We start from the raw sequence: 57671 nt of genomic DNA, 5'->3' as shown, positions 1-57671 counted from the left end.
CACCTTGACGTAGTCGTACGTCTTGAACGCCGAGATCAGCAGCACGACGGTGTTGATCGTCAGCGACGGCGCGAGCAGCGGCCAGGTCACCGCGCGGAACCGGCGGACCGGCCCGGCGCCGTCGATCTCCGCGGCCTCCAGCAGTTCGGCCGGGACACCCTGCAGGCCCGCGAGATACACGACAACGCAGAAGCCCAGCATCTGCCAGCACACGATCGACGCCACCGAGTACAGCGCGAGATCCGGGTCCGACAGCCAGCCTGGCGGGTGCTCGACGCCGAGGGCGCGGAGCGCGTCGTTGACCGGGCCCCGGTCGTCGAGCAGTTTCGTCCAGATGATGCTGACGACGACCGAGCTGAGGATCACGGGCGTGAAGAACACGCTTCGCAAAACGTTGTACAGCCGGCCTTTCCGGTCGAGCAGCAGCGCGACGCCGAGCCCGAGCACGTTCGGCACGACCACGACGATCACCGTCAGGATCGTCGTGACCCGCAGCGCGGTCAGGAACTGTTCGTCCTGGAACAGCAACCGGTAGTTCTCGAGGCCCACGAATTCCGCGGGCGGGTTGAACGGATTGTGGTTCGTCAGGCTGTAGCCGAAGCTGATGAGGATCGGCGCCATGACGAAACACAGATAGATGACGACGCCGGGCGCGCCGAACGAGGCGAAATGCCACATCCGCGGCAGGATCGGTTTCCTCCCCATCGCGGTGTCAGCGTGCCTTCGCCCATTCGGTGTCCAGGAACGCGCACGCGTCGGCCACCGATTTGCGGCCGGTGATGACGTCCTGCGCGGCCTGGTAGACCTTGTCCTTCATTCCCGGCAGGAGCCCGTCGTCCGCGGTTTCCCAGCTGAAGGCGTTGACGACGGCGTTCTTCGCGACGGCTTCCCGGTACAGGTCGTAGCCCGCTTTGAAGACCGGGCCGACGTCGGAAGGCGGCGTGTACCCCTTGATCGCGGGGAACAGGCCGTCGGCCTTGACCGAGGCGTCGATCTGCTCCTTGTCGAGCTGGAACGCGAGGGCGAACTTCCTTGCCGCGTCGAGGTTCCGCGACTTCGCGTTGACGACGATGCCGCCGCCGGTGTAGGCGGGCACGACGAGTTTCCCGTCCTCGGAAGGGAAGTTGAAGACGCCGATCTCGAACGGCGGCTTCTTGGTGTCGGCACTGGCGGCGAACCAGTTGCCCATCGGGTACATCGCGCCCTCGCCGTTGAGGAAGGCGGCCTCGGTCGCCGAGTAGTCCCGCGAGACCTGGGTCTTGTCGAGGTAGCCCTTGGTCACCAGATCGGCGAACTTGCCGAAGGCCTGCTGGAAGGCCGGATCGGTGAACTTGACCTGGTCGGCCCGCCGCTGGGAAAGCCAATCCGGTGTCCTGCCGTAGACATCGACGCTGACCAGGCCGTCCAGCAGCATCGCGGACGGGAACCCTTCCTTGCCGCCGCCGATGGTGAACGGGGTGATGCCCTTCGCCTTCAGTTTCTCCGACGCGGTGAGGAGTTCGTTCCACGTCTTCGGCGTCGACGTGATCCCGGCGTCGGCGAAGAGCTTCTTGTTGTAGTAGATCGGCGGGATGGTCTGGGTGTTGGCGGGCAGCTGATGGTGCCCGCCCTTGATCGGGTTGGCCGCGGGGAACTGGAAGTCCTTGAGTTCCTCGGGCGTCCACGCGTAGAGGTTGCCCGATTCGGCGAAACCGGCGGTGTCGACGGCGATCGCTACGTCCGGAAACTGGCCGGACTGCAACAACTGCTTGGCGTAGCCGGTGCGATCGGTCGACGGGGCGACCAGTTTCTTCACACTCATACCGGGGTTGCGCTCGGTCACGCGTTTGATCGCGGAGTCCCAATAGGACGGTGGGAGGTTCGGCGTCTCGAACGTCAGGAAGGTGATCTCGTTACCCGAGGCGTTCGTCCCGCCGCCGACGGTGCATCCGGTGAGGCTCGCGGCGAGGAGTAGCGCGGCTCCCAACGCGAAGGACCTTCTCATGTCCGGCATTCGATCGGATGTCTAGAGTGATGTCAAGCGGCTTCTGGCGTGCTGCGACGTCAAAAAGGGGCAATTCATCTGATCTATCGGCGATCTCAGATCCTCGTCAACCGGATCACGACGCTGGCGAAATCCCCCTCCGGCAAACCCGGGAACAGGCCGTGTGCCAGGAGCGAGGCGCCGTGCCACACCTTTCCGGTGTCCTCGTCGTGGTAGCGGGCGGAGGGGTCGAGACCGTCGAGCCGGACCGGTCGTTCATGAGTGTGGAAATGTGCCGCTTGCCGGAACACGAACACCACCGCGCGTCCACCGTCGGCCGCCACGTACTGCAGCGCGGAGACGCCGTCCGTGGCGGGCGGCACGAGACGATGGAGCCTGCCGTGCTGGACGATGGGCCGGATCTCCTTGTACAGCGCGATCTGTTCGCGCGCGTGGTCGAGATCGTCCTCGGACCACTTCACGATGTCGCCGCCGATGCCGAGTACCCCCGCCATCGCGACGTGGAACCGGAAGCGCAGCGGCGTGGATCGCCGGGTGACGAAGTTGGGATCGTCGGTGACCCACGCCGACATCGCGCGCGCCGGGTACACCTGGCCGTAACCGTGCTGGATGACGAGCCGGTCGAGGGCGTCGGTGTTGTCGGAGGTCCAGACCTGGTCCGTCCTGGCCATGATTCCGAGATCGATCCGGCCGCCACCGCCGCCGCACGCCTCGATCCGCAGTCCGGGATGGCGGGCACGCAGGCGGTCCATGATCGCGTAGACCGAGCGGGTGTGCTCCACCCACAGCCTGTCCGGATCGGCGTCGGCAGGCCAGCCCGCCTCGCTGAAGGGGCGGTTCATGTCCCATTTCAGGAAGTCGATCCCGTGCGTGCCGACGAGGGAATCGAGCGTGCCGAACGCCCACTCGGCGACCTCCGGCCGGGCGAAGTTGAGCACCAGCTGGCGCCGGAGCTCCGAACGAGTCCGATGTGGATGGTGGAGGACCCAGTCGGGGTGGGCGCGATGGAGATCGCTGTCCGGATTGACCATTTCGGGTTCGACCCAGAGCCCGAACTTCATGCCGAGGCGGTGCACTTCGCCGACGAGCGGTTCGAGGCCGTCGGGGAACTTGTCCCGGTTGACCCGCCAGTCGCCGAGGCCGGCGTGATCGCCGTTCCGGGCACCGAACCAGCCGTCGTCCACCACGAACAGTTCCACGCCGAGCGCCGCCGCCTTCTTGGCGAGCGCGCGTTGCCCCGCGTCGCTGACGTCGAAACCCGTTGCCTCCCAGGAGTTGTAGACCACCGGCCGGAGCTCGCCGGGATGCGGGAGAACGTGGCCGATCGTGTACGCGTGCCAGGCGCGGCTCGCGGCACCGAATCCGCCGTCGGTGTACAACCCGGCGAAAACCGGCGTGGTGAGCGTTGCGCCGGGTGCGAGCCGGGGGACGACGCCGTCTTGGCCGAAACCGCCGGTCACGGTGAGGCGGCCGGTGGACGAGCGGGTGGTGGTGATCCGCCACGAACCGCTCCACGCGAGCACGGCGCTGTAGACCTCGCCGTGCCGCTCGGTCGTTTCGCCGTCGTCGAGCATCACCCACGGATTGGCGTGATGGCTCGTGATGCCGCGCCTGCTCCCGAACGTCGTTTCGCCGTGGGGGACAGGCTCGCGGAGCAGTTGGCTTTCGGCCGCCCAGCGGCCGGTGACGTGGCTGATCCGGTAGTCGGGCCGGTCCGGCACGACCCAGGTCGCCGAGTCGGCCCGGATGATCTCGACCGGGCCGTCCGTGCCGTCATGCCCGAGTTCGGTCCAGCGCTCGATGACGTCGGTGCCCTCCGGGACACGGTAGGCGAGCGTGATGCGGAGGGGGTAGTGACGATCGCGGAACCGGACGCGCAACTGCCCGCCGTCGATGTCGTGGCCGAGGTAGCGCCATTCGAGAGCCCGGGTCCCGTCGGCGAACCGGACCTGCAGGGCCGGGGTCCAGTACCGGGTGCCGCCGTCGGCGGCGAGTTCGTCGAGTCCCTCGTTGGGATCGTTGAAGGCGTCCCAGCGTTCTTTCGTCCGGGGGAGGACGTCGGCGAGCTGGCCGGTGGTGAGCGCCGGGCCCCAGTAGACGTGGGAGGGCGTGTCGTCCTCGGTCAGCCTGAGCGCGTAACTCGTGGATGCCGTGCTGATGAGCCAGGAACGGGTGTTCTCGTCGAAAACGATCTCGGCCACGGGGCCATCCTGGCGCCGAACGGCGGTGGCGGCCAGATGGCTCCCGCTCGGCGGTACATCAGGTCTCGTGAGTGGTCTGGGTCCATCCGGCCGGTGCGCGGATGGCGGTTTCGCGTGACTGGACGGACGACACGCGTGTTTGAGTGGACGACTCGAGGTGAACTCCGGGCTGCGCCGTCTCGTCCGCCCAGTACATGAAGGCCCCCTTCCTGTACCTAGGCGCAAGGAAGGGGGCCTTCATGTACTTCGGGCAGCCGCCGTGACTACTGAGGCACATGTGACGAGCGTGGCGATGGCTCGGGGCTCGGGTTGGCAAGCGAAACCGGTACCGAGACCGAAGCGACCTTCAGCCGCCGACCTTCGCGACCGCCACGAAGTGCGACGGCCGCACCCGCACGATCACCTTGCCCGGAGACGTCGCGTACGCCAGCCAGCCATCGATGGCGTCCTGACCGGCTTCGCCGAGGTACCGCCGGGCGATCGACTCCGAACCCGCCCGGACCGCGTCCGGATCCGAAACGATCTCCGCCACCCCCTCGACGCTCACGAACGAATAGGGCGGCACCGGGTCGTCGACGACCACCGAGACACGGGGATTCTCCTTGAGCGCCTTGCCTTTGACGGTGTCCGTGCCCAGGTTGACCAGGACGTCGTCGCCGTCGAGGGCGAACCAGATCGGGACCGCGTGCGGCCTGCCGTCCGGGCGGACCGTCACGAAGACGGCGGTGCGAGTGCCTTCGGTGAGGAAGGCGCGACGCTGCTCGTCGGTCATCTTCTCCGGCATGACTTTCCCTCCAGGTCGAACCGTGGGTACACCCTAGGGCCGCGAGGTGAGATAACCACCCATCGAGCGGAAATAGTCGTTGGCGGCGAGTTCGGTGCCGTCCTCGGTCCGGACCCGCTCGATGACGAGACCGTGCGACCGGCCCCGGCGCGACTCGGGCCCGGCGACGATCACGACGCCGTCACCCTCACGGATGAAGATCCGGCCGGGGGTGCCGCCGTAGTGGCCCACGGACACCGACGAGCGGATCACGCGCAGCTGCTTCCCGCGGTGGTAGGTGAAGGCGTTGGGGTACGGGTCGGACTGCGCGCGTACCAGCCGTTCGATCTCTTCGGCGGGCCAGGACCAGTCGATCAGGCTGTCCTCAAGGGCACGCTTGTGGAAGAAGCTGGCCTTCGACCGGTCCTGCTTGACCGGTGTGTAGTCCCCGCTCGCGATCAGCTCGATGGCCTCGGTGGTGATGGGCGCGATGAGGTCGACCGTCCGGTGGAACAGATCGGTCGTCGTGTCCTTCGGCCCGACCGGCACGGAGCGCTGGAGCACGATGTCGCCCGCGTCGAGGTCGGCGTCCATCATGTGGGCGGTGAGGCCCACTTCCTTCTCTCCGTTGATGAGCGCCCAGATCAGCGGCGAGAAGCCGGCGTAGGCGGGCAGCAGCGAGTCGTGGACGTTCAGCGTGCCGTACCGCGGCATCTCGAAGATCTCGGGCGGCAGCCAGGTGCGCCAGTTGTTGGCGACGATCAGGTCGAGATCGGCTTCCTTCAGCTCCGCCAGGAGTTCCGGGTCGTCGGGACGCTGCCGCAGCAGCGCGCGGATCCCGTTGGCCTCGGCGAGGTCCGCGACGGAATCGGACCAGATCTTCTCGTAGGCGTGGTCACTCTTCGGGTGGGTGACGACGAGGGCGACATCGTGGCCCGCGTCGATCAACGCCCGCAGGGTGCGGTGTCCCCAGGTCTGGTATCCGAACATGGCGACCCGCATGGGACCGGCCTCCTCCTGGTCGAGGGATGAACATCACCACTGAAAGTACTAGTTGAGCCTCACCTAACTTAGGTTAGGGTTCCCTGGTCTTTGTAACGAAGTACCGAGATGCGGCTGAGCCGCGCTAGGGGTTCAAGATGGCACGAGCAGTGGTCGGTGAACGGGTTCCGGTCTACGACGTGGTCGGGGTCGGGTTCGGTCCCTCGAACCTCGCGCTCGCCATCGCCGTCACCGAGCACAACGCCGCGCCGGGGGCCGAGACCGTCACCGCGCACTTCCTCGAGCGTCAGGCGCGTTTCGGCTGGCACCGCGGGATGCTGATCGACAACGCGACCATGCAGGTCTCCTTCCTCAAGGACCTGGCGACGATGCGGAATCCGACTAGTTCGTTCAGCTTCCTGTCGTATCTGCACAGCAAGGACCGGTTGGTCGACTTCATCAACCACAAGAACCTGTTCCCGTTGCGGATCGAGTTCCACGACTACTTCGAATGGGCCGCGGAAAAGGTCGACGACCTGGTTTCCTACGGCACCGAAGTGCTCTCCGTCACGCCGGTGTTCGACGGCGACGAGATCGTGTTCTTCGACGTGCACGCCCGCACCGACGGCGAACTGGTGAACCTGCGCGCCCGCAATCTGGTGATGGGCACCGGGCTGCGGCCGAACCTCCCGGAAGGTGTGACGCCGGGCACACGGATCTGGCACAACAGCGAACTCCTGCACCGGCTCGAAGGCATGGCCGCCGAGGAGCCGCGCCGGTTCGTCGTCGTCGGCGCCGGCCAGAGCGCGGCCGAGGTGAGCGCGCTGCTGCACGACCGCTTCCCGCGGGCCGAGGTGTGCGCGGTGTTCGCGCGGTACGGCTACAGCCCGGCCGACGACAGCGCGTTCGCCAACCGGATCTTCGACCCCGAGGCGGTCGGGCGATTCTACGAAGCGCCGGAAGCGGTCAAGGACCGGCTGATGCGCTACCACGGCGCGACCAACTACTCGGCCGTGGACATCGAGCTCATCGACGAGCTGTACCGGCGTGTCTACCGCGAGAAGGTGCAGGGGATCGAGCGGCTGAAGCTGATCAACGTCTCCCGTCCCACCGAGGTCACCGACACCGGCTCCGCGGTGCGGGTCACCGTCGAAGCGTTGGAGACGGGGGAGCGGACCCGGCTCGACGCCGATTTCGTCGTGTACGCCACCGGGTACAGCCCGGCGGACCCGACACCGTTGCTCGGTGAGCTGGCGTCGGCCTGCAAGCGCGACGACGAGGGCAGGCTCCGGGTCGAACGCGACTACCGGATCGTCACCGAGCCGCCGCTGGACGGCGGGATCTATCTCCAGGGCGGTACCGAGCACACGCACGGCATCACGTCGTCGCTGCTGTCCAACACCGCCGTCCGGGTCGGCGAGATCCTTCAGTCCATTGTGGACCGGCGGGCCGCCGGCGCGTCCCGGCCCGAGTACGCGGTGAGCGGGACCGGGCCCGCCTGAGGCACGGACGATCCCGAAAAGCTCTGAACGGTGGAGGCGACCAGATGAACCGCGGCTTTCCCCTGACCCCGGCACAGCAGGGGATTTGGCTCGCGCAGCAGCTCGACCCGGCCGATCCGGTCTACACGATCGGCTGGGTCGCCGAGCTTCGCGGCGACGTCGACATCGCCCGGCTGGGTGAAGCCGTCCGGCGGGCGGTCGCGGAGGCGGAATGCCTCCACGTCACGGTCGAGCTGGACGGCGACACGCCGGTCCAGCGTCCGGTCGCCCCCGGTGAGGTCGCGGTCCTCGACTTCACCGGCGAGCCGGATCCGGAGCTGGCCGCGGACGAGTGGGCACGGGCCGAGCTCGCCGTGGTGACCGACCCTGCCCGAGGGCCGCTCACCGCGCACGCACTGCTCGTCCTGGCCGCCGACCGGGTCCGCTGGTTCCAGCGCTACCACCACCTGGTGATGGACGCGCACGGCCAGGCCGTCCTGACCCGTCGCGCGGCGGCCCTCTATTCGGGGACCGCCGAGGAGGTCTTCTGGCCGCTCGCCGGACTGGCCGACGCGGACTACGACGCGAAGGCCGACCGCGACTACTGGCTCGGGGAACTCGCGGGCAGGCCCAACCCGGTGCGGCTGCTCGGCCGCGCGTCGTCCGGCCGGGTCCGGCTCCGGCGGCATTCGTGGGCGCTGCCCGCGGCGAACGCCGGTCGCCTGCGGAAGTTCGCGCTCGACGCGGGAACGAGGCTGTCCCGGGTGGCGATCGCCGCGGTGGCGGCGTACGCCCACCGGGTGACCGGCGTCGAAGACCTCGTCCTCGGGCTGCCGGTCACCGCGCGGACCACCCGCGCCCTGCGTGAGCAGCCGGGCATGGTCTCCAACGTTTTGCCGTTGCGCCTGACGGTGCGCCCGGAGACGACGCCGGCGCAGCTCGTCGCCCAGGTCGCGGAGAAGGTCTCCGCACTGCTGGAACACAGCCGGTATCGCGGGGAAGACCTCGCGCGTGAGCTCGGCGCGAGCGGCGGGGTGCACGAACTCGTCGGGTTGAGCGTGAACTACATGGCCGTGGACGGCGAACTCGCGTTCGGCGACGCGAGCGCGACGGTGCACAACCTCGAACTCGGGCCGATCAGCGACGTCGCCATCGCCGTGTACGACGCCGGCGAAGGCCGTGGGCTCCGCTTCGACTTCGATGCCGACGCGGCCGTGTCTTCCGACGACGAACTGGCCGATCATCGCCGCCGGTTCGCCTCGGTGCTGGACGCCCTGATGGTGGGGCCGGACCTGCCGCTGGCCGCGATCGACCTGCTCTCCGCCGAGGAACGCGATCGGGTCCTGGCGCTCGGGAAGGCGGTCGCGGAGTCGCCGGAGGTGTCCTGGCCCGAGACGTTCGCCCGGGTCGTCGCTCGGAAGCCGGACGCGGAGGCCGTCGTCTGCGAGGACGTCCGGATGACCTACGCGGAGGTCGACGCCGCCGCCAACCGGCTCGCTCGCCTGCTGCGGCGACGTGGCGTCGGTGACGAGGACGTCGTCGGTGTGGCGATGCCGCGGTCGGCCGATCTCGTCGTCGCGCTGCTCGGCGTGATGAAGGCCGGGGCCGCGTACCTCCCGCTCGACCTCGACCACCCCGAAGATCGCCTCGCGTACATGCTTTCGCACGCGGGTGCGGAGATCGTCGTGTCCACTGTGGAGGAATCCGTGCAGCTGCCGTCCGGTGTGGACGCCGAGCGGATCCTGCTCGACGATTCCGAGACGGCCGCCGAGCTCGCGGCGCTCGACTCGTCCACTGTGGACGTGAGCGGGATCGCGCTGAGCCAGGCCGCGTATGTCATCTACACCTCGGGCTCGACCGGCAAGCCGAAGGGCGTGGTCCTGTCCCACGACGGGATCGGCAGCCTGATCAGCACGGCGACCGAACGGATCGGCATCGGCGAGGACAGCAGGGTGGTGCAGTTCGCCTCCACCGGTTTCGACGTGACGGTCTGGGATCTGGTGATGTCGCTGTGCGTCGGCGGGACATTGATCGTGGTTCCGTCGCATCGCCGGGTCGCGGGCGTCGAACTGACCGGCTACATCGCGGACAACGCGGCGACGCACATGATCCTGCCGCCGTCGCTGGTCGCGGCGCTGCCGTCGGACTGCGAACTGCCGAAGGGCGCGGTGCTGATCGTCGGCACCGAAACCGTCCCGCCGGAACTGATCGCGCGCTGGGCCGAAGACCTGCGGGTCGTCGCCGCGTACGGGCTGACCGAGGCGACGGTGAACTCCACGCTGTGGGCGGCCGAGCCCGGCTGGACCGGCCCGATCCCGATCGGTGTTCCGGATCCGAACACGCGCTGCTACGTCCTCGACACCGCGCTGCGGCCGGTCCCGGTCGGCGTCGAGGGCGAGTTGTACGTCGGCGGACGCGGTCTCGCGCGGGGCTACGCGGGCCGTCCGGGACTGTCGGCCGAACGCTTCGTCGCCGACCCGTTCGCCGGCGGCGGGGCGCGGATGTACCGCACCGGCGACCGGGTCCGCTGGCGAGCGGACGGGAACCTCGACTTCCTCGGCCGGACCGATCACCAGGTCAAGATCCGCGGGTTCCGGATCGAACCCGGGGAGGTCGAGTCGGCGCTCGCCACGTTCACCGGGGTCGAGCGGATCGCCGTCGTGCCCCGCGAGGTCAAGCCGGGCGACCGGCGGCTGGTGGCGTACGTCGTCCCGGCCGCGGACGGATCGCCGTCGCTGGTCAAGGATCTGCGTGCCCACGCGGAAGCGGCACTGCCGCACTACATGGTGCCGTCGGCGTTCGTGGAACTCGACCGGCTGCCGATCATGCCGAACGGCAAACTCGACCGCACCGCGCTGCCCCTGCCGGACTTCGGCGCCGCCGCCACCGGCCGCGCGCCGCGCACCGAACGCGAGCGGATCCTGTGCGACGTCGCCGCGCGAGTCCTCGGCCTGGCTTCGTTCGGTGCCGACGACGACTTCTTCTCGCTCGGCGGCGACAGCATCCTGTCCATCCGGTTGGTGCTGGGCGCGGCGGAACACGGTCTCGCCATCACTCCGCGTCAGGTGTTCCAGCACCGGACTCCCGAGGCGCTTGCCACCTGTGCGGAGGCCGTCGTCGCCGAGTCCACCGTGGACGAGCGGCCGTTGCTGGAACTGACCGACGTCGAACGCGCGTCGCTCGCCGAGTACGCCGACGTCCTGCCCGTGACGCCGTTGCAGGAAGGGTTCTTCTTCCACGCGGAGTTCGAAGGCGGCCAGGCCGCGGACATCTACACGGTGCAGGAGGTGCTGGACCTCGAAGGTGACGTCGACGCCGACGCGCTGCGCCGATCGGCACAGGCCTTGTTGAATCGGTATTCGTCGCTGCGGTCCGGTTTCCGGCAGCTCGAAGGCGGCCAGGTCGTCCAGACAGTGACCCGGCATGCCGAACTGCCTTGGCGTGAGGTGGCCGCCGAAGACGCCGCGGAAGCCTTCGAGGCCGACCGCGCGCGCCGGTTCGACTTCGCGCGTCCGCCGCTGCTGCGGGCGACCTTCACCCGGCTCGATGAGCGTCACGCCAAGCTGGCGCTGACGTTCCACCACATCATCGCCGACGGCTGGTCGGTCGTGGTGCTGCTTCGCGAACTGCTGGCGGGTTACGAAGGAGCGAATACGCTCCCGGAGACGGACACTCGCGCCGACCACCTGCGGCGGCTCGTGGCCCGTGATCACGAGGCTTCGCGCGAAGCCTGGCGCGCGGCGCTGTCCGGAGTGGACGAACCGACCCGGCTGGTCGATGGGCGTGCCGGGGCGGCGAGACAGCCGTCGCGCCTGCACCTGAACCTCGGCGAGCAGCCGACGAAGGCGTTGTCGGACATGGCTCGGGCGCACGGGCTCACCCTCGGGGCCGTGCTGCACGGCGCGTGGGGTCTCCTGCTCGGCGGGCTCACGGGCCGTGACGACGTGCTGTTCGGCAGCACGGTGTCCGGTCGTGACACCGGCGCCGCTGGGATCGAGTCGGCGGTCGGGCTCTACATCAACACGGTGCCGGTGCGGTTGCGCTGGTCGGGAGCCGAGACGGTTGCCGCCGTGCTGCGGCGGCTACAAGGCGAGCAGGCGGCGTTGCTGGATCACCAGCATCTCGGGCTCGGTGAATTGCAGCGCATCGCCGGTGCCGGGCAGGAAGAACTGTTCGACACCCTCGTGGTCGTCGAGAACTTCCCGCGTGACGACGAACGCGCGTCCGGAACCGTGCGTCTCACCGGCGTCGAGGTCACCGACGCGGTGCACTTCCCGGTCGCGGTGATCGTGACTCCGGGCGAGGACCTGGAGTTCAGCCTCAAGTTCGACGCCGCGCGGATCGACGCGGGCGCGGCGGGGCAGCTCGCCGAGCGGTTCGCTCGCCTGCTGGAGACGCTGACCGCGAACCCCGAACTGCCGGTCGCCGCCCTCGACCTGCTGTCGCCCGCCGAACGCGGCCGTCTGGCCGAACTCAACGCGACCTCGCATCCGGTGCCGGAGCGCACGCTGGCGGAGGCCTTCGCCGAGCAGGTCGCCAAGACGCCGTCCGCGACGGCGGTGATCTTCAGGGACACCGAACTGTCCTATGCGGACCTCGACTCCCGCGCCGAGAACCTGGCTCGCAGGTTGCGTGCCCTGGGCGCCGGTCCCGAAGAGGTCGTCGCCGTCGCCGTGCCGAGGTCGGCCGAGCTGATGGTCGCCCTGCTGGGTGTTCTCAAGGCCGGGGCCGCCTACCTGCCGATCGACCTCGACTATCCGGCGGACCGGCTCGAATACATGCTCGCCGATTCCGGTGCGCGTTTCGTGCTCTCCGAACCCGGGACTGTGGCGCGGATCCCCGTCGTCGCCGGTCTGACGCAGGTTCCCGTGACCGGCGAGCCAGTCGGCGACGTCCCAGGAGCGGCCGCCGGACCGGACAACACCGCCTACCTGATCTACACCTCCGGATCGACCGGGCGGCCGAAGGGCGTGGCCGTCACGCATCGCGCGATCGTCAACCGGCTCGCGTGGATGCAGCACGAATACCGGCTCACGGCTTCGGACCGCGTGCTGCAGAAGACGCCGTCGAGTTTCGACGTGTCGGTCTGGGAGTTCTTCTGGGCGTTGTGCGAAGGCGCCGCGGTGGTCCTGGCCGAACCGGACGGCCATCGCGACCCCGCGTATCTCGCGAGGGTGATCCGGGAACGGCAGATCACCACCCTGCACTTCGTCCCGTCCATGCTCGCCGCGTTCCTCGGCAGCGACGAGGTCGCCGGCGGCCTCGGGTCGTTGCGCCGCGTCTTTTCCAGCGGCGAGGCGCTGACCGGCGAGACCGCCGCCCGCTGGCGTGCGCTCACCGGCGTTCCGCTGCACAATCTCTACGGTCCCACCGAGGCGGCCGTGGACGTCACCTTCTTCGAGAGCACAGGGGCCGAAGGCGCCACGGTGCCCATCGGACGTCCCGTGTGGAACACGCGGGTGCACGTCCTCGACGGCTGCCTCCGCCCGGTGCCCGACGGCGTGGCGGGCGAGCTGTACCTCGCCGGCGTCCAGCTGGCCCGCGGCTACCACGGACGGCCCGGCCTGACCGCCGAACGCTTCGTCGCCGACCCGTTCGGCGAGCCGGGGCAGCGGCTGTACCGGACCGGTGACCTGGTGCGGCGCCGCGCCGACGGCGAGATCGAGTACCTCGGCCGCACCGATCGGCAGGTGAAGATCCGCGGCAATCGGATCGAACTCGGCGAGATCGAGGTGGTCCTCGCCGCGCTGCCGGAGGTGAAGGCAGCCACGGTCGTCGCGAAGGACGGCGCGCTCGTCGGTTACGTCGTCGGCGACGTGGACCCGGAGCGGCTGCGTGCCGCCGTCGGCGAGGCGCTGCCGTCGCCGATGGTCCCTCAGGCCTTCGTCGTGCTCGACGAATTCCCCTTGACCCCCAGCGGGAAACTCGACGTCCGCGCCCTGCCCGCGCCCGAGGTCGGAAAAGCCGCCACCGTCCCGGAGAGTGATCAGGAACGGACCCTCGCCCGGATCTTCGCGGAGGTCCTCGGTCTGGACTCCGTCGGTGCCGACGGCGACTTCTTCCTGCTGGGCGGCGACAGCATCTCGTCGATCGCCGTGTCGAGCCGCGCCCGGCGGTCCGGGTTCGAGCTGAGCCCCAAGGACGTGTTCGAGCTCCGGACCCCGGCCGCGCTCGCCGCCTTTGCCGCACCTGCCGAGCCGACGGCGGTGGCGGAAGGTGTCGGCGCCCTGCCTCTCCTTCCCGAGGTGCTCAGGCTGCGGGAACTCGGCGACGCGGTCCAGCCGGAGTCCGTGCTGCTGAACGCGCCCGCCGGAGCAGACGTCGAGACGCTCGCCGCCGCCCTGCAACTCGTGCTCGACCACCACGACGGCCTGCGGCTCGAACTGGCGCGGGTCGCCTCGGTGCTGTGGTCGCTCGAAATCCGTCCACAAGGGACGGTGCAGGCGGCGGATCTGCTCCGTCACGCGACCGGATCCGTCGACGACGAATACCGGGACGCTGCCAGGCTTACGGACAACCTGCTGCAGGCCATTTGGTTCGACGAGCCGGGCAGGCTGCTCCTGGTCGCGCATCCGGTCCTGCTGGACGCGCGGAGCTGGACGACGCTGGCGGCCGATCTCGCGATCGCCTGGCAGGCCGTGACCGACGGCCGCCCGCCGGTGTTCACCCCGCCGCGGACGTCGCTGCGCACGATCGCCCGCCGGATCACCGACGAAGCGCAGGATCCCGCGCTGCTGGGCGAGATCGAGCACTGGGCGGAGACCTTGGCGCCCGGCACCGCCGAGATCCCGGGCGAGGTCACCGAACGTCGCATCACCCTGTCCGTCGAGGACACTCGGGCGCTCGTCGGCGCGCTCCCGTCGGCCGTGCACGGCGACGTGACCGACGTGCTCCTGACGGCGCTGAAAATGTCCGTGGACGGCGATCTCCTCGTCGATCTCCACGGCAGGGTGGATGCCTCGGACACGGTCGGCGCGCTGACGTCGGCCCGCCCGGTGCGGATCACCGCAACCGGCGAACCGCTCGCGCTGCTCAAGGCCGTCAAGGAGACCGTCCGGAAGACACCTGACGGCTACGGCCCGCTGCGTTACCTCAACGTCCAGACCGGCCCGTTGCTCGCCGGCCTCCCGAAGCCGCGGATCGCGCTGCGCTACGACGGCCGGATCCCGGCCGGGCCGGGGGAGTGGCAGGTCGCCGGGCACGTGGCCGTGCCGCCGTCCGGAGACCACGCCGTCCGCATCGGGGTGGCGTGCGAGGAGACCGCGGACGGGCCGAGGCTGACGGCGACGTTCGCCGGGACGGGCGCCGCGCTCGCTGAACGCTGGGCCGCCGCCTTGGTCGATCTAGCGGCGGTGGACACGTACGCGCCGGTGGGCCTCACGCCGTCCGACCTCGAACTCGTGTCGCTGACGCAGGAGGAGATCGCCCGCGTCGAGCGGGTCAGCCCGGTGCCGGTCGCCGACGTCTGGTCGTTGTCGCCACTGCAGGAAGGCCTGTTCTTCCATTCCAGCTACAACTCCGACCGGGTCGACATCTACACGATCCAGGAGGCGATCGACTTCGATCACCGCCTGGACGCCGACCGGTTGCGGGCGGCGGTCTCCGCGCTGCTGCGCCGGATCCCAAGCCTCGGTGCCGGGTTCACCAGCGACGGGCTGCGCGGGCCGGTGCAGTTCGTGGCGGCCGAGGTCGACCCCCCGGTGTCCGAAGTGGACCTTTCGGCGCTGCCCGAAGACGAACAGCAGGAACGCCTCGACGCTTTGATGGCCGAGGACCGCGCGACGCGGTTCGACCTCGGTGCCCCGCCGCTGTTCCGGCTGAAGCTGGTGCGGCTCGGCGACGGACGCGACCGTGTCGTGCTGAACCGGCACCTGCTGCTCTGGGACGGCTGGTCCGCCTGGTTGTTCATCGAGCAGCTGTTCGCGCTGTACGACCTCGGCGGCGACGACCGCGCCCTGCCCGCCGCCGGGTCCTATATGGACTTCCTGCGCTGGCTGGACCGGCAGGACATCGAAGCGGCGACGAACGCGTGGCGCGAGGCGCTGTCCGGTCTCGCGGAGCCGACGGTCATCGGTCCGGAAGGCCGGGACCTGGCCCCGGCGACCCCGGTCAACCTGGACACCGTGCTCCCGCCCGAACTGGGCCTCGCGTTGCGTGAGCAGGCCAGAAGGCACGGCCTGACCGTCAACTCCGTGCTCAACGCCGCGTGGGGACTTGTCCTCTCGACCATGACCGGACGGACCGACGTCGTGTTCGGCGCCGCGGTCGCGGGCAGGCCCGCAGCCGTGCCCGACATCGAGAACACCATCGGCCTGTTCCTCAACACCGTGCCCACCAGGGTGCGGCTCGACGCGGCCGAATCCGTCCTGGACCTGGTGCGGCGCTTGCAGTCCGAGCGCATGGACCTGACTCCGTACGAGTTCATGAGCCTCGGTGTCCTGCAACGGGAAGCCGGGCATCGCGTCCTGTTCGACACGCTCTTCGTGCTGCGCAACGCCGACGGCGACGAACGGCGCGACGGTCTGCGTCACCGGCACGGCATCACCGGCCTGCTGAACATCGACGCCACGCACTACCCGTTGACGCTGGTGGTCACGCCGGGCGAGGAGATCCGGATCACGGTGTCCTACCGGGACGACGTGATCGACGCCGCCGAGGCCGCGTCGGTGCTGGACCGGTTCACGTCGCTGGTCGCGCAGATCGTCGACGACCCGGCGAAACCGGTCGCCGCGCTCGCTACGGTGTCCGCCGAGGACCGTGCCGCGCTGGAGGCGGGCTGGGCCGAGGCCGAGCATCCTGTCGTCGAGGACACGATCGCGGACCTGCTGGCCGTGCAGGCAGAGCGGACTCCGGACGCGACGGCCCTGGTGTTCGGTGAAGAGCAGCTGACCTACACCGAACTCGACGCGCGCATCAACCGGATGGCCCGTCTGCTGCTGGCGAAGGGCGCCGCACCGGAACAGGTGATCGCGCTCGGTCTGCCGCGGTCGATCGACATGGTCGTCGCGCTGTTCGCGGTGCTGCGGACCGGCGCGGCGTATCTGCCGCTGGAGCTCGACTACCCGGTCGAGCGACTCACGGTGATGCTGGAGGACGCCCGGCCACTGTGTTTGGTGTCCACGAAGGAGGTCTCGGCGACACTGCCTGATGACGTCCTTCGTGTGCTCGTCGACGACCACGAAGACAGGGCGTTCGGCGGCGGCCCGATCTCCGACGCCGAACGCCCGCTGTTCGCGCGCGGCCGCGCGGACCGCATGGAGCACCCGGCGTACGTCATCTACACGTCGGGCTCGACAGGAAAGCCCAAGGGTGTCGTCACGCCGTACCGTGGCCTGACGAACATGCAGCTCAACCATCAGGGCGCCATCTTCGCCCCGGCCATCGCGTCGGCGGGCGGACGGCGGCTGCGGATCGCCCACACCGTGTCGTTCGCCTTCGACATGTCGTGGGAAGAACTGCTGTGGCTCGTGGAAGGGCACGAAGTCCACGTCTGCGACGAGGAACTGCGCCGGGACGCACGGGCGCTCGTGGCGTACTGCGACGAGCACGAGGTCGACGTCGTCAACGTGACGCCGACGTACGCCCACCTGCTGATCGAGGAAGGACTGCTGGAAGGGCACCGGCCCGCGCTCGTCCTGCTCGGCGGCGAAGCGGTGTCCGAGTCGGTGTGGAACCGGCTGCGGGACACCGACGGGACGTACGGATACAACCTGTACGGCCCCACCGAATACACGATCAACACGCTCGGCGGCGGCACGACCGACAGCGACACCCCGACCGTCGGCAAGCCGATCTGGAACACGCGCGCCTACATCGTCGACGAGTGGCTCCGGCCGGTCCGCGACGGTGTCGCGGGTGAGCTCTACATCGCGGGCGAGGGCCTGGCCCGCGGCTACCTCGGCCGTCCGGGGCTGACCGCCGAACGGTTCGTCGCCGATCCGTTCGTGCCCGGTGGCGGGCGGATGTACCGCACCGGAGACCTGGTGCGACGCCGTCCGGACGGGAACATCGACTTCCTCGGCCGCACCGACGACCAGGTCAAGATCCGCGGCTACCGCGTCGAACTCGGCGAGATCGAGACCGCGCTCAGCCGGTACCCGGAGGTCGCGCAGGCCGCCGTTCTCGCGCGGCCCGACCCGTCGGCACCCGGCTTGCAGCGGCTCATCGGCTACGTCGTCCCGGCCGAACTGAGCGGGGACGCGCGCGCCGAGGCCGAAGCCGACCAGGTCGGCGAATGGCAGCAGATCTACTCCGACGAGTACACCGAGATCCCGACGGCCCTGTTCACCGAAGACTTCGCGGGCTGGGACTCCAGCTACGACGGCGAGCCGATCCCGCTGGAGCACATGCGGGAATGGCGGCGGGCGACCGTCGACCGCATCGCCGAACTGAAGCCCGAACGGGTGCTGGAAATCGGCGTCGGCACCGGTCTGCTCATGGGGCAGATCGCGCCGCTCGCGCGGGAGTACTGGGGTACGGACCTCGCCGCGCCGGTGATCGCGAAGCTGAACCGCGAACTGGAACGGGATCCGGAGCTGGCGGCCAAGGTCACCCTGCGCGCGCAGCCGGCGCACGTGTTCGACGGCCTGCCCACCGGCCGGTTCGACACGATCGTGATCAACTCCGTCATCCAGTACTTCCCGAGCGTCGACTACTTGACCGACGTCATCACGAAGGCGATCGGCCTGCTCGCGCCCGGCGGCGCGCTGTTCGTCGGCGACGTCCGGAACCTGCGGCTCGCCCGCGCCTTCCACACCGCGATCCAGCTCACCCGCGCCGACGCGACGTCCGACGTCGCGCAGGTGCGGCGCGCGATCGAACGCGGTGCCGCGCTGGAGAAGGAACTGCTGATCGACCCGGAATACTTCACCGCGCTCGCGCGGCGGTTCCCGGATGTCGCCGCGCAGGTCCGGATCAAACGGGCCCGGCTGCACAACGAGCTGAGCCGGTACCGCTACGACGCCGTCCTCGTGAAGGAACCGGCCGCGACGGTAACCGTCGCTCAGGCGCCCCGCGTGTCCTGGGACGACGTGGGTTCCCTTGCCGCGCTGAAGGACCACCTCTCCGGTGTGGAAACGCTACGGGTGAGCCGGATCCCGGACGCTCGGCAGGCGCCGGAGGTCGAGGCGACGCGTGCGCTGGACGCCGGTGCGCCGCTGATCGACGTCCTCGCGGTGTTCGGTTCTTCTCGTGGTGTGGAACCCGAGGACATGCACGAACTCGGCGACCGGCTCGGGTTCCGGGTGTACTGCACCTGGTCGGCCGAGGGCGCGTTCGAGGCCATCTTCGTCCACAAGGGACAGACAGAGGCGCTGGTCACCGATGTGCATCAGCCGGTCTCGGTCGGCACCAACCTGGCCAAGTACGCCACGAGCCCGACGGCGGCCCGAGGCGGCGGCGAACTGGTGCAGCGCCTGCGGGACAGGCTCAAGACGGAACTGCCGGACTACATGGTCCCGGCCGCCTTCGTCACGCTGGGCGCCCTGCCCCTGACCGACAACGGCAAGCTCAACACGCGGGCGCTCCCGGATGCCGAGCCGACGGTGCGGCTCGCCGAAAGCCGTCCGGCCGAGACCGCCGAGGAGGAGACGCTGTGCGCGCTCTTCGGCGAGGTCCTCGGCGTGGACGGGGTCGGCGTCGAGGACAACTTCTTCGATCTCGGCGGCCATTCCCTGCTCGCCACCCGGCTCATCAGCCGGGCCAGGACCGAACTCGGCGCCGAACTGGCCATCCGTGACCTGTTCGAGGCGCCGACGGTGGCCGAGCTGGCCGCACGCGCGGGCAGTGGCGACCCGGCGCGCCCGGCGGTGGTCCGCGCCGAGCGTCCCGACCGCATCCCGCTTTCGGCGGCCCAGCGCAGCCTTTGGCTCGTGGACCGGATGGAAGCGAACGCGGTCGCGTACAACTTCCCGCTGACCTTCCGCCTGCGTGGCGACCTGGACATCGAAGCGTTGCGCGCCGCGCTCGGCGACGTGCTCGGCAGACACGAGGTTCTACGGACCGTGCTCGCCGAGCACGACGGGGAGCCCTACCAGTGCGTTCTGGACGCGCCGGAGATCCCGTTCGCCGTCGAAGAGTGCGACGAGGAGGGCCTGGCCGCGCGGATCGCCGAACTCTCGCGGACGCCGTTCGACCTGGCGGCGGAAATCCCGGTCCGGCTGCGGGTCCTGCGCCTCGGCGAAGGCGACCACGTGATCTCGCTGGTCCTGCACCACAGCGCGACCGACGAATGGTCCGACCGGCCGTTCCTGGACGATCTGACCTCGGCCTACCGGGCGCGGCTGGCGGGTGAGGCTCCAGTGTGGACGGACCTCCCGGTGCAGTATGCCGACTTCGCGTTGTGGCAGAGGGACTTCCTCGACCAGCACGGAGCAGATCAAGTCGCTTACTGGGCCGAGTCCTTGCGCGGGGCGCCCGACGAGTTGGCCTTGCCGCTGGACCGCCCCCGGCTGCTCCAGCCGACGGGCAAGGGCGGAAAGGTCAAGTCCCCGCTCCCGGAGGACCTGTCGGCCGCGGTGCGCGACCTGGCGGCTAAGGCGGGTGCGAGCCCGTTCATGGTGCTTCAGGCGGCGGTGGCCGCCCTGCTGCACCGGACCGGTGCCGGGGACGACATCCCGTTGGGCGCTCCGATCGCCGGACGCACCGACGCGGCACTCGACGATCTCGTCGGATACTTCGTGAACACGCTGGTGCTGCGGACCGATCTTTCCGGCGAGCCGACCTTCGCGGCCTTGCTCGATCGGGTGCGAGAGGCGGATCTCGCCGCGTTCTCGCACGGCGACCTGCCGTTCGAGCGCGTGGTCGAGGAGCTGAACCCGCCGCGGGTGCCGGGGCGCAACCCGCTGTTCCAGGTGATGGTGGGCCACCACCGGCAGAGCGACGCGCACGACGTGCTCGGCCTGCCGGCCGAGTGGTTCGAGATGGACACCGGCATGGCGAAGTTCGACCTGCACTTCACGATGGTCGACGACGGGACCACCGCCACGCTGATGCTGGAGTACGCCGAGGATCTCACCGACGCGACGACGGCCGAGCGCTTGCTGGCCCGGCTGACGTCGCTGCTGGAGCAGGTCACGGCCGAACCGGAGCGGCCCGTCGCGGCGCTCGACGTCCTCGTCGGCGACGAACTCGCGCGGGTGACCGAATGGAACCGCACGGCTCACGAGGTCCCGGTCGCGACGCTGCCGGAGTTGTTCGAGGCGCAGGTGGCGCGGACTCCGGACGCTACCGCTGTGGTGTTCGAGGGCGCCGAGCTGTCGTACGCCGAGTTCGGCGCGCGGGCGAATCAGCTCGCGAGGTGGCTGGTCGAGCAGGGAGTGGGTGCGGAGTCGGTGGTGGCGGTGTCGCTGCCGCGGTCGCTCGACCTGGTCGTCGCTCTCTACGCGGTGCACAAGGCTGGTGGCGCTTACCTGCCGGTCGACCGCGACTATCCGGCCGACCGCATTGCGTTCATGCTCGAAGACGCCGCCCCTGCGGTCGTTCTCGACGAGCTGCCCGCTTTGGATGGCTACTCCGGTGAGAATCTGGGCCGGGTCGTGGATCCGTCGTCTCCGGCGTACGTGATCTACACGTCCGGCTCGACCGGTCGCCCCAAAGGTGTGGTGGTGCCGCATTCCGGCATCGTGAACCGGTTGTTGTGGATGCAGGACGAGTACGGTCTCGCCGCCGATGATCGGGTGTTGCAGAAGACGCCGTCGAGTTTCGACGTGTCGGTGTGGGAGTTCTTCTGGCCGTTGATCACCGGCGCGACGCTGGTGGTCGCCAAACCCGAGGGGCACAAGGATCCGGCGTACCTCGCCGAGCTGATCCGCACCGCCCGGATCACGACCGTCCACTTCGTCCCGTCGATGCTGGCGCTGTTCCTGGAAACCGCCGAATGTACTGGCCTGCGGCGCGTGATCTGCAGTGGCGAGGCGTTGCCGTCGAAGTTGGCCGCCCGTGTGGATGTCCCGCTGTACAACCTCTACGGCCCGACCGAGGCGTCTGTCGACGTGACGGCCTGGCGGGCCCGTGCCGAAACGACACCGTCCGTCCCGATCGGACGTCCGGTCTGGAACACGCGGACGTATGTGCTGGACGCGCGGCTGAACCCGGTCCCGCCAGGGGTCCCCGGTGAGCTCTACCTCGCCGGCGTGCAGCTCGCTCGCGGGTACCTGGCCAGGCCGGGGCTGACCGCCGAGCGGTTCGTCGCCGACCCGTTCGGCGGCCCGGGTGAGCGCATGTACCGCACCGGGGACCTCGCGCGCTGGTCGGAAGACGGCGTTCTGGAGTTCCTGGGCCGGGTCGACGACCAGGTCAAGATTCGCGGCTTCCGGGTCGAACTCGGCGAGGTCGAAGCCGCCTTGACCGCGTTCGTCACGCGCGCCGTGGTCGTCGCTCGCGAAGACCGGCTGGTGGCCTACGTCGTCGGCTCGGTCGAAGGCCTGCGGGAGAAGGTGGCGGCGAAGCTGCCGGAGCACATGGTGCCGTCGGCGTTCGTCGTGCTCGACGAGATCCCGCTGACCCCGAACGGCAAACTCGACCGCAAGGCCCTGCCCGCGCCGGAGTTCGCGACCAGCGAAGGCCGCGAGCCCCGGAACGCGCGGGAAGAGGCCCTGTGCGCGCTGTTCGCCGACGTGCTCGGTGTCGAGCGGGTCGGGATTGACGACGGGTTCTTCACGCTCGGCGGGCATTCGCTGCTGGTGATGCGCCTGGTCAGCCGGATCTCGGCGAGTCTCGGCGCCACGGTCTCGGTCCGCGACGTCTTCGACGCCCCGACCGTCGCCGCGCTGGCCGAACGGCTCGCGGACCCGTCCACGCAGCCGGTCCTGAGCGCCGGGAAGCGGCCGGACGTCCTGCCGCTTTCGCCCGCGCAGCGACGGTTGTGGTTCCTGTACCGGCTCGAAGGGACCACGGCCACCTACAACATCCCGCTCGCCTGGCGCCTGCACGGCGAACTGGACGTGGACGCGCTGCGCGCGGCTATCGGCGACCTCGTCGAGCGGCACGAACCACTCCGGACCGTGTTCGTCGAAGAAGGTGGCGTCGCGGCGCAGCGGATCCTGTCCGACGCGCGACCGGAGGTCCGTTTCGAGGCGGCCGGAGACCTTCCGGCGCAGTTGTCCGCCGAGGCAGGGCGAGGTTTCGCGCTCGACGAGGAACTTCCGATCCGAGCAACGGTCTTCGCGGTGTCGCCACGGGAGCACGTCCTGTCGCTGGTGATCCACCACGTGGCGACGGACGAGTGGTCACAAGGGCCGCTGATGGCGGATCTCGCCACGGCGTACGAAGCTCGCCTGGCCGGGGATGCGCCACAGTGGACGGAACTGCCCGTCCAGTACGCGGATTACGCCTTGTGGCAACGGGAACTGCTCGACTCGACGGCACCCGCGCACCTCGACTTCTGGCGGGAGGCGCTGGCAGACCTGCCGGACGAACTGGCCTTGCCCGCGGACCGGCCGCGGCCTGCCGAGTCGAGCCACAGCGGCGGTCTCGTCACCTTCCCGATCGGCGGCGGGCTCACCGAACGCCTGCGTGCGGTCGCTCGGCGGTACGACGTCAGCATGTTCATGCTGGCGCAGGCCGCGGTCGCGGCGCTGCTGCACCGGCTCGGCGCAGGAGACGACATCCCGCTCGGCGCACCGAGTTCCGGCCGTGTCGACGAGCGGCTGGAGCCGCTGATCGGCTTCTTCGTGAACTCGCTGGTGCTGCGCACCGACCTGTCCGGCGACCCGGCGTTCGGCGACCTGCTTTCACGGGTGCGGGCGACCGACCTCGCCGCCTTCGAACACCAGGACCTGCCGTTCGAGCGCCTGGTCGACGCGGTCAACCCGGAACGTTCGCTGGCCAGGCATCCGTTGTTCCAGGTGATGGTGGTCTACCTGCCCGAAGCCGAGGACGGGCTGAAGCTGCCCGGGCTCAGTGCCGTCCAGGAGGACTTCGCGCAGGGCGTCGCCAAGTTCGACCTCGAGTTCGGGTTCCTGGAGAACGGCGACGGGATCTCGGGCGCCATCGAGTACAGCGCCGATCTGTTCGACCACGCCACGGCCGAATCGTTCGCGCGGCGGCTAGTCGCCGTTCTGGAGCAGGTGGCCGCCGATCCAGCGATCCCAGTCGGCGAGCTCGACGTCCTCGGCGAGGACGAGCGTGACCAGCTCCGGCGCTGGAACGACACCGCGCACGACGTCCCGGCGACCACCCTGCCGGAGTTGTTCGAGGCGCAGGTGGCACGGACGCCGGACGCTACGGCTGTGGTGTTCGAGGGCTCCGAGCTGTCGTATGCCGAGTTCGACGCGCGGGCGAATCAGCTCGCGAGGTGGCTGGTCGAGCAGGGTGTGGGTGCCGAGTCGGTGGTGGCGGTGTCGCTGCCGCGGTCGCTCGATCTCGTGGTCGCGCTGTACGCCGTGCACAAGGCGGGCGGGGCGTATCTGCCGCTCGACACGGACTATCCGGCCGACCGGCTGGCGTTCATGCTCGATGACGCGGCACCCGCGGTCGTTCTCGATGAGCTGCCCGCGCTGGACGGGTATTCCGGTGAGAGTCTGGGCCGGGTCGTGGATCCGTCGTCTCCGGCGTACGTCATCTACACATCTGGTTCGACCGGTCGCCCCAAGGGTGTCGTGGTGCCTCACGAGGGCATCGTGAACCGCCTGCTGTGGATGCAGGACGAGTACGGTCTCGCCGCGGACGACCGCGTGTTGCAGAAGACACCGTCGAGTTTCGACGTGTCGGTGTGGGAGTTCTTCTGGCCGCTGATCACCGGCGCGACGCTGGTGGTCGCCAAACCGGACGGCCACCGCGACCCGGCGTATCTCGAAGCACTGATCCGGGACCAGCGGATCACGACCCTGCACTTCGTCCCGTCGATGTTGGAGGCGTTCCTCGCCGAAGAGCCGGAGTGGCACGCCGTCCGCCGCGTTCTGTGCAGTGGCGAGGCGCTGCAGCCGGAACTGGCGGCTCGCGTGGACGTCCCGCTGCACAACCTCTACGGGCCGACAGAGGCTTCGGTGGACGTGACCTCGTGGGCGGTCGTCGATGACACTGTCCCTATTGGACGTCCGGTGTGGAACACCCAGGTCCACGTGCTCGACGCCCGGCTCCGGCCGGTGCCGCCGGGCGTGGCGGGGGAGCTGTACCTGGCGGGCGCGCAGCTCGCGCGCGGCTATCTCGGCCGGACCGGGCTGACCGCCGAGCGGTTCGTGGCGAACCCGTTCGCGGCCGGGGAGAGGATGTACCGCACGGGCGATCTCGCGCGGTGGCGGGCGGACGGCGCGCTCGACTATCTCGGCCGAGCCGACGACCAGGTCAAACTGCGCGGCTTCCGGATCGAGCTGGGCGAGATCGAGTCCGTGCTCTCCGCCCGCGTGGTCCTGCGCGACGGCAGGCTCGTCGCGTACCTGGCGGGGGAGGCGGACGTCGAAGAAGCCCGGCGGCTGGCCGAGGCCACACTGCCGGAGTACATGGTGCCGTCGGCGTTCGTGGTGCTGGACGCGTTCCCGTTGACACCCAACGGGAAGCTCGACCGCAAGGCGCTGCCCGCCCCGGACTTCTCCGGCGAGGTCACCGGCGATGCCCCGCGCACACCGCGCGAGGAACTGCTCGCGTCGCTCGTCGCCGGTGTGCTCGGGCTGGACAAGGTGGGTATCCACGACGATTTCTTCCGTCTCGGCGGCGACAGCATCGTCGCGATGCAGCTGGTCGGCCGCGTGCGGAGCGCCGGGCTGCTCCTGAGCCCGCGTGACGTCTTCCGGCACCGGACCGTCGCGGCCTTGGCCGAGGTGAGCTCGGTGCGGCTCGACGCGCCCACCTCCAGGAAGCCGTTGGTGGAGCTCGATCCTGCCGAGCGCGCGGAAATCCTCGACGTCGCGCCGGACACGGCCGAGGTGTGGCCGCTGACGCCGTTGCAGGCCGGACTGCTCTTCCACGCGACGATGGACGACGACGGACCCGACGTCTACACCGTCCAGGTGTCGTTCGATCTCGACGGGCCGCTCGATCCGGTCCGCCTGCGTGACGCCGCGCAGAAGCTCATGGACCGGAACGCCGTCCTGCGCACGGGCTATCGGTATCTCGCGTCCGGCCGTCCGGTCGCGCTGGTGGCGCGCTCGGTCACCGTTCCGTGGCGTTTCGTCGCTTCGGCGGATGATGTCGAGGTGGAGCTGGCCCACGACCGGCGCCGCTTCGACCCGGCCACCGCGCCGCTGCTGCGTTTCCTGCTCCTGGCCCTGCCGGACGGGCGGCACCGGCTGGTGTTCACCCACCAGCATGTCCTGCTCGACGGGTGGTCGGTGCCGCAGCTGTTCGCCGAGCTATCCCAGCTGTACGCCGGCGCCGACCTGGCGCCCGCGTGGCAGTTCCGCGACCATCTCGGCTGGCTCGGGGAGCAGGACCGGGAGGCGGCGGAAGTCGCGTGGCGGCAGGCACTCGACGGTCTGACCGAGCCGACGCATCTCGTCCCGCACGACCCGCAGCGGGTCCCGGCCCTGCCGGAGCGGTTGTCGCTGGAGCTGCCGGAGCAGGCGACCGAGGCACTGTCCACTGTGGCCCGCTCGCGTGGTCTGACGCTGAACACGCTCGTCCAGACCGCGTGGAGCATCGTGCTCGGCAGGCTGACCGGCCGGTCGGACGTCGTGTTCGGCGCGACGGTCGCCGGGCGCCCGCCCGAACTGGCCGGGGTCGAGCGGATGATCGGCCTGTTCATCACCACGATCCCGGTGCGGATCGCGCTCGACCCGGCCGAGAAGCTGGGCGACCTGCTCGACCGGGTCCAGGACGAGCAGTCCGGCTTGCTGGCGCACCAGCACTTCGGGCTCGCCGACATCCAGCGTGGGGCCGGGCTGGGGGAGCTGTTCGACACGCTGATGGTGTTCGAGAGCTACCCCGGCGCGGACGAGGACGAGACCGGTGCCGGGTTACGCGGGGAGATCGTGCGCCACGAGGACTCCACGCACTATCCGCTCACCTGGGCGGTGGAACCCGGCACACGGCTGAAGCTCACCGCCGAGTACCGCTCCGACCTGTTCGACGCCGGCCTGCCGGAACGGCTTCTCCCCGCGATGGAACGCGTGCTCGCCGCGATGGTGTCCGATGTGGACGTTCCGGTCGGCAGGGTGGGCATTCTGGCCGAGGCCGACCTCGACCTGATCGTGCGGGAGTGGAACGACACGGCGCTCGCCGTCGAACCGTCCACTGTGGCCGGTCTGTTCGAAGACCAGGTGCGGCGTTCGCCTGACGCGACGGCGGTGGTGTCGGGCGAGGTCGCCTTGACCTTCACCGAACTCAACGAGCGTGCGAACCGGCTCGCCAGGGCCTTGGTCGCCCACGGCGTGGGGCCCGAGGACTTCGTCGCGTTGGCGTTGCCGCGTTCGGCGGACGTGCTGCGGACGATCCTCGCGGTCCACAAGGCGGGGGCGGCGTACCTGCCGCTCGACCCGGACTATCCCGCCGAGCGGCTGGCCGCGATGCTCGCCGACGCGCGGCCCAAGGTGATCCTGACCGAGCCCGAGCTGCTGGAGTCGTTGCCGCGGACCGAGATCGAGACCCTGGTGCTGTGCGCGCTCGTCACCGAGGACCGGCAGGCGCACGACCTGACCGATCGTGACCGGGTCCGCCCGCTCGACCCGGAACACCCCGCGTACGTGATCTACACGTCCGGCTCGACCGGGACACCCAAGGGGGTCGTCGTCCCGCATCGCGGCGTGGTGAACCTGTTCCACAGTCACCGCGTCACCCTGCACCGGCCCGCGGTCGAGGCCACCGGAAAGCCGCACCTGCGGGTGGGACACGCGTGGTCGTTCTCCTTCGACGCCTCTTGGCAGCCGCAGCTGTGGCTGCTCGACGGGCACGCCGTGCACGTCGTGGACGAGGAAACCCGGCGCGATCCCGAACTGCTGGCCGCGATGATCGAACGAGACGGCTTCGATTTCATCGAGGTCACACCGTCGTTCTTCGCGCAGATGGCGGACGCGGGGCTGCTCGACGGCGACCGGTGTCCGCTCGCCGTGATCGGTGTCGGCGGCGAGGCGGTACCCGAGAGCCTGTGGCACCGTTTGGCCACTTTGGACGGAACCGAGGCCTTCAATCTGTACGGGCCCACCGAGTCCACAGTGGACGCACTGGTCGCGAGGATCGGCGACAGCGAGAAGCCGCTGGTCGGCAGGCCGGTCGCGAACACCCGCGCCTACGTGCTGGACGCGGCACTCCGGCCGGTGCCGCCCGGAGTCACGGGGGAGCTGTACCTCGCCGGTTCCGGGCTTGCCCGGGGATACCTCGGTCGGGCGGCGCTGACGTCGGAGCGGTTCGTGGCGGATCCGTTCGGCCCGGCGGGAGCCCGGATGTACCGGACCGGCGACCTCGCCCGCTGGACCGCGGACGGGCGGCTGGACTTCGGCGGGCGCGCCGACGACCAGGCGAAGATCCGCGGGTTCCGGGTCGAGCCCGGCGAGGTCGAGGCCGTGCTCGAACGGCACGAGGACGTCGCGCAGGCCGTCGTCCTGGTGCGTGAGGATCGCCCGCGGGTCAAGCAACTGGTGGCATACGTCGTTTCGGCCGCGGACCGCGAGGAGTTGCGGCGGTTCGCTGCCGAGGCGCTACCGGATTACATGGTGCCGTCGGCGTTCGTCTCGCTCGACGCGCTTCCCGTGCTGTCCAACGGAAAGCTGGACCGCCGGGCGCTGCCCGCGCCGGACTACACGGAGCTGGCGGGCGGCCGGGCACCCGAAACCGCACGGGAGAGGGCGCTGTGCGCGCTCTTCGCGGAAGTGCTCGACGTGCCGGAACTCGGCGCCGACGACGACTTCTTCGCCCTCGGCGGGGACAGCATCGTCGCGATGCGGCTGGTCAGTCGCGCTCGCGCGGCCGGGCTGAAGATCACCCCGCACGACGTGTTCGCACGCCGGACGGTCGAGGCGCTGGCCGAGGTGGCCGAGAGCATCGAGGACGACGGCACGGTCGCGCTCACCCCGATCATGCACGCGCTCCGTGAACTCGGCGGCCCGATCGACGGGTATCACCAGGCGGCGTTGCTGCGGACACCGTCCGGGATGACCGGTGACCAGCTGAAGACCGTGCTCGGCGCGGTCGTGGCGCGGCACGACATGCTGCGCGCACGGCTCGACCGGTCGGTGGACGGCTGGGCACTCCGGATGCCCGAATCCGCCGATGTCCGCATCGAACGCGTCGAGGTCGAAGGTGATCTGTTCGCTCTCATCGAGCGGCACGCGGAGCCGACCCGTGCCCGGCTGGACCCGGACGGCGGCGTGATGCTGAGTGCGACGTGGTTCGACGCGGGACCGTCGGAGCCCGGACGGTTGCTGCTGATGATCCATCATCTCGCCGTCGACGGTGTGTCGTGGCGGATCCTGTTGCCGGATCTCGCTTCCGCCTGGGACGCGGTCGCGGTCGGCGGGGCGCCGGAACTGTCCCCTGTGGACACCTCGTTCCGGCGATGGTCACGTGCTCTGTCCACACAGGACAGGACTGGTGAGCTGGATCGCTGGAAGTCGGTGCTGGGCGGCGGGGATCCGATCCCGCTGGACCGGCCGCTCGACCCCGTGCGGGACGTGGCGGTGACCGTGAGGAAGGTGTCGCTGACCTTGCCCGCCGAGCGGACGGCCCCGCTGCTGTCCCGTGCGACCATCAACGACGTCCTGCTCGCGGGTCTCGCCCTCGCCGTCGCCCGGTGGCGCCGGGACGGGGGACGGGCGGTGCTGGTCGACGTCGAGGGGCACGGCCGCGAAGAGGAACTCGCTGGTGGCGCGGATCTTTCGCGGACGGTCGGCTGGTTCACCAGCGTCGTCCCGGTGTGCCTGGATCTGGGTGACCTCGACGTCGACGACGCGTTCGCCGGCGGTGCCGCCGCCGGGGAGGCACTCGAACGGGTCCGGGCGCATCTCGACGGGCTTCCGGACGGCGGTATCGGACACGGTCTGCTCCGCTACCTCGACCCGCGCACCGGCCCTGAACTGGCGAAGTTCCCGACGCCGCAGATCGAGTTCAACTACCTCGGCCGGATCGGTGTCCCCGAGGCGACCGACTGGTCGTACGCCGCGGAGGCGGAGGCGGCCGAACTCGGCCCTGACGACGGGATGCCGGTCTCGCACGCGCTGACGGTAAACGTCGTCACCGAGGACCGCCCCGGCGGCCCCGAACTGGCCGCACACTGGTCCTGGCCGGAGGCCGTGCTCACCGAAGACTCGGTGCGGGAACTCGCGGAAGGCTGGTTCCTCGCACTGGACGCACTCATCCGCCGGGCTGATTCACCGGCCACGAAGAAGGAGAACAAGGAATGACGAACCCGTTCGAGAACCCCGACGGCACGTACCTGGTGCTGGTCAACGACGAGGGCCAGCACAGTCTGTGGCCCGAGTTCGTCGAGGTCCCGGCGGGCTGGACCACGAAGTTCGGCCCCGCTTCGCGTCCGGAGTGCCTCGAGTACGTCGAGACCAACTGGACGGACCTGCGGCCCGCTTCGCTCGTCAAGGCCATGGAGTCCTGAGCCGCTTCGGTCCGTGAAGGCCTCCTTGTCGCTCAAGGGGGTCTTCACGGACTTGCGTTGTTCAGAATTCGGCCATAAAACGTGAGTAGCGTTCGGATTATGGATCGAAGAGCGTTCATGGTGACCGCCGGTGGTGCGGCGGCAGGGGTAGCGATGCTGCCAGCTCAGGCGGAGGCGCAAGGGAAGTGGGGCCCGCACGGGCCGGTGGTCCGCTTCAACGTCCTCAGCGACATTCAAGGCGACCTCACCGATTTCGGCAAGGCGCTCGACGACCTGCACGCGATCAACCCAGGCAGCGCCGGGCTCGGCATCGCGGGCGACCTCACCCCGCGCGGTTACGACTTCGAGTACGCCCAGCTTCGCTCGACCTTCGACAAGCATCCGCATTCGCGCGAGGTCGCGTGGGCCATCGGCAACCACGAGTTCTACGTCCCGAAGTGGCGGGATCCCGACACTCTCGCCCAGGAGACCTGGCCCAACGGGACGACCGAAGATTCCCTTTTCCGCAGCTTCTACCGGTTCGCGGGTCGCAACACCGTCTACCACGAGACGTCGTTCGGCGGCGTTCCGGTGCTCTGCCTCGGCACCGAGCGATACGCGAAGTACCACGACCCCAAGCTGTGGGACGAGGTCTGGATGAGCGACCGCCAGTTCACCTGGCTCGAACAACGCCTCCGATACTGGTCGACCCGGCGCAGCCCGGTGATGGTGCTGACGCATCATCCGTTACCCAACACCGTTTCCGGCACGCACAACAAGCTCTACCGGTCCGACTACCTCCAGCCCGACAGGCTGCTTTCGATCCTCGGCCGACACCGGGACGTGTTCCTCTTTTCCGGGCACACGCACTGGGATCTGAACCTGTCGGACTGGGTGGTCCGCCGCGTGGTGCCGGGTACCGGCAATCTCGAAGGGTTCACCGTCGTCAACACCGCCGCCGTGCAGACCGGCTGGACGGATGACGGCAAGGGCGGGGAAGTGTCCCTCGGCGGCGCGTTCAACCAGGGGCTGCAGGTGGAGGTCTCGCCGTTCTCGGTGGTCATCAAGGCACGGGACTTCACCACCAAGACCTGGCTGAAGCAGATCACCGTTCCGCTGCACAACTCCTGGGGATTTCCGCACTGAGAGGCGCACCACCTCGAAGTACGTGAAGGCCCCCTTCACCGCGCCAGGCGCAAGGAAGGGGGCCTTCAGGTACTCGGGCGGGAACCGGCTCAGTTGGCCGGCTTGACCTCGGTCGTCGGGTCACCGTCGACCGCGGCGGCGAGCTGCGGGACGATCCGGTCGATCACGTACGGCAGGCTCAGCACGGTCACAAAGGACACCGCGCTGCCATAAGTGCCTTCGTTCTCGATGAAGACCTCGCGCTTCTCCTTCGACACCTTCAGACCGGTGTAGAGCGCGTCCTTGCCGAGGATCTCCTGCGCCTTGGCCGGGGTGTCGATGAGCCACACGAGCGCGTCGCGGTCGAGCAGGTCGGTCCGCTCGGCGCTGAGGCTCTTGCCGAACTTGTCACCGATGACGGCGTCGAGGTCGGCGGGCAGCTTGAAACCGAGCGATTCGAGGATATGCGAGCGCCCGTCCTGGCTGCCGTAGACGAAGTAGCCTTCGTAGGTCGACGCCATCAGCGCCGACTTGCCCGCGAACTCCGGATGGTCCTTGCGGGCCTGGGCGAACTTGTCCTCGACACCTTTGACCAGTTCGTTCGCCTTGGTGGAGCGGCCGACGGCCTGGCCGACCTTCTTGGTCGCCTCGTTCCACGGGATGCCGTAGTCGTTGTACTCCTTCGGCTGCGCGACGACCGGGACACCGATCTGGCTCAGCTTGTCGTACTGCTCCTTGGTGAGCCCGGAGTACAGCGCGATGATCAGATCCGGCTTCAGCGCGGCGATCTTCTCGTACTGCGGACCGTCCACGTCCTTGAGGACCTCGGGCAGCGCGGCGCCGGCGAGCTTGTCGGTCGCCCACGGGCCGATGGTGCCGGGGAACTTGCCGAGCCACTCGGTGACACCGACCGGGACCACTCCGAGCGCCAGCAGCGCGTCCTGCTCGGTCAGGCCGACCGTGACGACGCGCTTGGGCTCCTGCGTGATGGTGGTGCTGCCGTACTTGTGCTCGATCGTGGTCGGGAACGCGTTCGCGTCGACCGCGGAGCCGGCGGAGTTCTGCGCGGCCGGGGTGGCCGACTCGCCGCCTCCTCCGCACGCGGTGAGCGAGGCTGCCAGCACCAGGGTCGACGCCAGCAGGCCGGCGGTCTTCAGGCGCCCGCGCACGGCGGAGAGGGTGGGGATTCGGGCCATCGTCCGTCCTTCGTGATCGGCTGTCCGGCGGAATGCCGGATTAATCGAGGATCAGGTTTGGCTAACCTAAGACGCCGACCGCTCGATTGCAACCGGTGACGGTGCGTCCCGGGTCACGTCTGTGAACGGTTGTCCGACCAGGCCGCCCAAAGCGTTGCGTATTGACCGCCGGAGGCCACGAGTTCGTCGTGCGTCCCGCTTTCCACGATCACGCCCGCGTCGAGCACGACGACGCGGTCCGACGCGGCCGCCTGGGTCAGCCGGTGCGCGACGACCAGACCGGTCCGGCCCTCCAGCGCGGCGGCCGCGGCGGCTTCGAGGGTCTTCGCGCCCGCGCTCCCGGCCTCGGCGGTCGCCTCGTCGAGGATCGCGATCGGCGGATCGGCGAGCACCAGCCTCGCCAGCGCCAGCTGCTGCGACTGGGTGACGGTCAGCTGATGCCCGCCCTCGCCGACCACGGTCGCGAGCCCGTCGCTCAGCGCCTCCGCCCAGCCGCGCGCGCCGACCTTTTCCAGTGCCGCCAACAGTTCCGCTTCGGTCGCGCCGGGACGAGCGAGGCGGAGGTCGTCCGCCAGCGAACCGGCGAAGACGTGCACCTCCTGGCTGATCAGCGCGACCGCCAGCCGCGTGGCGGACGGCCCGAGCTCGTCGAGCGGCACCCCGCCGACGGAGATCGTCCCCGAACCCGGGGTGTGGATCCCGGCGATCAGCTTGGCCAGCGTCGTCTTGCCCGCCCCGCTCGCGCCGACCAGCGCGACCCGTTCGCCGGGGGAGATGCTGAGGTCGACGTCCCGCAGTACCGGATGACCGTCCACATAGGAATGGGAGATCCCCGCCGCCTTCACCGAGGCGTCGACGGGTTTCGCCGGCCGTTCGGGTTCGCGCGGCGCGGGCAGATCGGCGACACCGATCAGCCGGGCGAGGCTCGCGGCGGCCGCCTGCGCGTCGTCCACCAGCGCCAGCGCGCTGTTGATCGGACCGAAGAGGCTGTGGAAGTACAACGCCGCTGCGGTCGCCGCGCCGACGGTCACGGCGTCGGCGCCCACCAACAGGAAACCGGCGGCGAGCACGGCCGAGAGACCGACGAACTCGGCGAGGTTGAGCCGGGCGAAGAACCTCGTCATCAGCCGCACACCGCGCAGCATCAGGTCCATCGCGCCCTCGGACCGCTGCCGGACGCGCTCCACGTGGGCGTCGGCGAGCCGGAACGCGCGGACGGTCTTCGCGCCGCCGATCGTGTCGAGTAGTTGCTGCTGCTGCGAACCCGTCGCGATCCGCTGCTTCGCGTACAACGGCACGGCGTTGCGGACGTACCAGCGCACGGTGTGCAGCTGGATCGGTGTCGCGAGCAGCGCGGCCAGGAGGAACCGCCAGTCGAGAACGGCGAGCGCGCCGAGGGTCAGCACGATCGTCAGCACCGAGCGGCCCAGTTCGGGCAGGGCTTCGCGGACCGCCCTCGCGACCACGGTGACGTCGTTGGTGACGCGGGCGGTCAGGTCGCCCGAGCCCGCGCGTTCGACCTGCTCCAGCGGGAGCCCCAGGGCCCGGTCGACGAACCGTTCGCGGAGTTCCGCGAGCAGTGTTTCGCCGAGCTTGGCGGTGAGCGAGACGCCCAGCGCCGTCGCGATGGCCTGAGCGACGGCGACCAGGACCAGTGCCACCACGGGCGTGGTCAGCTCGGTCGCCGGCCGTTTCTCGATGACCAGGTCGACGATGTGGCCGAGCAGCCGGGCGGTGAGCAGCCCGATCGCGGTCGCGCCGACGAGCATCGCGAGCGCGCCGACGGCTCGGGCCTTCGAGGTGCGGAGCAGTTCGCCGAGGACCGCGCGGATCCGCTTGCCGTCGGCGGTCGGGAGGAGTTCGCGGGTCATGACAGCACCGCCGCGCGGTAGTCGGCTCGATCGCGGGCGAGTTCGGCGTGGCCGCCCTCGCCGGTGATCCGGCCGCCGTCGAGGACGACGACGCGGTCCGCCACGGCGAGCAGGGCGGGGCTCGTGGTCACCAGGATCGTGGTCCGTCCTCTTCGTAGCCGGGCGAGCCCGGTGGCGATCTTCGCCTCGGTCACCGTGTCGACCGCCGTCGTCGGGTCGTGGACGACGAGCACCGGCGCGTCCGCGGCGAGCGCGCGGGCGAGCGCGACACGCTGCCGCTGCCCGCCGGAGAGGGAACGTCCGCGTTCGGTGATCGCGGTCGCGGTGCCGTCCGGCAGGGCCGCCGCGACCTCGTCCGCGGCCGACGCGGCCAGCGCCTCGTCGGCGGAACGGCCGTCCGCGTGGACGTTTTCCGCCAGCGACCCTTCGAACAGGTCCGCGTCGTGCGCGGCGACCAGGACGACCTCCCGTACCCGTTCGGGGTCCACAGTGGACAGATCGACGCCGTCGACGTGGACCTTGCCCTCGGCCGGATCTCCCGCGCGGCCGAGGCAGTCGAGCAGATCCGTCGCGGCGGCCGGATCCGCGGCGACGACGCCGATCAGCTGCCCGGCGGGGATGTCGAGGTCGAGGTCGCGGAGGCTGCCGTACGAGACCTCGGTGAGCCGGACGTTCCCGACGGCGGGCGACGGGAGTTCGCCGTCACCCGGTTCGACCGTCACCGGCGTGGTCAGCAGGTCGGCAACCCGGGACGCCGACGCGCGGCCCTGCGCCAGTTCGCCGTTGACCCACGAGAAGATCAGGAACGGGGTGAGCAGGAACTGGGCCAGCCCCACCGCGGCGATGAGGTCGCCGACGCTGATCGAGCCCGACGACGCGAGATTTCCGCCGACGAGGGCGACGATCGCGATGAAGACGCCGGTCAGCGCGAGTACCGCGCCGTCGTGCCAGGCCTTTGCCCGCGCGGCGCGCAAGGTCGCCTTGAGCGAGTCCTGGCTCGTGTCGCGATAGCGGGCGACCGCGGCGGGTTCGGCGCCGATGCCCTTGAGTACCCGTAGGCCGGACACCAGGTCCGTGGCGACGCCCGAGGCGTGCGCGGACCGTTCCTGTTCGGCTTCGCAGCGGCGCTCCAGCGGCTTGCCGATCAGATGCGCGAGGTACAGGAGCGGGGGCGTGCCCAGAAGCACGAGGAGCCCCAGCGGGAGCGAGATGCGCAGGAGGGCGACGGCGCTGACCAGGACCCCGGCGAGCGCGGCGATCCCGAACGGCAGCGCCGCGTTCACCACCCCGACGCGCTGCGCGTCGCTGGTGCCGATGTTGACCAGTTCACCCGCGAGCTTGCCCTTGTCGGCGCCGCCGCCGGGATGGAGGACCCGCCGGCTGATCGCGATGCGGAGGTCGTGTGCCGCCCGCAGCGACGCGCCTTCCGCGGCGCGCGCGGCGAACCGGTAGCTGTAGGACAGTCCCGCGAAGATCACGCCGAGCACGGCGAGCCAGAACACGAGCGTGCCCACCGAGCCGCCGTCGACCGCCTGATCGATCACCACGCCGATGATCACCGGGACGAGCGCTTCACCGCCCTGGTGCCCGGCCGCGAGCACGGACGCGAGCGTGACCTGCCGTCGCTGCCCGGAAATCGCCTGCCGCAGGACACTCCGGCTGGTGGTGGCCGTTGCGGTCACCGGCGCCTCCGTTCGTGGTGGGGAAGGTAAGGCTAGTCTAAGTAGGTAGCTCGTTGAGGTGAACTCCGGCGTTCGGTTAGCCTCGCCTCACTCGAAGGAGGTTCCGTGGTCGTCACCGAACGCCCGCCCGCTGCGGCGTCCCCGCCCAGCGCGGCGGCACGGACGTTCCGCGCCGGCGGTCTGGTGATCGGGCTCGCCCTGCTGGCGCTGGTGTTCCTGCTCAGTATCTGGGTGGGGTCGAAGAGCATCCCGTTCACCTCGACCTGGTCGGTGCTGTGGCACAACGACGGCTCGACCGAGGCGGTGATCATCCACGACCTCCGCATCCCGCGGACCCTGCTGGGCGTCGTCGTCGGCGTCGCGCTCGGCCTGGCGGGCGCGGTGATGCAGGCGCTCACCCGGAACCCGCTCGCCGATCCCGGCCTGCTCGGGGTCAACACCGGCGCGGCGGCCGCGGTCGTCTCGGGCATCGCGTTCGTCGGGGTCACCGGCGTGCTCGGCTACATCTGGTTCGCCTTCGCCGGGGCGGCGATCGCCTCGGTCGTGGTGTACGTGCTCGGCTCCGCGGGACGCAGCGCCACGCCGGACCGGCTCGTGCTCGCCGGTTCGGCCGTCATGGCCGTGCTCCAGGCCTACATCGTCGGGATCCTGCTGCTGATGCCCGAGACGTTCAACCAGTTCCGCTTCTGGAACGTCGGTTCGCTCAGCGGCCGGAAATGGGACGTGTTCTGGCAGATCTCGCCGTTCGTGGCGGCCGGCGCGATCATCGCGCTGCTGCTGGCCCGCCCGCTCAACGTCCTCGCGCTCGGCGACCAGACCGGCAAGGCACTCGGCGCCCACGTCGGCCGCACCCGGGTGCTGGGCGCGATCGTGGTGACCTTGCTCTGCGGCGCGGGTACCGCGGCCATCGGGCCGGTCATCTTCCTCGGGCTCGCCGTGCCGCACGCCGCGCGGATGCTGGTCGGCCCGGATCAACGCTGGGTCCTGCCGTACTCGATGCTGCTCGCGCCGATCGCGCTGATCGGCGCCGACGTCGTCGGCCGCGTGCTGAACCCGCCGGAGGAACTGCAGGCGGGCATCGTCGTCGCGTTCCTCGGCGCGCCGGTGTTCATCGCGCTCTGCCGCCGCAGGAAGCTGGCCAGGCTGTGACCGCGGTCAAGTGGTCACCATCGGAAGTCCTTCGGAGGTCTCGACGGCCCAGCTTCCCGCTGGACTTCCGATGGCAACCACCAAGGAGCACCCACGGATGAGCACCCGCGTCCTGCGCACCCCGGGCGGCGGACTTTCCCTTCGCGTCACCCCGAGGGCCGCGATCGTCGTCGCGCTGCTGGCCATCGCCGTGTTCTTCCTCGGCGCCGTCAGCATGACCACCGGCGACTACCCGCTGTCCGTCGGCGAAGTCATCCAGACGCTGTTCGGCTTCGGCGACCGGAGCACCGAGTTCATCGTGACCACCCTGCGGCTGCCGCGGCTGTTGACCGCGCTGCTGGTCGGCGGCGCGCTCGCGGTCAGCGGCGCGATCCTGCAGAGCCTGTCCGGGAATCCCTTGGGCAGCCCCGACTTCATCGGCTTCACCAACGGAGCCGCCACGGGGGCGTTGCTGACGATCATCGTGGTGCACGGCGGCATGCTCCAGGTGTCGCTGGGCGCGCTGGTCGGCGGCGTCGTGACCGCGGCACTGATCGCGGTGCTCGCGTTGAAGGGCGGCGTGCACACGTTCCGGCTGGTCCTCGTCGGCATCGGGGTGAACGCGATGCTGCTCGCGTTCAACTCGTATCTGATCACCAGGGCCTCCTGGCAGGACGGCCTGGCGGCGCAGGCGTGGCTCGTCGGCGGGCTCAACGGGCGAGGCTGGGAGCATGTCGGCCCGGTCGCCATCGCCATCGCCGTCCTGCTGCCGCCCGCCTTCGTCTACGGCAGAAGGCTTTCCCTGCTGGAGATGGGGGACGATTCGGCCAAGGGGCTCGGCGTGCCGGTGCAGCGGAGCCGGGTCGTGCTCCTCGGGGTCAGCGTCGGGCTGTGCTCGATCGCGACGGCGGCCGCCGGTCCGATCGCGTTCCTGGCACTCGCCGCGCCTCAGCTGGCGAAGCGGCTCACGCGGTCTTCGGGGCCGGGGCTCGCCGCGGCCGCGCTGATGGGCATGCTCCTGCTGGTAATCAGTGATCTGATCACTCAGCAGGTGCTCGCCGGTCTGCCTGTGGGGCTGGTGACCGGGGCGATCGGCGGGCTGTACCTGGCCTGGCTGCTGGTGTCCCGGCGCGGGGTCAGCGCGGCTGCGCGCTGACCGGCTCGATCGGCGCGGGCTCGCCGAAGCGGGCCAGCGCCAGCGCCGCCGACACCGCGAGCGCGAAGCCGACGGCCGCCACGGCGGCGAACCCGGGGCGGGTGGTGTCGCCCAGCACGAGCACCCCGGCCAAGGATGGGAACACCGTCTCGCCGATGACCATCATCGCGGTCGAGGTCGTGACACTGCCGCGCTGCAATGCCGTGGCGTAGAACAACATCGCCAGCGCACCCGCCACACCCAGCGTGTAGGAGGCCGGGTCGGTCAGCAGGTCCAGCGGGGCGAGGCTGGTGAGCGCGCGCCCGGAGAGGGCGACGACGCCGAAACACAGGCCGGCGATCAGTCCCAGCGCCGGTGTCCGGATCCGGCGCGACGCGCGCCCGGCGAACATCCCGGCCGTGCCGAGTACCACGACAGCGCCGATCAGCACGAGCCGGAAACCCAGCCCGGTCGAGGCGGAGCCTTCGCTCTCCGCCGACATCCCGAGCAACGCGAGCCCGGCGCAGACCACCGCGACCGCCGTCCACTCGCGACGGCCCAGCCGGACCCCGAGCGTCCGCGCGGCCACCGCCGTCACGGCTAGGCTTCCCGCCAGCGCCGCCTGGACCACGAACAGCGGCAGCACCCGCAGCGCGGCGACCTGGGCGACGAACCCGACGACGTCGAGCGCGAGACCCGCGACGAACTTCCACTGCCGCAACACACGCACGAGCAGGCGGGGATCGACGCGGTCTTCCGCGCCCGACGTCGCTTTCGCGGCGATCGCCTGCATCACCGAAGCGACGCCGTACGCACACGCCGCGAAGAACGCGCAAGCCAAACCCCACCACATGAATCACGAGCCTAGCCCCGCGGTGCCGACCGGAGATCTCGCGCGTAACTCACGTGATTGGACGCGTAACTCACGTGATCGGGCGCGGATCTGCGAGTTACGCCTCCAATCACGCGAGTTCGCCGCTCAATCACGTGAGTTCGCCGTTTGTGTACAGTGACCGCATGTCGAACACGGGTTCGAGCGCGGCCGAGCCGGTGGAGCGCGCCTGGCCGGACGGGATCGCCGAGGACGAAGCGGGGCTTCAGTGGGGCTTCCTGCGTTTCCTCCGCGCGACAGCCGTGAACAAGGTCGCCGGGCTGACCAGGGAGCAGGCGGCCGCGACACCGCTGCCGTCTTCTCCGCGGATGAGCGCGCTGGGACTGCTCAAGCATCTGACCGCGGTGGAGCGCTGGTGGCTCTCGATCGAGGCGGGCGGCGCGGACCTGCCTTCGCTGTGGGAAGGCTCACCGGATCCGAGCTGGGACCTGACCGAGGACGATGACCCCCGTTCGGTCGTCGCGGCGTACCGCGCCGAGTGGGCCCTGGCGGAGTCGTCGCTGGCCGGGATCTCGCCGGACGATCGCGCGCGCAAGTCGGGGAAGTTCACCGTCCGCTGGGTGCTCGCGCACGTCGTCCAGGAGACCGCCCGGCACGTCGGGCATCTGGACATCCTGCGTGAGCTGGCCGACGGAACCACGGGGGAGTAGCGCCGTAAGGTGTCCGCATGGCTGACAGGCTGTACTTCCGGCAATTGCTCGCGGGCCGTGACTTCGCGGTGGGGGATCCCGTCGCGACGCAGATGGTCAACTTCGCCTATCTGATCGGCGATCGGGAGACGAACGAGGCCGTCATCGTCGACCCGGCCTACGCCGTCGGCGATCTGCTGGACCTGCTGGAGACCGACGGCATGCGGCTGACCGGTGTCCTCGCCACGCATCACCACCCCGACCACGTCGGCGGCGAGATGATGGGCTTCTCGCTGCCGGGGATCGCGGAACTGCTGGAACGTGTCCAGGTGCCGATCCACGTCAACGGCGCGGAGGCCGAATGGGTCCGCCGGATCACCGGCGTCTCCGGAACCGATCTGCGCTCGCACGAACACGACGACGTCGTCGAGGTCGGCGCGGTGCCGATCCGGCTGCTGCACACGCCGGGACACACTCCGGGCAGCCAGTGCTTCTTGGTCGACGGGAAGCTCGTCTCGGGGGACACGCTGTTCCTCGAAGGCTGCGGCCGGACCGATTTCCCCGGCGGCGACGCGGAGGCGATCTACCGGAGCCTGCAGTGGCTGGCCGGGCTGGACGGCGACCCGGTCGTCTACCCGGGGCACCAATACTCGGCGGAGCCGTCGGCGAACCTGTCGCGGGTGAAGGACACGAACTTCGTGTTCCGGCCGAAGTCGCTGGAGGAATGGCGGCTGATGTTCGGCGGCTGACGGCGTTCAGTCCTCTGAATGCGGTCCGGGCTGGCGTGACGCGAAAGCCACTTTGAGGGCGTCAGATGTCCCGAAAGTGGCTTTCGCGTCGCGTCTTCCACCGCGCCCGTCTCCGCATTCAGAGGACTAAACGCGTCCAGATCGCGGGACGCGAGGCTCGCTGATTGACCAGCCCGGTACGGGGAGCCGAAGCTCGGAGCCGTGACGCTCAAGCTGCATTGGTTCCTGCCCACCACCGGTGACGGCCGGACGATCGTGGAGCACTTCCACGCCAGCCGTGCCGCCGGTGCGTCCGCCGCCCGCGAACCGAGCCTCGACTATCTCGCGCAGGTCGCCCGCGCCGCTGAGGCCAACGGCTTCGAAGGCGTCCTGACCCCGACCGGCACCTGGTGCGAGGACGCCTGGCTGACGACGGCCGCCCTGATCCGCGAGACGAGAACCCTCAAGTTCCTGGTCGCGTTCCGGCCCGGGACGATCTCCCCGACGCTGGCCGCGCAGATGGCCGGGACGTTCCAGCGGATCTCGCGGGGACGCGTGCTGCTCAATGTCGTCACCGGCGGCGATGCGGTCGAGCAGCGCCGTTTCGGTGACTGGCACGACCACGATCAGCGTTACGCCCGCACCGGCGAGTTCCTCGAGGTCGTGCGCGGCGTGTGGAGCGGCAAGCCGTTCGACTTCGACGGCGAGTACCTCAAAGTCGACGGCGCGACCACACGCGCGGCGCCGGATCCGGTTCCGCCGATCTACTTCGGTGGTTCGTCCGCGGCGGCGCTGCCTGTCGCGGCGAGGCACGCGGACGTCTATCTCACGTGGGGCGAACCGCCCGCGCAGGTGGCCGAGAAGATCGCCAAGGTTCGCGAGCTGGCCGAGGAGCAGGGCCGGAAGCTCCGCTTCGGCATCCGCTTGCACACGCTCTCGCGTGACACGTCGGCGGAAGCCTGGGCGGAGGCGGGAAAACTGCTGGACGCGATCGACCCGGAGCGGATCGCCCATACCCAGAAACAGTTGTCCGCCAGCGAATCCGTTGGCCAGCAACGGATGGCCGCGCTCCACGGCGGGAAGACCGACGGCGGCGTCCGCGGTCTGGAGGTGTACCCGAATCTCTGGGCCGGGATCGGCCTCGTGCGCGGTGGCGCGGGTACGGCCCTCGTCGGCAGCCACGGGGAAGTGGCCGACCTCATCGAGGAGTACCACGCGCACGGTATCGAGGAGTTCGTCCTCTCCGGCTATCCGCATCTGGAGGAGGCGTACTGGTTCGGTGAGGGCGTGCGTCCGGAACTGGTCCGGCGCGGGCTTGTCGCGTAAAGCCTTACAGAGTCCGGGAAAGAGCCAAAGCGGCGGTCCGCACCGCGGGCGCGACCCGGTTGGTGTGCATGCGATTCGCCCAGCCTGAGATCGACAACGCCGCCACCGCCATGCCTTGCGCGTCGAGCAGCGGGCTCGCCGCGCAGACGACGCCGACGCCGGATTCCTCCCGTTCGAACGCGATCCCCTCGCCGTGGATCTTGGCCAGTTGACGGCGCAGCAGGCCCGCGGCGGTGATCGTCCGCACGCTGATGCGCGGCAAGCCGGCGTCGATCACTTGCGCCACCGCGGATTCCGGCGAGAACGCGAGGATCGCCTTGCCGACGCCGGTGGCGTGCGCGGGAAAACGGCCGCCGATCCGGGACGGCAATGACGGCGCGTCAGGTCCTCGCAGGATGTCGAGGTAGACGACCTCGGTGCCTTCCAGGACCGCCAGGTGCACGGTGTTCCTGGTCGCCTCGCGGAGATCGGCCAGATACGGCCTCGCCGCCTCGACGAGTCCACGGCGCCGTACCGCCAGCTGGCCGATCTCGAACAGTTTCAGCCCGAGCCGCAGTGTCGCGTCCTGACGTTCGAGCAGGCCGGTCGCGACCAGATGCCCGGTGAGCCGATGGACGGTCGATTTCGCCAGACCGGTCCGCCGCGCCAGTTCGGAAACGCCGAGCGCGTCGTCGCCGGGGCGGAAGGCCGAGAGCAGCGCGGAGATCCGGGCGGCGACGAGGCCGTCCGCTCCGGTTCGTTCCGGGTCGTCGTTCCGCCCAGCGGCACGCATGGGTTGAGTGTGCCCTATCCGAGCGGGCAGCGTCACCTGACATGGCGCAACGGAAAGCGGTGGCCGCGATCGTCGGTCCCGGGAACATCGGCACCGACCTGCTCGCGAAGCTGAGGCGCAGCGAGCACGTCGAGGTGCGGTACATGGTCGGCGTGGACCCGGATTCGGACGGGCTGGCCAAGGCCGCGGAACTGGGACTGGAGACGTCCGCCGGCGGTGTCGACTGGCTGCTGTCGCGCGACGAGCTGCCGGACCTGGTCTTCGAAGCGACCTCGGCGAAGGCGCATCTGGCGAACGCGCCGCGGTACGCGACCGCCGGGATCCGCGCGATCGACCTGACCCCGGCCGCGGTCGGCCCGTTCACCTGCCCCGCGGTGGGTTTGCCCGAACGGCTGGACGTGCCGAACGTCAACCTGATCACCTGCGGGGGCCAGGCCACGATCCCGATCGTGCACGCGGTGTCGCGGGTGACGCCGGTGCCCTACGCGGAGATCGTCGCGTCCGTCTCGTCACGCTCGGCCGGGCCGGGCACCCGGGCGAACATCGACGAGTTCACCGCGACGACGGCGCGCGGGATCGAACTCGTCGGGGGAGCGAGCCGCGGCAAGGCGATCATCATCATCAATCCGGTCGAACCGCCGATGATCATGCGTGACACGGTGTTCTGCGCGATCGACCCGGACGCGGACTTCGGCGCGGTGAGCGAATCCATCCACCGGATGGTCGAGACGGTCCAGGGTTACGTGCCGGGTTACACGCTCAAGGCGGATCCTCAATACGACCCACCCCGGCCGGGGTGGAGCGGGCAGGCGCGGGTCGCGGTGTTCCTGGAGGTCGCCGGGAACGGGGACTTCCTGCCGAAATACGCCGGGAACCTCGACATCATGACGGCCGCGGCCGCCCGCGTCGGCGATCTGCTGGCCACTCAGGAGGTGGCGGCATGAGCTGGGACGACGTGAGCCGACAGGTCCGGATCGTCGACACGAGCCTGCGCGACGGCAGCCACGCGATGGCGCACCAGTTCACCGAGAAGAACGTGCGCGACACCGTCCGGGCGCTGGACGACGCCGGGGTCTCGCTGATCGAGGTCAGCCACGGCGACGGCCTCGGCGGCTCGACCTTCAACTACGGCTTTTCCCTTGTGGACGAACGGAAGCTGATCGCGGCGGCGGTCAACGAGGCACGGCACGCGAAGATCGCGGTCCTGCTGCTCCCTGGCCTCGGCACGGTCGGCGACCTGCGGGTGGCCGCCGACCTCGGCGCGGGCGCGGTCCGGATCGCGACCCATTGCACCGAGGCCGACGTCTCCGTCCAGCATTTCGGCGCGGCGAGGGAACTCGGGCTGGAGACGGTCGGTTTCCTGATGCTGTCCCATATGTCCACGCCCGAGGCGCTCGCGAAACAGGGCCGGATCATGGTCGACGCCGGATGCCAATGCGTGTACGTCGTCGATTCCGCCGGGGCGTTGATCCTGGAGGACGCCGGTGAACGCGTTGCCGCGCTGGTGGCGGAATTCGGCGACGAGGCCCAGGTCGGCTACCACGGGCACCAGAACCTGAGCTTCGGCGTCGCGAACTCGGTACTCGCCTACCGGGCCGGTGCCCGGCAGATCGACGGTTCGCTCGTGGCGCTCGGCGCGGGCGCGGGCAACTCGCCGACCGAGGTCCTCGCGGCGACGTTCGAGCGGCTCGGGATCCGCACCGGCGTCGACAAGGACGTGCTGATGGACGCGGCCGAAAACGTCGTGAAGCCCTACATCACGCGGCTGCCGGTGATGGACCGGTCGTCGATCGTGCAGGGATTCGCGGGTGTGTACTCGAGTTTCCTTTTGCACGCGGAACGCGCCGCCGAACGGTACGACGTCCCGGCGCACGAAATCCTGTATCGCGTCGGCGCCGCGAAATACGTGGGCGGACAGGAGGACATGATCATCGACATCGCCCTGCAACTGGTCGCCGAACGCGGTCAGGGCTGACGGTCGGCGCCGAGTACGAGGCGGACGCAATGCTCGATCAGGCGCTCGCGGCTCACCTTGAGCGAGCCGTCGAGGTAGGCGATGAACACGTTGCTCAGCGCGCCGACCAGCCCGATCGAGGTCATCTGCCGTTCGGCCGCGTCACCGTGGGACAGCTGCCCGCTGACCAGCTCGGCGAACGAGGGGAGGAGCGCGATCCCGCGCGTGGTCAGCGCGGGATCGGTGATCGGCGCGAGCAGGAGCACGCGGCCTTTGCGCGGATCGTCGAGCATCAATTCGACGAAGGCGCGGACCGCGGCCTTCGCCCGTTCGGCGGGCTCGGCCGTGTCGCTGACGGCGTCGACGAGGGCCTGCCGCGCCTGCTCGCCGATGTGCTCGTAGACCGCGACGACGAGTTCCTCGCGGTCGGCGAAGCTTTCGTAGAAGTACCGTTCCGTCAGCTTGGCGTGACGGCACACCGCGCGGACGCTCACCCCGGTGCTGCCCTGGGTCCCGAGCAGGTCGAGGCCCGCGTCGACGAGTTGTCCCCGCCGCGCGGCCTTGCGGTCGTCCAGGGTCGTGCCTGCCCAGCTGCGGCCGGCCATGATCGGCTCCTCTTGTTGACTACGGCCGTTGTCAACTTTAACCTGACAACAGTTGTGGTCAATTTAACCAGCTCAGTGAGGAGACCGGGGATGACACAGCCGCGGCCGCTCGGACCGGATTCGCTGACCTGGAAGTACTTCGGCGACTGGCGCGGGCTGCTCATCGCGCTCTGGGCAGGATCCATGCAGAACATGCACCCCGAGCTGGGCGCGGGCGTCGAAGAGCACTCGCGGTTCTTCGAGGAGCGCTGGCAGCGGCTGTTCCGCTCGCTGTACCCGATCGGGGGAGTGATCTACGACGGCCCGCGGGCCCGCCAGACCGCGCTGGAGGTACGTGGCTACCACGATCGGATCAAGGGCGTCGACAAACACGGGCGGCGCTATCACGCGCTCAACCCGGACACGTTCTACTGGGCGCATTCGACGTTCTTCGTGAGCGCGATCCTCATCGCCGACAACTTCTGCGGCGGGATCGGCGAGGCGGAGAAGCGGAAGCTGTTCGACGAGCACGTCCAGTGGTACGAGATGTACGGCATGAGCATGCGCCCGGTGCCGGAGTCGTGGGAGGACTTCCAGCTGTACTGGAAGCGCATGTGCGAGGACGTCCTGGAGGACAACAAGGCCACGCGCGACGTCCTCGACATCAAGGACCTCCCGAAGCCGAATTTCCTGCCATGGCTACCGGGCTTCGCCTGGAAACTCGTCCGCGGGCACGTGGCGCGGAACTTCGTCTGGCTGACGGTCGGCCTGTACGACCCGCCGATCCGCGAGCGGCTCGGCTACACCTGGACCGAACGCGACGAGCGACGCCATCGCCGCGTGGGGAAGCTGATCAACTCGGCGTTCAAGCTGGTCCCGCGAGACCGCCGCTACCACCCGCGTGCCAGGGCGGGCTGGCGCCGCGAGCGTGGCGAACTGGCCCCGGACGCGCCGTTGGTCGAGACTCCCGCAAGGAACCTTCCGCCGCTTTCGGAGCGGGGCAAACCCGAGCACTACTCACCGAACGTCTGACTAGGAGCTTCGATGAAGCTGGGTTACCACCTCGGTTACTGGTCGTCCGGCCCGCCGGAGGGCGCGCTGGACGCGGTCCGGCGGGCCGAAGAACTCGGCTTCGACTCCGTGTGGACCGCCGAGGGTTACGGCTCGGACGCGTTCACCCCGCTCGCCTGGTGGGGCGCGTCGACCAGTCGGATCAAACTCGGCACCAACATCGTCCAGATGTCGGCGCGCACCCCGACCGCGACGGCCATGCACGCGCTGACGCTGGATCACCTGTCGGGCGGGCGGTTCGTACTCGGGCTCGGCGCGTCCGGGCCGCAGGTGGTCGAAGGCTGGTACGGGCAGCCCTATCCGAAGCCCCTCGCCCGCACCCGCGAGTACGTCGACATCGTGCGGAAGGTCGTCGCGCGCGAGGCGCCGGTGACCCACGACGGGCAGCACTTCCAGCTGCCGTTGCAGGGTGGAACGGGGCTCGGTAAACCGCTCAAGTCCACAGTGCACCCGTTCCGCAAGGAGATCCCGATCTTCCTCGCCGCGGAAGGGCCGAAGAACGTGGCCCTGTCGGCGGAGATCTGCGACGGCTGGCTCCCGCTGTTCTTCTCACCCAAGAGCGACGCCTTCTACCGGACGGCTTTGCAGGAAGGCTTCTCGCGTCCCGGCGCCCGGCACGGTTTCGACGATTTCGAGGTCGCCGCGTCCGTCCCCGTACTCGTCCACGACGACGTCGAGGAGGCCGCGAGCTGGATCAAACCGTCGCTCGCGCTGTACATCGGTGGCATGGGCGCGAAATCGGTCAACTTCCACCACGACGTCTTCGCCCGGATGGGGTACGAGGACGTCGCCGACAAGGTGCAGGAGCTGTACCTGGCGGGCCGCAAGGACGAGGCGACCGCCGCGATCCCGACGTCGCTGGTCGAGGACACCTCACTGATCGGGCCCGCGGAAAAGATCCGTGACGAACTCGCCGCGTGGGACGAGACCGTGGTGACCACGCTGCTTTTGCGGGGCGATGCCGCGACACTCACGAAGGTCGCGGAGACGCTCTCGTAGTGAGCTGGACCGCCTTCGTACATTGAGAGAACTGGGCGCGATTGAAGGTTGCGAAAGCCACTTTCGCAACGCCGTCTCCTCGCTCGACCACGGCGCTCGACGGCCCGGTTCGCGGCTGATGGCCGAAGGGCGCTTTCACCGCATGCGACGCGGTGAAAGCGCCCTTCGTCGCGTGCGATGCGGTTCAGCGCCGTTCGTGGGTTGCGGCAGTGAGGCCCATCACGTAGCGTCCCGGCCACGAACATGAAGTCGGTTCATGTTCGTGGCCGGGAGGTGCGACTCATGACGGTGAGCCGGAGGCGGGTTCTCGCGGGTGCGGCGGCGTTGCCCGTCGCGGCGGGCGTGCTCGGCGCCCAGCAGGCGCAAGCGGCGCCGGCACGAGGTTTCCGTGTCGGCGTAGGGATTTCCGACGTCACCGGCCCTGCCGCCGAGAACGGCATGATGGGCTACTCGATGCCCCAGCAGCAGACCGCAGGCATCCACCTCCGCACCAGGGCGCGCGCCTTCGTGGTCGACGACGGCGCCAAGCGGATCGCCTTCGTCACCGCCGACCTCGGCGCGCTGTTCCAGTCCGTCCACCAGGGCGTGCTGCGCAAGCTCCAGGCCGCGTACGGCGACCTCTACACCGAGCGGAACGTCCTCCTCAACGCCACGCACACCCACTCCGCGTGCGGCGGGGATTCCCATTACGCCGCCTACGATCTGGCGATCCTGGGCTTCCAGCAGCAGGTGTACGACGCGCACGTCGACGGGATCTTCGAGGCGATCGCCCGGGCGCACGCGAACCTCGCGCCGGGGTCGATCCGGCTCGGCCGCGCCGAACTGACCAAGGCCAGCGTCAACCGCTCACGCAAGGCCTTCGACCTCAACCCGCAGGCGGACAAGGACCACTTCCCGCAGGCGATCGACCCGGCCGTCACGGTCCTGCGGTTCAGCCGGAACGGCGCCGACGTCGGCGCGATCAGCTGGTTCGCCACGCACGGGACGTCGATGAGCAACGGCAACCACCTGATCAGCGGCGACAACAAGGGTTACGCCGCCTACGAGTGGGAGCACGACCACGCCGGCGTGCGGTACCTCGACGGGAATCCGCGGTTCGTCGCCGCATTCCCGCAGACGAACACCGGCGACATGAGCCCGAACCTGAACCTCGAACCCGGCACCCCCGAAACCGAGTTCGAGAACACCCGAACGATCGGCGACCTCCAGTTCCGCGCGGCGAAGAACGCCTTCGACGCGGCCGCCGAGGCGGTGACGGGCGGCGTCGACCACCGGATGTGCTACGTGGACATGTCCGACGTGGCCGTCGACGCGAAGTACACCCCGAACGGGCGACCGCAGCGCACCTGCACGGCCGCGATCGGGGTGTCGATGCTGGCGGGCAGCCGCGAGGACGGCCCCGGTCTGCCGCTCCCCGAAGGCGTGAAGAACCCGTTCATCGAGTGGCTCGGCGGTATCGACGCGCCGATCCCGCAGGCACTCGCCGACGCGCACGCGCCGAAGGTGATCGCGGTGCCGTTCGGCGCGATGAAGCCGTATCCGTGGGTGCCGGAGGTCCTGCCGCTGCAGCTCGTCCGGATCGGGCAGCTGCATCTCGTGGCCGTGCCGGCCGAGCTGACCATCGTCGCCGGACTGCGCCTGCGCCGGACCGTCGCCGCCGAACTCGGTGTCCCGCTGGAGAACGTGCTCGTCCAGGGGTACGCCAACGCGTACAGCCAGTACGTCACCACGCCCGAGGAGTACGACTCGCAGCAGTACGAAGGTGCGTCGACGCTGTACGGCCGGTACACGCTTCCGGCGTACCAGCAGGAATTCGCCAAACTCGCGGCCGCGATGAAGGCAGGGAAGGCGGTGCCGCACGGGCCGACGCCGCGGGATCTGCGCGGCAAGCTGATCAACTTCCAGCCAGGGGTCGTCTTCGACAGCCCGCCCGCGTTCAAGAACTTCGGTGACGTCCTGGTCGACGCGAAGAGCTCCTACGCGCGCGGTGAGCAGGTCGCGGTCGAGTTCGTCACCGGGCATCCGAAGAACGACCTGCGGCGCGGCGGCACGTTCCTGGAGATCCAGCGGCTGGTCGACGGCAAGTGGGTCCGCCACGCCGACGACGGCGACTGGGACACGAAGTACCACTGGGCGAGGACGTTCGTCGCCGAATCGAAAGCCGTCGTCCACTGGAAGATCCCCGCGAACGCCCCGATCGGCAAATATCGCGTGATCCACTTCGGCGACTGGAAGAACGGCTGGAACGGGGCGATCTCCGCGTTCAGCGGGACTTCGCGGACATTCGTCGTCTCCTGACACCGAAAGGGTCTTTCGTGCGGAAACTCGCCGTACTCGCCATCGCCGCCGCGATGTTCGCCGGAACCGCCGTGCCCGCCCAGGCGGCGGTCTCGGTGAAGGTCATGGCCTTCAACATCTGGCAGCTGCCCTGGATCGCCAGCCCGAACACTTCGGACAAACAGGCCAGGGCACGCGCGGCGGAGGACGTCATCCGCGCGAACGACGCCGACGTCGTCGTCCTGGACGAGGCGTTCAGCGCCCAGGCGGAGGAACTCCGCAACCGGCTGAAGGACGTCTGGCCGCATCAGACCCCGCTCGTCGGCCAGTACTGCTCCACGTCGCCCGGCTGGACCACGGTGAACGGCAACTGCTCGAATTCCCCCGTCGTGGTCAACGGCGGGGTCACCGTGCTCAGCAAGGCGCCGGTGACCGAGCAGCACCAGCTGGTCTTCCGCAATTCCTACTCCGGCACCGCGGACTACCTGTCCAACAAGGGTGCCGCGCTCGCCCGCCTGGTCGTCAACGGGAAACCGCTGTGGATCGCGGGTACGCACATGCAGGCGGACGAGGGGCCGGAGACGCTGCCGAAGGCACACGAGATCCGGATGGCGCAGCTCGGCGAGATCCGGGACCTGGTCACGAAATACGCCCCCGCGGGCGAGCCGGTGGTCATCGCTGGCGACCTGAACATCGAGTACTGGGCCGGACAGGCGCGCAAGGACTCCCTCGGCCGGACCCAGGTCCAGCAGGGCGAAGCCTTCCTCGACGGCATCCTCCGCACAACGGGCGAAGGCGCATACACCTTCGACGCGGCCACGAACCCGCATGCGGCGAAGTCCGTTCCGGCGACCTACCGTGACTCGCTGGACTACGTCGGCGCCGTGCGCGCGGGCGGCCGTCCACTCGCCGCTGTCGGCCCGGTACAGCTCGTGCATTACGACGGTGGCACGATTCCCTCCGACCACTACCCGGTGGTGGCCAAGATCCAATACTGAGGCCTTCATCGGGAGAACCGCCTCGAGGAGGATCATGGCATCGCTGCCAGCACGGACGAGGTACCGCTACTCGCTCGGCTCGTTCGTCACCGGCGCCTTCGGCACGGTTCCCGGCCTGCTCCTCCTCAAGTACCTCACCGACACGATGGGCGTCGCGGCGGGCGTGGCCGGCCTGATCGTGTTCGTTCCCAAAGCGTGGGACGTGCTCTTCAATCCGATCGCGGGAAGGCTGTCGGACGCGGACATGGTCCGCACCGGCAGCCGCCGCCGGTTCCTGCTCTACGGCGGAATCGGCGTTTCCGTCCTTTTCGCGGCCCTGTTCGCACATCCCGGTTTCGGCGGCCCGGTACCCGACGCGATCTACGTCGTCGTCGTGTTCCTGTTGTGCGCCACCGCGTACGCCTTCTTCCAGGTGCCGTTCAACGCGCTGCCCGCCGAGCTGACCGATTCGGCCGAAGAGCGCACGAAGCTGACCAGCGTCCGGATCGGTTTCCTCGCGGTCGCCATCCTGGTCTCCGGCGGTGGCGCGCCCGCGATCACCGACCTCATCGGCGGCGTCGCCGGCTACCGGGTCATGGGTCTGTTCATCGCGCTGGTCATCCTGCTCGCGACGCTCGGCGTGTACTTCGGGCTGAAGGACGCGCCCGTCGGCGCGCTGCGGCCGAACACGGTGAGCCCGCGCGAACTGCTCCGGACACTCGCGCAGTGGCGGCCGTTCCGCTGGCTGCTCGGCGTCTACTTCATCCAGGCACTCGGCATCGGCACGGTGCTGGCCGCGATCCCGTTCTTCGCCGAGCGGATCCTCGGCAGCTCCGGGTATTCGACGGTCCTGTTCGTCGGTTTCGTCGGCCCGGCGCTGCTGACCATGCCGCTGTGGCCGAGGCTCGGGGCGAGCGTCGGGAAGTTGGCCGGGTTCCGGATCGCCACCGCAGCGTTCGGCGTCGGCCTGCTGGGGCTGCTCGGCGCCCAGGTGTTCCCGTTCGCTGTCACGATGGTGTTCGTCGCCTTCTGCGGTGTCGGCTACGCGGGGATCTCGGTGTTCCCGCTGGCGATCCTGCCGGATCTGATCAGCGACGAGGAGGAGCGGACCGGCGAGACCAGGGCCGGGGTCGCGGCCGGCGTGTGGACGGCGTCGGAGACGCTGGGGCTCGCGCTCGGACCGGGGCTCTGGGGGCTGGTGCTGCAGTTCGGCGGCTACCAGTCCAGCCTCGACGCCAAGGTCGCGCAGCCGGAGAGCGCCCTCACGGCGATCCTGCTCGGCGCGTCGATCCTTCCGGCCGTGCTGATCGTGCTGGGTATCCCGCTGCTGCGGAAATCGGTGCTGGAGCGCCGGTCGTGACCGCCGAGGACGTCCTGCGGGAATTGCGGGAGCTGCGCGCGGGGGACTTGCCGACGCACGGAGGCCGGACGCTCGCGTACGTCTACGACAGCGGTCTGTCCGAAGTGGACGAACTGGGCGCGGCCGCGCACGCGCTGGCGTCGTCGGCCAACGGGCTCGACCCGACGGCGTTCCCGAGCCTGCTGAGGATGGAGAACGACCTCGTCGGTACCGCCGCGCGGCTGCTGGGCGGTACCGCGGAGACGGTCGGCTCGGTGACCTCGGGTGGCACGGAGTCGTGCATGCTCGCCGTCCTGGCCGCCCGCGACGCGCGTCCCGGCGTGTCCACGCCGAACATCGTGCTGCCCACGACCGCGCATGCGGCGTTCCACAAAGCGGCGCATTTCTTCGGTGTCCGCGCGATTTCGGTGCCGGTCGATCCGGTGACCTTCCGCGCCGTCCCCGAGGCGATGGCCGCCGCTGTCGACGACAGTACGGTCCTCGTGGTCGCGAGCGCTCCGTCCTACGCCCACGGCGTCCTCGATCCGATCGCGGAGATCGCCGTGCGGCTGGACGGCGTCCGCTTCCACGTCGACGCCTGCATCGGCGGCTGGGTGCTGCCGTACTTGGGCCTCGGGCCGTTCGGCTTCGACGTCTCCGGCGTCACCAGCGTCTCGGTGGACCTGCACAAGTACGCGTACTGCCCGAAAGGCGTGTCGGTTCTCTTGCATGCCAACGCGGACCTGCGCCGGCCGCAGTACTTCGCCAGCGCGGACTGGCCCGGCTACACGATGCTGAACACCACGCTGCAGAGCACACGGTCCGGTGGCCCGCTCGCCGCGGCGTGGGCCGTCGTGCGGCACGTCGGCGACGAGGGTTACGTGAAGCTTGCTTCGGCGGCGCGTGACGCTGCCGTGGAGATCCGAGTCGGGATCGAGGCGCTGGACGGCTTGCGCGTCCTCGGCGATCCGGTCTCGACCCTGCTCGCGTTCACCGTGGTGGACGGCGCCGGATTCGACCTGTTCACCGTCGCGGACGAGATGCGCGAGCGGGGTTGGTACGTCCAGCCGCAGTTCGCCCACGAGTCGTCGCCCGCGAACCTGCACCTGACGGTGACGGCGGCGAACCGGGGTTTTGAACAGGAGTTCCTCGGAAGTCTCGCCGCGTCGGTCGCGGCCGCCCGTGAAGCGGGGCCGGTCGTCGTCGACCCGCAGGTCGCCGAGTTCGTCGCGGCGCTGGACCCGGCGACGCTGACGCCGGAGCAGTTCGCCGGGCTGCTGGCGGCGGCGGGCCTCGGCGGTGCGGCCGGGTTGCCCACCCGGATGGCGGAGATCAACGCGCTGCTGGCCACCGCGCCCGGCCCGTTGCGCGAGCGGCTGCTGCTGGAGTTCCTCGGCGCGCTGTACACCGCTTCCTGATTCACCCTTGACGCAATCAGGTGGTTGCTATACAAAGTTATAGCAACCAGTTGATTGCTACTTGAGGAGGCTGTCGTGGGATTCCCCGACCGGATCGAACGCACCGTCGAGATCGCCCACCCGCCCGCGAAGGTCTGGGCCGCGCTGACCACGGCCGAGGGGCTCGGCACCTGGTTCGGGAACCAGGCGAGCATCGACCTGCGGCCAGGTGGTGCGGCCGAGATGAAATGGGACGAGGGGCACAAGGCGAACATGCGCGTCGAGCGCGTCGAAGAGCCGGAGGTCTTCGGCTTCACCTGGAACATCTACGGCCTCCCCGACGAAGACCCCCGCCGCACTTACGTCGAGTTCACCCTGGTCCCGAACGGCGGAGGCACGCGGCTCACGGTCGTCGAATCCGGTTTCTCCCAGCTGCCGGACGACGCGCACCAGGTCGCGTTCGAGGGGAACACGAAGGGGTGGGCGGCCGAGCTGGGCGAACTGATCGAATACCTCGATGCCGCCTGACATCGAAACGATCGCCGAACAGGTCTTCGTCGCCCTGGCCGACCCGAGCAGGCGGAGCATTCTCGCCGTCCTCGCCTCGGGCGGCCCGGCCACGGCGACCGACCTGGCCGACCGGCTGCCGATCACGCGGCAGGCCATCGCCAAGCACCTCGCCCTGCTCACCGACGCGGGCCTGGTGATCCCGGAGCAGGGGGAGCGGCGCCGCGTCCGCTACCGGCTGCACTCGGCCCCGATGCAGGTCGCCCAGCAGTTCCTCGCCGCGCTCGCCCGTGATTGGGACGGGCCGCTCGCGGCTCTGAAAGACCATCTGGAGGGTTCATCATGAGCTTCACGACGAGTTTCACCGTCGACCAGACGCCACAACAGGTCTTCGACGCGTTCAACGACGTCCGCGGGTGGTGGTCGGAAGACGTCGAGTACACCGGAGACGAGTTCGAGTACCACTACGAAGAGGTGCACCGCTGCCGGATCCGGATCACCGAATCCGTGCCCGGCCGCAAGGTCTCCTGGCTGGTGCTGGAAAACCACTTCGACTTCACCCGCGACGAGACCGAATGGGTCGGCACCACGATCACGTTCGAGATCGCTGAGAAGGACGGCAAGACCGAAGCGCGCTTCACCCATCACGGGTTGGTCCCGGAGTGCGAATGCTTCGACGTTTGCCACAAGGCGTGGACCTTCTACGTCGGTACGAGCCTGCGTCAGCTGATCACGACCGGCGAAGGGCAGCCGAACCGGCAAAGCACCCTGCCCGCGGAGCTGGCGGGATGAACACGGTGTCCGCGACCGAATGGGAAGAAGCGCGCCTTCGGTTGCTGGTGAAGGAAAAGGAACTGACCCGGGCCCGCGACGCGCTCGCGGCCGAGCGGCGGCGGATGCCGTGGCTCGCGATCGAGAAGCCGTACGAGTTCGAGGGGCCGTCCGGCGCGGTGAACCTGCTCGACCTGTTCGAGGGACGCCGTCAGCTGATCGTCTACCGGGCCTTCTTCGATCCCGGTGTGGAGGGTTTCCCCGACCACGCCTGCAAAGGCTGCTCGCTGGTGGCCGACCAGGTCGCGCACGTCGCGCATCTGAACGCGCGGGACACCACGCTCGCGTTCGCCTCGCGAGGCACGCAACCCGACATCGCGCGGCTGAAGACGCGGATGGGCTGGAAGATGCCGTGGTACACGATCACCGGTGACTTCGACGTCGACTTCGGTGTCGATCAGTGGCACGGCACCAACGCCTTCATCCGTGAAGGCGACCAGGTGTTCCGGACGTACTTCGTCAACAACCGCGGTGACGAAGCGATGGGTGGCACGTGGAGCTACCTCGACATCACCGCGTTGGGGCGGCAAGAAGAGTGGGAGGACTCGCCCGAGGGGTATCCGCAGTCGCCGCCGTACGAGTGGTGGAACTGGCACGACGCCTACGAGGGTGCCGCTCCCGCCGGTGGCTGCTGCTCGGGGTCCTGACGCTGGGTTAGGGTCCGGCCGGTGGAGTGTCTGTTCTTGACCCGGGTGCTGGACGCGCTGCGCTCCGGGGGCGACGAGGTGCTGTTCGTCCAGGACGGTGTGGAGACCGGCTACGCGCAGGCGTTCGACCTGGTACGCCGGATGTACGCGGGCCTGCCGGAGGGTGGGGTCGTCGCCATCGACGCCGGCAACCGGCCGGAAACCGTCCTCCTGCAGATCGCCGCGCAGCTACGCGGGTCGACGGTGCTGCTCGTCGCCGCGTCGGCGAGTTCGCCGGATCGCCTCGCCGCGGTCGAGGCGGCCGGGGTCACGACCCTGGTGACCGAGCGGCCGTCGGACTGGCCCGCCATCGACGCGCGGGTGATCATGTTCGACGAACTGACGGACCGTGACGGTACCGACCCGGCTGGACTGCCGGGTTCGGTCACCGTCGTCTTTCCCACCGGGGGTACCACCGGGACGCCGAAACTCATCCGGCACAGCGGGATCTACGACGGCATGGCGCATATCTTCGCGCCGGATCCGGCGGGGCCGGGACGCACGCTGCTGATCGCGCCGATGACGCATATGACCGGCAACGCCACCGTGCTGGGGGCGATCCTGCGGCGAGAGAGCGTCGTCCTGCTGCGGGGCTTCGACGCGGGCACGGTACTGGACGCGATCGCGGAACACCGGATCACCACTCTGTCCCTCACACCCGCGCGCCTGGCCGAGGTGCTCGACCATCCGGCCATGTCGTCGAGCGACGTCGGCAGTGTTCGGCAGCTTTCGCTGGGTGCCGCCCCGCTTCCGCCGAGAAGGCTGGCTCAGGCACTCGAAGTGTTCGGGCCCGTGGTGGGGCAGGGATACGGGCTCACCGAGGCGCCGATGATCGCGAGTATCTCCGCGGCGGAGCTCGACGGGCGGCCGGAGCGGCTCGAGTCCGTGGGCCGGATCGTGCCGGGTATGGAGGCCAGGATCGACGACGGGGAGATCCTGGTGCGGGGACTGTCCATGATGGTCGGTTACCACGGGTCGGCGCCGATCGGGGACGGCTGGCTGCGGACCGGAGATCTCGGGCGGTTCGACGACGAAGGATACCTCTATCTGCTGGACCGGGCGAACGACGTCATCATCACCGGCGAGCACGGCACCAAGGTGTATTCGACCGTGGTCGAGAACGCGCTCGCGAGGCATCCGCTGATCCGCGCCGTGGCCGTGTTCGGTGTGCCGGGCGACGGCGGAGAGGGCGAGCGGGTCCACGCCGTGGTGGTCGCCACGGGAGCGCTGTCCGCCGAAGAGGTCCGGGCACAGGCCAGGGAATTCTTCGGGCGGGAGCATTTCGTACCGTCCGATGTGGACTTCGCCGACGCGCTGCCGCTGACGGCGATCGGCAAGGTCGACAAGCGGGCGCTCCGGGAGCCGTTCTGGGCCGGGCACCGCCGTCACATCGCTTGACCTCCAGTCGAGTGGAGGTCGCACGATGGGCTCATGAAACTGGGTGTGATCCTCCCGTCCGACGATCTCCGTGTCTCCGCGCGGCAGGCCGAGGACGCGGGCCTCGACAGCGTGTTCCTCGGAGACCACCTGATGACCGGCCGTCCTTCGCTGGACAGCACGGTCGGGCTGGCGGTCGCCGCCGCGGTCACGACCCGGATCCGGATCGGGCTGAGCGTGTTCGTCCCGGCGATGCGGCCGTTGGCGTGGGCGGCCAAGCAGATCGCCACGCTGCAGCAGGTGTCGGGCGAACGGCTGATCCTCGGCATCGGCTCGGGCGGGGGAGAAGCCCAGTTCGCCGCGGCCGGGGTGCCGTATGGCGAACGCGGACCGCGCACCGACCAGGCGCTCCGCCTGCTGCCGGAGCTGCTGGCGGGCAAAGAGGTCCGGCTCGGTGACGCCTCCGTCGAACTGGCACCGGCGGTGGCGGTCCCGCCGATCTGGGTGGGCAACCGAGGCCGGCGCGTGCTCCAGCGTGTGGCGGAGCACGGCACCGGGTGGTTCCCGTCGCTCCTTCCGCCGGACGCCGTCGCCGACGGACGGCGGCGGTTGACGGATCTCGGCGTGGCGAACCCGGTGATCGCGGTCGGCGCCACCGGCGCGGTGGGCGAAGGCGCGGACCTGCCGACAGCGGCGGATCTGGCGGCAGGGATCAACGACGCCTATGGGATGCCGCTCGACCAGGCGCGCTCCTTGCCGCTGACCGGCTCCGCCGAGGCCGTCGCCGAACGGCTGACGGCGTACCGGGAGGCAGGAGCGGCACACATCGTCGTCGGGCTGGCGGGGCCGCGCTGGGCCGAACAGGTGCGCACACTCGGTCGGGTGAGAGCGCTGCTGGGCCCGTGAACCGGTGCTACGGTCCGCCTGATCAGGCATTTCCGCTGAGGAAGGACCCGGTGATGACCGCCGCGCACACCGAACACGCCGGCCATACGCACGCTCACGGCGAAGGATGCGGCCACGTCGCCGTACCCCACGGAGACCACGTCGACTACGTGCACGACGGTCACCTGCACCGCGCGCACGACGGGCATTTCGACGAGTGCGAGACCGGCGACCACATCCCGCACCAGGATCACGACCACGCTCACGGCGAGGGCTGCGGCCATGTCGCGGTGCCGCACGGAGACCACGTCGACTACCTGCACGACGGCCACCGCCACGCCGCGCACGGAGACCACTACGACGACCACTGACGCACGCCGCCGAAGTACATGATGGCCCCCTTCCTTGCGCCAGGCGCAAGGAAGGGGGCCATCATGTAC

Annotated in this window: 35 protein-coding genes (1 of these 35 running past the window's edge); 24 read left to right on the top strand and 11 right to left on the bottom strand. The window is 69.6% G+C overall.

Annotated elements, in window-relative coordinates; all coding sequences use genetic code 11:
- From ACFVM3_RS23625 to ACFVM3_RS23605, 5 genes are all read right to left on the bottom strand, one after another.
- A protein-coding gene (locus tag ACFVM3_RS23625) for a carbohydrate ABC transporter permease (protein WP_378441766.1) crosses the window boundary here: on the bottom strand, positions 1-705 show its 5' portion. The gene continues 183 nt to the left of window position 1, outside the view; 705 of the gene's 888 nt are visible here — the first part of the coding sequence; the start codon lies at positions 703-705; its stop codon lies beyond the left edge, outside the window.
- 7 nt (positions 706-712) lie between these two features.
- Complete coding sequence (locus tag ACFVM3_RS23620; RefSeq protein ID WP_378441765.1) at positions 713-1984, bottom strand: extracellular solute-binding protein; 1272 nt, start codon at positions 1982-1984, stop codon at positions 713-715.
- Between the two features lie 95 nt (positions 1985-2079).
- Entirely contained in the window at positions 2080-4185 is a 2106-nt protein-coding gene (locus ACFVM3_RS23615; protein WP_378441763.1) for an alpha-galactosidase, read from the bottom strand.
- A gap of 346 nt (positions 4186-4531) precedes the next feature.
- The gene (locus ACFVM3_RS23610) at positions 4532-4969 is read right to left on the bottom strand and encodes a PPOX class F420-dependent oxidoreductase (protein ID WP_378441761.1); all 438 of its coding nucleotides are present in this window, start codon (positions 4967-4969) and stop codon (positions 4532-4534) included.
- 33 nt (positions 4970-5002) lie between these two features.
- On the bottom strand, positions 5003-5950 hold the full coding sequence (locus ACFVM3_RS23605) for a methionyl-tRNA formyltransferase (protein WP_378441760.1): 948 nt from the start codon (positions 5948-5950) through the stop codon (positions 5003-5005).
- A gap of 137 nt (positions 5951-6087) precedes the next feature.
- Between ACFVM3_RS23605 and ACFVM3_RS23600 the strand changes: the two genes are divergently transcribed.
- The 4 genes from ACFVM3_RS23600 to ACFVM3_RS23585 all read left to right on the top strand — a co-directional run bounded on the left by ACFVM3_RS23600 (position 6088) and on the right by ACFVM3_RS23585 (position 31009).
- Complete coding sequence (locus ACFVM3_RS23600; RefSeq protein WP_378441758.1) at positions 6088-7431, top strand: lysine N(6)-hydroxylase/L-ornithine N(5)-oxygenase family protein; 1344 nt, start codon at positions 6088-6090, stop codon at positions 7429-7431.
- Between the two features lie 44 nt (positions 7432-7475).
- A complete protein-coding gene (locus ACFVM3_RS23595; protein WP_378441756.1) occupies positions 7476-29678 on the top strand; it encodes a non-ribosomal peptide synthase/polyketide synthase in 22203 nt (7400 codons plus the stop codon).
- The gene (locus ACFVM3_RS23590; RefSeq protein WP_007029404.1) at positions 29675-29884 is read left to right on the top strand and encodes an MbtH family protein; all 210 of its coding nucleotides are present in this window, start codon (positions 29675-29677) and stop codon (positions 29882-29884) included. Before ACFVM3_RS23595 ends, ACFVM3_RS23590 begins: the two co-directional genes overlap by 4 nt.
- A gap of 99 nt (positions 29885-29983) precedes the next feature.
- A complete protein-coding gene (locus ACFVM3_RS23585) occupies positions 29984-31009 on the top strand; it encodes a metallophosphoesterase family protein (protein WP_378441755.1) in 1026 nt (341 codons plus the stop codon).
- An 89-nt stretch (positions 31010-31098) separates the two neighbouring features.
- On the opposite strand, the gene ACFVM3_RS23580 is transcribed toward ACFVM3_RS23585, so the two are convergent.
- From ACFVM3_RS23580 to ACFVM3_RS23570, 3 genes are all read right to left on the bottom strand, one after another.
- On the bottom strand, positions 31099-32184 hold the full coding sequence (locus ACFVM3_RS23580; RefSeq protein ID WP_378441753.1) for an iron-siderophore ABC transporter substrate-binding protein: 1086 nt from the start codon (positions 32182-32184) through the stop codon (positions 31099-31101).
- 113 nt (positions 32185-32297) lie between these two features.
- Positions 32298-34055, bottom strand: a complete 1758-nt coding sequence (locus tag ACFVM3_RS23575; RefSeq protein WP_378441752.1) for an ABC transporter ATP-binding protein — start codon at positions 34053-34055, stop codon at positions 32298-32300.
- Positions 34052-35737, bottom strand: a complete 1686-nt coding sequence (locus ACFVM3_RS23570) for an ABC transporter ATP-binding protein (RefSeq protein WP_378441750.1) — start codon at positions 35735-35737, stop codon at positions 34052-34054. Before ACFVM3_RS23570 ends, ACFVM3_RS23575 begins: the two co-directional genes overlap by 4 nt.
- A 105-nt stretch (positions 35738-35842) precedes the next feature.
- Between ACFVM3_RS23570 and ACFVM3_RS23565 the strand changes: the two genes are divergently transcribed.
- Together ACFVM3_RS23565 and ACFVM3_RS23560 are read left to right on the top strand one after the other, a co-directional pair.
- Entirely contained in the window at positions 35843-36886 is a 1044-nt protein-coding gene (locus ACFVM3_RS23565; RefSeq protein ID WP_378441749.1) for a FecCD family ABC transporter permease, read from the top strand.
- A 97-nt stretch (positions 36887-36983) separates the two neighbouring features.
- The gene (locus ACFVM3_RS23560) at positions 36984-38021 is read left to right on the top strand and encodes a FecCD family ABC transporter permease (protein WP_378441748.1); all 1038 of its coding nucleotides are present in this window, start codon (positions 36984-36986) and stop codon (positions 38019-38021) included.
- On the opposite strand, the gene ACFVM3_RS23555 is transcribed toward ACFVM3_RS23560, so the two are convergent.
- Complete coding sequence (locus ACFVM3_RS23555; protein ID WP_378441746.1) at positions 38002-38853, bottom strand: hypothetical protein; 852 nt, start codon at positions 38851-38853, stop codon at positions 38002-38004. The two genes, ACFVM3_RS23560 and ACFVM3_RS23555, sit on opposite strands and share 20 nt — an antisense overlap.
- A gap of 164 nt (positions 38854-39017) precedes the next feature.
- Here ACFVM3_RS23555 and ACFVM3_RS23550 point away from each other — a divergent pair, with 164 nt between their 5' ends.
- From ACFVM3_RS23550 to ACFVM3_RS23540, 3 genes are all read left to right on the top strand, one after another.
- On the top strand, positions 39018-39542 hold the full coding sequence (locus ACFVM3_RS23550) for a DinB family protein (RefSeq protein ID WP_378441745.1): 525 nt from the start codon (positions 39018-39020) through the stop codon (positions 39540-39542).
- A 17-nt stretch (positions 39543-39559) separates the two neighbouring features.
- A complete protein-coding gene (locus tag ACFVM3_RS23545; protein ID WP_378441743.1) occupies positions 39560-40270 on the top strand; it encodes an MBL fold metallo-hydrolase in 711 nt (236 codons plus the stop codon).
- 201 nt (positions 40271-40471) lie between these two features.
- Positions 40472-41575, top strand: coding sequence for an LLM class flavin-dependent oxidoreductase (locus tag ACFVM3_RS23540; protein ID WP_378441742.1), 1104 nt, complete (start codon positions 40472-40474; stop codon positions 41573-41575).
- A gap of 4 nt (positions 41576-41579) precedes the next feature.
- Here the strand turns inward: ACFVM3_RS23540 and ACFVM3_RS23535 are convergent, their stop codons facing one another.
- On the bottom strand, positions 41580-42347 hold the full coding sequence (locus ACFVM3_RS23535; protein ID WP_378441740.1) for an IclR family transcriptional regulator: 768 nt from the start codon (positions 42345-42347) through the stop codon (positions 41580-41582).
- A gap of 41 nt (positions 42348-42388) precedes the next feature.
- Between ACFVM3_RS23535 and ACFVM3_RS23530 the strand changes: the two genes are divergently transcribed.
- Both ACFVM3_RS23530 and dmpG read left to right on the top strand, forming a co-directional pair.
- Entirely contained in the window at positions 42389-43291 is a 903-nt protein-coding gene (locus ACFVM3_RS23530) for an acetaldehyde dehydrogenase (acetylating) (RefSeq protein WP_378441739.1), read from the top strand.
- Complete coding sequence (gene dmpG, locus ACFVM3_RS23525) at positions 43288-44322, top strand: 4-hydroxy-2-oxovalerate aldolase (RefSeq protein WP_378441737.1); 1035 nt, start codon at positions 43288-43290, stop codon at positions 44320-44322. Before ACFVM3_RS23530 ends, dmpG begins: the two co-directional genes overlap by 4 nt.
- On the opposite strand, the gene ACFVM3_RS23520 is transcribed toward dmpG, so the two are convergent.
- Positions 44313-44906, bottom strand: a complete 594-nt coding sequence (locus tag ACFVM3_RS23520; protein ID WP_378441736.1) for a TetR/AcrR family transcriptional regulator — start codon at positions 44904-44906, stop codon at positions 44313-44315. The genes dmpG and ACFVM3_RS23520 overlap by 10 nt on opposite strands.
- Before the next feature lie 90 nt (positions 44907-44996).
- Between ACFVM3_RS23520 and ACFVM3_RS23515 the strand changes: the two genes are divergently transcribed.
- The 13 genes from ACFVM3_RS23515 to ACFVM3_RS23455 all read left to right on the top strand — a co-directional run bounded on the left by ACFVM3_RS23515 (position 44997) and on the right by ACFVM3_RS23455 (position 57602).
- Positions 44997-45917, top strand: a complete 921-nt coding sequence (locus tag ACFVM3_RS23515) for an oxygenase MpaB family protein (RefSeq protein WP_378441734.1) — start codon at positions 44997-44999, stop codon at positions 45915-45917.
- Positions 45918-45929: 12 nt separating this feature from the next.
- A complete protein-coding gene (locus ACFVM3_RS23510) occupies positions 45930-46955 on the top strand; it encodes an LLM class F420-dependent oxidoreductase (RefSeq protein ID WP_378441733.1) in 1026 nt (341 codons plus the stop codon).
- Between the two features lie 282 nt (positions 46956-47237).
- Positions 47238-49253, top strand: coding sequence for a neutral/alkaline ceramidase (locus tag ACFVM3_RS23505; RefSeq protein ID WP_378441731.1), 2016 nt, complete (start codon positions 47238-47240; stop codon positions 49251-49253).
- 17 nt (positions 49254-49270) lie between these two features.
- Positions 49271-50230, top strand: coding sequence for a sphingomyelin phosphodiesterase (locus ACFVM3_RS23500; RefSeq protein WP_378441730.1), 960 nt, complete (start codon positions 49271-49273; stop codon positions 50228-50230).
- Positions 50231-50264: 34 nt separating this feature from the next.
- Positions 50265-51569, top strand: coding sequence for an MFS transporter (locus ACFVM3_RS23495; protein ID WP_378441729.1), 1305 nt, complete (start codon positions 50265-50267; stop codon positions 51567-51569).
- On the top strand, positions 51566-52966 hold the full coding sequence (locus ACFVM3_RS23490) for a pyridoxal phosphate-dependent decarboxylase family protein (RefSeq protein WP_378441727.1): 1401 nt from the start codon (positions 51566-51568) through the stop codon (positions 52964-52966). The genes ACFVM3_RS23495 and ACFVM3_RS23490 overlap by 4 nt, the downstream gene beginning before the upstream one ends.
- Positions 52967-53041: 75 nt before the next feature.
- Positions 53042-53473 carry an SRPBCC domain-containing protein gene (locus ACFVM3_RS23485; RefSeq protein WP_378441726.1) on the top strand — a complete coding sequence of 144 codons (432 nt, stop codon included), beginning with the start codon at positions 53042-53044 and terminating at the stop codon, positions 53471-53473.
- On the top strand, positions 53463-53798 hold the full coding sequence (locus ACFVM3_RS23480) for an ArsR/SmtB family transcription factor (RefSeq protein ID WP_378441724.1): 336 nt from the start codon (positions 53463-53465) through the stop codon (positions 53796-53798). The genes ACFVM3_RS23485 and ACFVM3_RS23480 overlap by 11 nt, the downstream gene beginning before the upstream one ends.
- Entirely contained in the window at positions 53795-54244 is a 450-nt protein-coding gene (locus ACFVM3_RS23475; RefSeq protein WP_378441723.1) for an SRPBCC domain-containing protein, read from the top strand. Before ACFVM3_RS23480 ends, ACFVM3_RS23475 begins: the two co-directional genes overlap by 4 nt.
- Positions 54241-54930 (top strand): DUF899 domain-containing protein, encoded by a 690-nt coding sequence (locus tag ACFVM3_RS23470; RefSeq protein ID WP_378441722.1) that lies wholly within the window; start codon positions 54241-54243, stop codon positions 54928-54930. The genes ACFVM3_RS23475 and ACFVM3_RS23470 overlap by 4 nt, the downstream gene beginning before the upstream one ends.
- 30 nt (positions 54931-54960) lie before the next feature.
- The gene (locus ACFVM3_RS23465) at positions 54961-56367 is read left to right on the top strand and encodes a class I adenylate-forming enzyme family protein (RefSeq protein ID WP_378441770.1); all 1407 of its coding nucleotides are present in this window, start codon (positions 54961-54963) and stop codon (positions 56365-56367) included.
- 33 nt (positions 56368-56400) lie between these two features.
- Positions 56401-57252, top strand: a complete 852-nt coding sequence (locus tag ACFVM3_RS23460; protein WP_378441721.1) for an LLM class flavin-dependent oxidoreductase — start codon at positions 56401-56403, stop codon at positions 57250-57252.
- Positions 57253-57305: 53 nt separating this feature from the next.
- The gene (locus tag ACFVM3_RS23455; RefSeq protein ID WP_378441719.1) at positions 57306-57602 is read left to right on the top strand and encodes a hypothetical protein; all 297 of its coding nucleotides are present in this window, start codon (positions 57306-57308) and stop codon (positions 57600-57602) included.
- Positions 57603-57671 lie beyond the last annotated feature (69 nt).

Origin of the sequence: Amycolatopsis sp. NPDC057786 (genome assembly GCF_042797905.1) — a bacterium.
Lineage (GTDB): Bacteria > Actinomycetota > Actinomycetes > Mycobacteriales > Pseudonocardiaceae > Amycolatopsis.
Note: the sequence above shows the minus strand (reverse complement) of the source record. Positions and strands in the feature narration are given on the sequence as shown.

Excerpts from the sequence above, each read along its gene's own strand:
- ACFVM3_RS23620 (WP_378441765.1), bottom strand. The coding sequence starts at position 1,984 with ATGAGAAGGTCCTTCGCGTTGGGAGCCGCGCTACTCCTCGCCGCGAGC.
- ACFVM3_RS23610 (WP_378441761.1), bottom strand. The coding sequence starts at position 4,969 with ATGCCGGAGAAGATGACCGACGAGCAGCGTCGCGCCTTCCTCACCGAA.
- ACFVM3_RS23605 (WP_378441760.1), bottom strand. The coding sequence starts at position 5,950 with ATGCGGGTCGCCATGTTCGGATACCAGACCTGGGGACACCGCACCCTG.
- ACFVM3_RS23600 (WP_378441758.1), top strand. The coding sequence starts at position 6,088 with ATGGCACGAGCAGTGGTCGGTGAACGGGTTCCGGTCTACGACGTGGTC.
- ACFVM3_RS23595 (WP_378441756.1), top strand. The coding sequence starts at position 7,476 with ATGAACCGCGGCTTTCCCCTGACCCCGGCACAGCAGGGGATTTGGCTC.
- ACFVM3_RS23590 (WP_007029404.1), top strand. The coding sequence starts at position 29,675 with ATGACGAACCCGTTCGAGAACCCCGACGGCACGTACCTGGTGCTGGTC.
- ACFVM3_RS23585 (WP_378441755.1), top strand. The coding sequence starts at position 29,984 with ATGGATCGAAGAGCGTTCATGGTGACCGCCGGTGGTGCGGCGGCAGGG.
- ACFVM3_RS23580 (WP_378441753.1), bottom strand. The coding sequence starts at position 32,184 with ATGGCCCGAATCCCCACCCTCTCCGCCGTGCGCGGGCGCCTGAAGACC.
- ACFVM3_RS23575 (WP_378441752.1), bottom strand. The coding sequence starts at position 34,055 with ATGACCCGCGAACTCCTCCCGACCGCCGACGGCAAGCGGATCCGCGCG.
- ACFVM3_RS23560 (WP_378441748.1), top strand. The coding sequence starts at position 36,984 with ATGAGCACCCGCGTCCTGCGCACCCCGGGCGGCGGACTTTCCCTTCGC.
- ACFVM3_RS23555 (WP_378441746.1), bottom strand. The coding sequence starts at position 38,853 with ATGTGGTGGGGTTTGGCTTGCGCGTTCTTCGCGGCGTGTGCGTACGGC.
- ACFVM3_RS23550 (WP_378441745.1), top strand. The coding sequence starts at position 39,018 with ATGTCGAACACGGGTTCGAGCGCGGCCGAGCCGGTGGAGCGCGCCTGG.
- ACFVM3_RS23545 (WP_378441743.1), top strand. The coding sequence starts at position 39,560 with ATGGCTGACAGGCTGTACTTCCGGCAATTGCTCGCGGGCCGTGACTTC.
- ACFVM3_RS23535 (WP_378441740.1), bottom strand. The coding sequence starts at position 42,347 with ATGCGTGCCGCTGGGCGGAACGACGACCCGGAACGAACCGGAGCGGAC.
- ACFVM3_RS23530 (WP_378441739.1), top strand. The coding sequence starts at position 42,389 with ATGGCGCAACGGAAAGCGGTGGCCGCGATCGTCGGTCCCGGGAACATC.
- dmpG (WP_378441737.1), top strand. The coding sequence starts at position 43,288 with ATGAGCTGGGACGACGTGAGCCGACAGGTCCGGATCGTCGACACGAGC.
- ACFVM3_RS23520 (WP_378441736.1), bottom strand. The coding sequence starts at position 44,906 with ATGGCCGGCCGCAGCTGGGCAGGCACGACCCTGGACGACCGCAAGGCC.
- ACFVM3_RS23515 (WP_378441734.1), top strand. The coding sequence starts at position 44,997 with ATGACACAGCCGCGGCCGCTCGGACCGGATTCGCTGACCTGGAAGTAC.
- ACFVM3_RS23510 (WP_378441733.1), top strand. The coding sequence starts at position 45,930 with ATGAAGCTGGGTTACCACCTCGGTTACTGGTCGTCCGGCCCGCCGGAG.
- ACFVM3_RS23505 (WP_378441731.1), top strand. The coding sequence starts at position 47,238 with ATGACGGTGAGCCGGAGGCGGGTTCTCGCGGGTGCGGCGGCGTTGCCC.
- ACFVM3_RS23495 (WP_378441729.1), top strand. The coding sequence starts at position 50,265 with ATGGCATCGCTGCCAGCACGGACGAGGTACCGCTACTCGCTCGGCTCG.
- ACFVM3_RS23480 (WP_378441724.1), top strand. The coding sequence starts at position 53,463 with ATGCCGCCTGACATCGAAACGATCGCCGAACAGGTCTTCGTCGCCCTG.
- ACFVM3_RS23475 (WP_378441723.1), top strand. The coding sequence starts at position 53,795 with ATGAGCTTCACGACGAGTTTCACCGTCGACCAGACGCCACAACAGGTC.
- ACFVM3_RS23470 (WP_378441722.1), top strand. The coding sequence starts at position 54,241 with ATGAACACGGTGTCCGCGACCGAATGGGAAGAAGCGCGCCTTCGGTTG.
- ACFVM3_RS23460 (WP_378441721.1), top strand. The coding sequence starts at position 56,401 with ATGAAACTGGGTGTGATCCTCCCGTCCGACGATCTCCGTGTCTCCGCG.
- ACFVM3_RS23455 (WP_378441719.1), top strand. The coding sequence starts at position 57,306 with ATGACCGCCGCGCACACCGAACACGCCGGCCATACGCACGCTCACGGC.